Below are 56,806 nucleotides of genomic sequence, written 5' to 3' on the forward strand. Positions count from 1 at the left end.
TACCGGAACCATCTTTTAAGTGCCTAATTTTTAAAGGTCTTTTTATTAAACTGTCCATTTTATAGGGTACAGTTCACCCGGGTCGCCGCTTTTTTATTCATGGAACAGAAGAAAAACGATCGTATCATTTACATGTTTTCGGAACAGGAAATCCGGAAATTACACGTCATTTAGCATTTCGCGATTATATGATGGCACACTGTGAAGAGGCAGAGGTATATGCGGCATTGAAAAAAGATTTAGCAGAAAAATTCACATATGATGGAGATCAATATACAGAAGGAAAGAATGACTTCGTGCGTAACATTGATGAGAAAGCACTTGAGTGGAGAAAAAATAACGGAAGCGAGTAAGCTTGCGTTATTTTTTGCAAGGGGAGAGAAGAGATGAGAAAGATTATGATTATTGGTTCTGGGGGAGCTGGAAAATCAACTTTTTCACGGCGATTAGGGGAGATACTACAACTTCCAGTATTTCATCTTGATGCACTCTATTGGAAAAAAGATTGGGTGCTAGCAAGTCGCGAAGAACAAATACAGGTACAAAAAGAATTAGTAACGCAGGAAGCTTGGATTATCGATGGAAACTATGGATTTACAATGGATATACGATTAGAGGCAGCTGATACCATTATCTTTATTGATTTGCCAAGAATACAATGTTTATATCGCGTAATAAAAAGAAGGATACAATATCATAATAAAACACGCCCTGATATGGGAGAAGGGTGTGAAGAACAATTAGATTTTGAGTTCTTGAAGTGGGTATGGACGTATCCAAAAGTGAAACGACCTGCTATTTTGGGGAAAATACAAGCTGTATCTGCTGAGAAAAATATTGTTATTTTCAAATCTTCAGCTGAAATAGAGGAGTTTTTACAAAAGCTATAAGATGAAACAGTCTTATTTAATAAAATTATTATGTTAACTGTATATATTTTTTGACTTTTTTCAAGAATCTTGTTCAAATAAAGTGACGGTTATAAAATTTAGCGGCACCCTGTCTATAGAATTCGCAGGAGAGAAGAAGGAGGAACGGCCTATCATGTATATTCCAACAACTACACTTCATAATGGCGTGAAAATGCCGATGCTTGGTTTAGGTGTATATAAAGCAAAAGAGGGAGAAGAAGTAAAGCAAGCGGTAAAAACAGCTTTAGAAGTTGGATATCGCTCTATTGATACAGCGACTGTATATGAAAATGAAAGCGGTGTCGGAGAAGCGATTCGTGAATCAGGAATCGCACGTGAAGAATTGTTTATTACGACAAAAGTATGGAATGACGATCAAGGCTATGAAGCAACACTTCAAGCATTTGACAAAAGTTTGAAGGAATTACAAATGGATTATGTGGATTTATATTTGATTCACTGGCCAATAAGAGGGAAATACATAGATACATATCGTGCCCTTGAGAAATTATATGAAGAAGGAAAAGTACGTGCAATTGGTGTTTCAAATTTTCATCAGCACCATTTAGAACAGTTGTTGCCAAGTTGTAATGTGAAGCCGATGGTGAACCAAGTAGAGCTTCATCCGATGCTTGCACAGTTTGAATTACGTGATTTTTGTCAAAATGAACAAATTCAAATGGAAGCATGGAGCCCGTTAATGAGAGGCGGCGAAGTATTTCAGCATCCGATTATTCAAGAAATTGCTAAAAAGTATGAAAAAACGCCTGCTCAAATTATTTTACGCTGGGATATTCAAAGTGGCATTGTAACAATCCCTAAATCTGTTACACCATCGCGTATTCAAGAGAACTTTACTATTTTTGATTTTTCATTAACAGAAGAAGAAATCAAACAAATTGATACGCTTGATCGCAATTTACATGTTGGAACAAATCCTGATAAATACGATACGATGTAAAAAAACGCTACCGATTACGGTAGCATTTTTTATCGGTGTAATGTGTATGTATCGCATTTAACAGCTGCTTGAATTTGTTTATATTCTTCAGTTGTTAATGGAGATTGATTGTTAGCTTGTACATTTTCTTGTAGTTGCTGGATGGAGCTAGCGCCAGGAATAACAGCTGCCACAATCGGGTCATGTAAACAATATTGAAGAGCTGTTTCAGTTAACGAACGTTCCTTTGTAATTTCTTTTACAGTAGTTAATGTTTTTATTAACTCATCATAAGAATAAGAAAGATAATCTTTTTCTTTCACTTTTTCTATCTTTCTTTCATTGTTATCAGTTAACAATCCTTTCGCAAGTGGTCCTCGTGCAATGATGCTAATTTGATGCTCCTGAAGTAGTGGAAACCATTCTTCAGGCTGGCGATTTAAAAGACTATATTCCATCAATACACTAACGATATTAGAACGTTTTGCATATTCACGAATGACGTTTGGACGGATAGAAGAAATTCCGTAATGACGAATCACACCTTCTTGTTTTAATTCTTCAAATGCTTCGATTGTTTCATCGATAGGATCTTCGATTGTACCGCCGTGAAGTTGATATAAATCAATATAATCCGTTTGCAGGCGGCGTAAACTTTCTTTTACCTCTGCTTTTATATAAGCTTTAGAAGGGTCCCAAGACCAGCCGTTTTTCTCCTCAATCCAGTGGTTTCCTACTTTCGTTGTAAGAACAATTTGATCGCGTTTTTCCTTAAGAGCTTTTCCAACAAATTCTTCATTTAATCCATAATTGTATAAGTCTGCTGTATCAAAAAAATTAATTCCTAAATCCATTGCTTCATGGATGATGCGGATCGCTTCATGTTCATTGGTGCCAAGGGACATACAACCGAGTCCCATTTCAGTAACATATAAATCTGAGTTTCCTAATTGACGTTTTTTCATAGGCCAACCTCCTTACTTGTATTGTACGAAAGCAGAAGAAGGTTGACAAATGTTTACTTTTCGTTTGCTGTAATCCATTCTTTTACAGTTTTATACTCTTTTCCGTATTGCTTTAGCTGATGCCGAATTTGCCAAGCCTTTCCGACCAACGTGATACGATTTGGTAAAATATATACTTTCATTTTTATCACGCTCCTTTCAGTGTGGTAAAATGTATGAAGAACAAGTAGGAAATAGAATAGGGAGATGAAATATTGTGAGTAATCTTGCAGAGAGAACGATTGCAACCGAACCAATTTTTGATGGGAAAGTTATTAAAGTTCGTGTTGATGATGTAGTATTGCCAAATGGAGAAGTGAGTAAACGTGAGATTGTCAATCATCCTGGTGCGGTTGCTATAATTGCTGTGACAGATGAAAAGAAAATCGTGCTTGTTGAGCAGTACCGTAAAGCATTAGAAAAAGAGATTGTAGAAATTCCTGCTGGAAAATTAGAGCCTGGAGAAAAGCCAGAGGTAACAGCGGCTCGTGAATTAGAAGAAGAGACAGGGTATGTATGTGACAAAATGGAATTTGTTACATCTTTCTATACATCACCTGGTTTTGCGGATGAAATTCTATATGTATACAAAGCAACTGGATTGAAGAAAAAGGAAAATAAAGCAGCTTTAGATGAAGATGAGTTTGTGGAATTAATGGAAGTTTCATTAGAAGAAGCAGTTGAACTTATGAAAAATCAACGTATCCATGATGCAAAGACTATGTTCGCTGTGCAATACTTGCAATTACAAAAATAAACACTCGCCCAAGGCGAGTGTTTTAATTAATTTTGGCGTATACGCGTGTGTCACGTAAGCTACCGTCTGGAGCAAGAAAGTCGTTTTCTAGTGTACCTTCTAAAATAAACTCAAGACGTTCTGCTAAGGCACATGCATTTACATTTGTAGCATCACAGCGAATTTCAAGTCGTCTCGCACCAAGTTTATCAAAAGCAAACTGGACAGCGCCTTTTACTGCTTCTGTCATATAACCTTGTTTTGTATAAGTGCTATGTAACCAGAAACGAAGTGAAAATTTTGGAATATCCCAGTTTTCTGGATGAAGGGTAAGAGCTCCAATAAACGTACCAGATACTTTATCATATAAGTGAAAAGCTAATGTTTCACGAAGTAAAAATTGTCCATGAGCTTCCCGAACTATTTCCTCAGCACTTTCTTCTGTTTCAGATGTAATGGACATCCAAGGTTGTAAGTCTTCTACAGAAGCTTGAATTGCTTCATACACCTCTGTTCCATCACCTGGGAATGGTTTGCGTACTTGTAGGCGCTCAGTTTGAAATAATGTTGGAAAATCTAATAATAATGGTTTCAAGCAAAATCCCTCCTATTCTCTACTTTTAAGTTTAGCAAAGTAGAGCGGAATTTCAATGTTAATTCGTCATACTTTTTTCTTTCTTTCATACATTTTAGTAAGAGTGTGAACGGAGGGAAGAAAAATGTTACGAAAAACTTGGCAAAATCGTGTAATTTCTCATATCCAAGACAATTCTTCGCTTTACATATTTGTTTCCGTTTTATTATTGATGGGAGTATTATTTGGGGCAATTCTTGTAAATAGTTTGCAGGTGAATCAAAAGCAAGATTTATCTTTTTATTTGAACCGATTTTTTGGACAAGTTTCCAAAGGTGAATTTGCAATTGCGAGTGAAATGTTTCGAGAAAGTTACTTTTCACAATTAAAATATATTGGATTTATTTGGCTGTTAGGTATTTCAATTATTGGATTACCACTGATCTTTATTTTATTATTTTTAAAAGGGATAGTTGTTGGGTTTACAGTAGGTTTTCTAGTGAGTCAGCACGGTTGGAATGGATTGTTATTAGCATTTGTATCCGTGTTGCCACAAAATTTAATTATCATTCCAGCGTTTCTTGTAATGACGACAGTTGCTGCAAGTTTTTCTTTACGTATGATTAGGCATCAATTTATTCGAAAAATCAACGAGCCGCTATTGCCGATGTTAATACGTTACACTTGCTTTTTTCTAATCATTGGAGTGATATTAGCAATTGCCTCTAGTATTGAAGCGTATGCTTCACCAGTTTTAATGAAAGAAGTCGTGGAGTCTATTAATAAAAAATAAATACTACTTGAGAATAATTATCAAGTTATTTTGATTGTTTTTTCTTTTGACAGAAGCCCTTCTTCTGATATAATGGTGTAAGAGTGGCGAGGAGGGAGTAGTACCGAATGGAAGAGAGAATTGAACGAATTAAGAAGCAATTGCATGCAGCGAGCTATAAGTTAACACCACAACGTGAAGCAACGGTTCGTGTGCTGCTAGAAAATGAAGAAGATCATTTAAGCGCAGAAGATGTTTACCTCCTTGTAAAAGAAAAGTCGCCAGAGATCGGACTAGCAACCGTCTATCGAACTTTAGAGTTATTATCTGAGTTAAAAGTTGTTGATAAAATTAACTTCGGAGACGGTGTTTCACGCTATGACTTACGTCAAGAAGGTGCACAGCGTTTCCATCATCATTTAATTTGTACACAATGCGGTGCTGTACAAGAAATTCAAGAGGATTTACTTGGTGAAGTGGAGAAAAAAGTAGAACGAGACTGGAGCTTTAAGGTAAAAGACCATCGTTTAACTTTCCATGGGATTTGTAAAAATTGTCAAGAAAATGAAACGGATGAAAAATAACCTTTTCCTATTTAGCTAGGAAGAGGTTTTTTTATTTGAATTTAGGTATAAATCGCAGAAAGCTTGGCATATGTTGTAATAACATATATTTTGGAGGAGTTTACAATGCGCCGAGCTTTAAAATTAACTTTTGATGGGATGAAAGTATTTTTATTATTTACAGGTTGTACGATTTTGTTTTATTTCGCTATACTATGGATAAATGAAGAATATGAAAGTTATCATCGTTATGAAAAACCAAAAGAAGAGACAGTAGAAAAAGTATCAGGGAATGAGGAACCAGCAAAAGATGCTTTCGTAAATAGAATGATTTTTTTCTATGAAAATGGGGAGTAGTGCAGATTGGAAGATCAATTAAAAGATTTTATTCATTATATGATTGTTGAAAAAGGGTTAGCTAAAAATACAGTTGTATCCTATGAGCGTGATTTGAAAAGTTATGTGAAGTATTTACAACATGTCGAGCAAATCAAAACATTTCACGAAGTGACAAGGATACACATTGTGAATTTTTTGCAGTATTTAAAAGAGAACGGAAAATCATCAAAAACGTTGGCACGCCACATTGCCTCTATTCGTTCGTTTCATCAGTTTTTACTTCGTGAACGAGTGGTAGAACATGATCCATCTGTACATATTGAAACACCTCAAGGTGAGCGGAAATTACCGAAAGTATTGTCAGTGAGTGAGGTAGAGGCATTGCTTCAAACGCCAAAAGAGACAAGTGCATTCGGTATTCGCGATAAGGCTATGCTAGAGTTATTGTATGCAACAGGACTACGTGTTTCCGAATTAATTGCACTAAATTTAGAGGATGTTCATTTGACAATGGGATTTGTTCGCTGCGTCGGAAAAGGGAATAAAGAAAGAATCATTCCGCTTGGAAGCTTAGCAACGGAAGCAATTCAGCGCTATATTGAAAAGGGAAGAAAAGAATTGATGGGCAAAAAAACAGTAGATGCACTTTTTTTGAACCATCATGGAAACCGCTTATCACGCCAAGGTTTTTGGAAAATTTTAAAACGACTAGCAAAAGAGGCGAATATAGAAAAAGAGCTTACGCCGCATACTTTGCGTCATTCGTTTGCGACACACTTATTGGAAAATGGAGCGGATTTGCGTGCTGTACAAGAAATGCTGGGACATGCAGATATTTCAACAACACAAATTTATACGCATGTTTCAAAAGCTAGATTAAAAGATGTATATAAACAGTTTCACCCGAGAGCATAATGATTATGCTCTTTTTTTATTGTAATGTAAGGCGGGAGTGTAAGAGTTAGGTAGTTTTGACGATTCGCATTCTAGTAATTATAGAATGCATTTTGAAAATGGAAAATAAGTAGAAAAAAGCACTTCACAAAAACTTCACAAACATTTCTTATATTGTTTTCAGCAGGAGGCTAGAATACGACTAGTCTTTTCCTCTATACTAAGTAGAGTATGAAGGAGGAAATGATAATGAAAAAACTGATAATTACGTTATTTATTGCGATGCTAGCATTAGCTGGTTGTAATACAAAGAAAGAAGAAGCGCCGAAAAAAGAGAAACTTGAAGAAGTTAAAGTAGCAGTTCAAACAAACCCGAAAGAAATTAAGCCAAATGAAAAAACAGAAGTACAGGCACTTGTTACGCAAGGAAAAGAAAAAGTAACGGATGCTGACGATGTGAAGTTTGAAATTTGGAAAGATGGCGAAGAAAAACATGAAATGTTAAACGGTAAGCATAAAGGGAAAGGTGTTTATGCGGTAGAGAAGACATTCCCATCTGACGGCGTGTATCATGTTATTGCACATACAAATGCACGTGAAATGCATGTTATGCCAGAAGTAAAAATTGCTGTAGGAAATGCAAAAGTTGAGGACACGAAGAAAGAAAATGGTGGTCATGAGGCAGGACATGGCGATCATAAGAGTGATACGATGATTCACCTTATGGCTGGCGATGTAAAAGCAAATGCTGAATCAACAATGAAAGTTCATTTGAAACAAAAGGAAGAAGCATTAACTGGAGCTGAAGTACAACTTGAAATTTGGAAAGACGGCGTGGAAAAACATGAGTTTATTCCAGCAAAAGAAGGTAATAAAGGCGAGTATGAAAGCAAACATACGTTTAAAGACGCAGGTGCTTATAAAGTGAAGGTTCATGTGAGAAAAGGTGAACTTCACGAACATAAGGAAGAAACAGTAGAGGTAAAATAAGGAGCGGCTCTTTAGAGCTGCTTTTTTCTTTAGGTTAATGAAATATATCATAATTTCATTAGCACTTCTGTGCAGAATGGATTACAATAGAAAGTGTGACAAAAATAAGAATTTCTACGAAAATGTATTAAAAAGAAAGCGTAAACATGTTATGATATCAGTATGAGATGTCTGACATCTGACTTAGAAAAAACAGGAAAGTTTTTTGCTTCGTTTGAAAATAGAGCGAAGCGGGTTGGAGAATGGCTTGAACAAGTGTTTTAGTTAGTGGGGAAACGAGAGAATTCTTACTGATAACAGTTTCACTTTACAACGTTTTGAACATACTACAAGAAGTAGAACTGAACATATAGGAGGTTGCAGTTATGAATAAATATAAACGTATTTTCCTAGTCGTAATGGACTCTGTAGGAATCGGAGAAGCGCCAGATGCTGAAAAGTTTGGTGATGTAGGTTCTGATACAATCGGTCATATTGCTGAACATATGAATGGATTACAAATGCCAAACATGGTGAAATTAGGCCTTGGTAATATTCGTGAAATGAAAGGGATTTCTAAAGTAGAGAAGCCACTTGGTTACTATACAAAAATGCAAGAAAAATCTACTGGTAAAGATACAATGACAGGCCACTGGGAAATCATGGGTCTTTACATCGATAAACCATTCCAAGTGTTCCCGGAAGGATTCCCAAAAGAGTTACTTGATGAGTTAGAAGCAAAAACAGGGCGCAAAATCATCGGTAATAAACCTGCTTCTGGAACAGAGATTCTTGATGAACTTGGTCAAGAGCAAATGGAGACAGGTTCTTTGATCGTGTATACTTCTGCTGATAGCGTATTACAAATCGCAGCTCATGAAGAAGTAGTACCACTTGAAGAGCTATATAACATTTGTAAAATTGCACGTGAGTTAACACTGGACGAAAAATATATGGTGGGCCGCGTTATTGCTCGTCCATTCGTTGGAGAACCAGGAAACTTCACACGTACACCAAACCGTCATGACTATGCATTAAAACCATTTGGTCGTACAGTAATGAACGAACTAAAAGATAGCAATTATAACGTAATTGCAATTGGTAAAATTTCTGATATTTACGATGGGGAAGGCGTAACTGAATCTCTTCGTACAAAATCTAATATGGATGGAATGGATAAACTTGTAGATACATTGAATATGGACTTTACAGGTCTTAGCTTCTTGAATTTAGTTGATTTTGATGCGATGTTCGGTCATCGTCGTGATCCTCAAGGATACGGAGAAGCATTGCAAGAATATGATGCACGTCTTCCAGAAGTATTTGAAAAACTAAAAGAAGATGATTTATTAATCATTACAGCAGATCATGGTAATGATCCAATTCATCATGGTACTGACCATACACGTGAATACGTACCATTACTAGCATATAGCCCAAGCATGAAAGACGGCGGACAAGAACTAACACTTCGCCAAACATTTGCTGATATTGGTGCGACTGTAGCAGAAAACTTCGGTGTGAAAATGCCAGAATACGGAACAAGTTTCTTAAACAACTTAAAGAAATAAGGGGGACAACATAATGAATCGTGAACTTATTACAAAATCAGCTTCATACTTAAAAGAGAAATTCCAAGAAACACCACAAGTAGGACTTATCCTTGGATCTGGACTAGGTGTCTTAGCAGATGAAATCGAAAATGCTGTAACAGTACCATACTGCGAAATTCCTGAATTTCCAGTATCAACTGTAGAAGGTCATGCAGGGCAGCTTGTATTTGGTACACTTCAAGGTGTTACTGTAGTTGCGATGCAAGGACGTTTCCATTTCTACGAAGGATATGACATGCAAAAAGTAACATTCCCAGTTCGTGTTATGAAGGAACTAGGTGTAGAAACAGTTGTTGTAACAAACGCAGCTGGTGGTGTAAATACATCATTTGAACCAGGCGATCTTATGTTAATTTCAGACCATATTAACTTCATGGGTACGAATCCATTAATCGGACCAAATGATGCTGAAATGGGCGTACGTTTCCCTGATATGTCTACATCGTATACGGAAGAGCTTCGCGAAATGGCAAAACAAGTTGCGGCAGACTTAAATATTAAAGTGCAAGAAGGTGTATACGTTGGAATGACAGGTCCTGTATACGAAACACCTGCTGAAATTCGTATGCTTCGTACACTTGGCGGAGATGCAGTTGGTATGTCTACTGTACCGGAAGTTATTGTAGCGCGCCATGCTGGTATGAAAGTACTTGGAATTTCTTGTATTTCAAACATGGCAGCTGGTATTTTAGATCAGCCACTTCATCATGATGAAGTAATTGAAACGACAGAACGTGTGAAATCTAATTTCTTAGCATTAGTAAAAGCAATTGTAAAACAAATGAAGGGGTGAGTTTACAATGAGAATGGTGGACCTAATTGCCAAAAAACGTGATGGACATGCATTAACAACAGAAGAAGTGAAATTTATTGTAGAAGGCTATACAAATGGTGACATTCCAGATTATCAAATGAGCTCATTCGCAATGGCAATTTTCTTCCAAGATATGAATGATCAAGAGCGTGCTGATTTAACGATGGCAATGGTGAATAGCGGCGATACAATTGACTTATCAGCGATTGAAGGAGTAAAAGTAGATAAGCATTCAACGGGCGGTGTTGGTGATACAACTACGCTTGTATTAGGTCCATTAGTGGCTGCTTTAGATGTACCAGTTGCTAAAATGTCTGGTCGAGGATTAGGGCATACAGGCGGTACAATCGATAAATTAGAAGCAGTACCAGGATTCCATGTGGAAATTGAAAATGATGAATTTATTCGTCTTGTAAATGAAAATAAAATTGCAGTTATCGGACAAAGTGGAAACTTAACACCTGCTGATAAAAAGTTATATGCACTTCGTGATGTAACAGCGACAGTAAACTCGATCCCTCTTATTGCGAGCTCTATTATGAGTAAAAAAATTGCTGCTGGTGCAGATGCGATTGTACTTGATGTAAAAACAGGTGCAGGTGCATTTATGAAAACGGATGAAGATGCAAAACGTTTAGCAGAAGCAATGGTACGTATTGGTAATAATGTTGGTCGTAAAACGATGGCAGTTATTTCTGATATGAGCCAACCGCTTGGCGAGGCAATTGGTAATGCATTAGAAGTACAAGAGGCAATTGATACATTACAAGGTAAAGGACCAAAAGACTTAGAAGAGTTATGTTTAACACTTGGAAGTCAAATGGTATACCTTGCTGGAAAAGCTTCTTCTTTAGAAGATGCGCGTGAAAAACTAATCGAAGTAATGAACAATGGAAAAGCGTTAGAAGCGTTTAAAACGTTCCTGGCAGCGCAAGGCGGGGATGCTTCTGTTGTTGATGATCCTTCTAAACTGCCACAAGCACAATTTAAAATTGAAGTAGAGGCAAAAGAAGATGGATACGTATCTGAAATTGTTGCAGATGAAATTGGAACAGCAGCAATGCTTTTAGGGGCAGGCCGTGCAACGAAAGAATCTGTGATTGATTTAGCTGTTGGACTTATGCTTCGCAAAAAAGTGGGCGATAGCGTGAAAAAAGGTGACTCACTTGTTACGATTTACGCGAATCGCGAAAATGTAGAAGATGTAAAAGCGAAAATTTATGAGAACATGAAAATTGCGAAAGACCATGTTGATGCACCGAAACTCGTGCATGGCATTGTAACGAAATAAGTTAAAAAGCTAAGGAGCCTTCTCCTTGGCTTTTTTTACTGTTTTTTGTTTATAATAATAATGGGTGAAATTATGATTAAAATTTGTGCAGTAACGAAAGAAGATGAAGTATTATACGATGTTTCGTTAGAAGAAACAGGACGAGAAGATATCGCATGGTATTGGCTTGATTTATATAAGCCAACAAAAGAAGAGTATACATACATTTTACAAAAACATTTTAAGTTCCATCCCCTTGCGATTGAAGATTGTGTAGAATATGTACAGAGACCAAAAGTGGATTTCTATGATGGATATAACTTTTTAGTTCTCCATGCATTTGGAGAAGATGGATTAGAGCCACATGAGATCGATCTATTTGTTAGTGATTGTTATATTGTCTCTTTCCATTTTTCACATAATAATGCGATTGAAAGAGTGTGGACAACGCTTGGCGAGAGGAAACGTATCAAGAAGAGTCCCCTCCATGTAGCACATACAATCATTGACCAAATTGTGGATGACTACTTTGCACCTGTTTATTATATTGAAGATCATTTAAATGCGATTGATGATAATTTAACAGGGGATACAGCAGGGCGTGTACTAGAAGAAGTATTCGATATTCGTACGGACTTATCTAAGCTTAGACGTACAATTATACCGATGCGTGACCTCTTGTATCGTATTTTAAATTCAACTCGGTTTTACGGTGTAAGTGATCATGAAATTTACTTTAAGGATATACATGATCATTTACTAAAGCTTTCTGAAATGATTGAAGCAAGCCGAGAATTAACAGCTGATATTAGAGATAGCTATTTTTCATTGAATTCGCATCATATGAACAATATTATGAAAACATTAACGGTTTTCTCGACCATCTTCATGCCATTAACATTTATTGCAGGGGTGTATGGGATGAACTTCGCGCATATGCCAGAGTTAGCAGGGAAATATAGCTATTTTATTTGTTTAGTTATTATGGCGTTAATTGGTGGAGGAATGATGGCCTGGTTCTATAAAAAAGGATGGTTTAAGTAAAAAAACGCCGAGGGGATTCCCCGGCGTTTTTTCTAGCCAATAGCATGTAACACAAACATGGCTAAGAATAGGCATGTAATGATATACATAGACGGTGCGACTTCTTTATGCTTTCCAAGAGCAATCTTCAAAATAGGATAAGCAATAAATCCGAACGCAATGCCATCAGCGATACTATATGTGAGCGGAATCATAACGATAATTAAGAACGCTGGAAATCCTTCTGAAAAGTCGTTTAGAGGGATTGCCTGAATGTTTGTAATCATTAGACCGCCAATAATAATTAAGATTGGTGCAATGGCACTATCAGGAATTAATTTTACAAACGGAAGAGCAAACAGTGATGCAAAGAATAACATCCCTGTAATGATAGACGTCAGACCTGTTTTACCGCCTGCTGTAATACCTGCGGCACTTTCTACTGTTGAAACGGTAGGACTTGTGCCAAATAGACCACATGTCATTGCTGAAATTGCATTTGCTTGATAAGCACGTGGAAATTTACGGTCATCTTCTAATAATCCGTGTAAAAGTCCCATGTTCTCAAAAATAAGCACCATGCTTAAGGAAAATGTTGCAATCCAAAACGGTAAGGAAGAAAGTTTCCCAAATGACATAGCACCAAACACATCCCCGTAGTTAGCGAATGAAAATGAGCTATTTCCTACTTGGCTTGTATCAACAAGACCAAATAGCCATGCAATACCGGTTCCAATTGCAATCGTCCATAAAAAGTTCCCACGTACGTTACGAATAAATAACACAAGTGCCACAATAAGAGTAAGCAGTGTTGCCAAAACAACAGGACTACTTAATTTTCCTAATGCAACAGCAGTGTTCGGATGCGAAACGACAAGACCGCCTTTTTGCAAACCAATGAAAGCTAAGAATAAACCGATGCCGACAGTAATCGCTTCTTTTAATGACTTTGGAATTGATAATGAAAGCGTACGAGCAATCGGTGTAAACGCGGCGATTGCAAAAATAATACCGGCGATAAAGACAGCTGCTAATGCTTCTTGCCAACTTAATCCAAGCGTATGCACAGCTGTGTACGTGAAGAATGCATTTACACCCATACCGGGTACAAGAATAGCAGGTGCATTTGCCCAAAATGCCATCATTAGACATCCGACAAATGAACTAAAAACAGTTGCCAAAATTCCTGCTTCAAGTGGAATGCCGGCATCTGATAAAATGGAAGCATTGACAATCATAATATAAACAATTGTGAAAAATGATGTTGCTCCAGCTAATATTTCTTGCTTTGGTGATGTATGGTGTAGGTCTAATTTAAATGTTCTTTCAAGTATTCCTTTCATGTTAAACCTTCTTTTTCATATCCCTCTCCCACCCGTGATATCTCTTTTGTAAAGAGCTCACCGTCCTTTATTATATCAGAACATAATCTTTTTACAATAAATAAAATGAGAACGTTTACTTAAAAGGTAACTGGTGCTATAAATATGTGAAAATGGCACGGACATTAGAGATGATTTCTAGTTCTCCAGATTGAATTGGAGGAGCAGCTTGTGCGTGTAAAGTAGCTTGAGACATAAATTCACGCGGTGTTTGTGCTGATTCTTCAACGAGTGAAAGTGGGACGGGATTAATATTTAAATTATACGAACTCGCAATTGTACGAGCTTTTTCTTGAGCGTGCTGGACTGCTTGTAATAGTGCTTGTTGATAGTAAGCGTTTGGATGGGAAATGCGGAAGCGTAATCCTCTTGCTACATTTGCTCCATTTGTAACGGCTATATCATATACTTCCCCAGCTTTTTGTACATTTAAAACGGTAATTTCATACAAATGCTCTACTCGGTACCCTTGTAACAATGCTTTTTCGTTTACGTATTCATATTGAGGAGTAATTGTATAGGAAATGGTTTCTATATCCTTATCAGCGATACCGATTTGTTTAAGTGCAGCAAGTAATTGTTTAGATTGGATTGCATTTTCCTCCTGTGCTTGTTTCACATCTTTATTATCTGTTCTAATACCAATTGTTAATACAACGACATTTGGTTTCGCTTTTATAACTCCTTCTCCTTGTACAGTAATAGTTGCTTGTTTTCCATTGCGGATATCGGGTGAATAGGGATTCATGCCAACTTGCATTTTTGCTCACCATCCTTTCTATATGTATATGAACAAAAGAGAGAGAAAATTGTATGTAAAAAGTTACATAATTGAGAATCAAAAGGAAAGAAAGCATATACAATGTAGGTATTTATAGATTATAATATGTGTAAATATGATAAAAAAGGGTCGAGGCTAGTGAGCGAAAAAAGAGAAGCACTGATTTTAGATTTATCTACATCATTTCGAAAGATGATACGTTTATTACAAAATGATATTAATACACGTTTTTCAGAGCATATGCCATATAATGAATTTTCTGTATTGCGTGCATTATTTTTGAAAAGCCCACAAATGGCTTCGCAAATAGCTAGTGAAGTGAACGTAACATCCAGTCATATTACAGCAGTAACAGATCGTTTAGTTAGAAAAGGTTTTGTAACAAGAAAACGTTCTGATTCAGACCGTCGTATTGTGTATTTGGAGATTACAGAACATGGAAAAGAAGTTACACAAGAACTTGAAGCTGTACGTAAAGAATACTATAAAGAAAAATTTAAAGGGTGGAGCGATCAAGAGATTGAGATGGTATTAGAACTATTTGGTCGCGTACTATAATTACAATAAATGAGGGTAGGGGGGCAAAGTGCTTTCCTATCCTTTTTCTTTTGAATAAAAATATTTTGAAACTCCAATACTTTAAGTAAAAAGTATCGGAGGGAAAATAATGAAATACATCGTTTCATTCGTAATTATTATTGGAAGTTTTATATGCTCTAGCACATTAATTTATGCAAAAACACCAATCCAAGTTGTTCAAAAAGAACTGCACTATATTGCGAGTGATCAGCTCGTTTTATATTCGAAATTATGGGTTCGTTCTATGCAGAATACTATTCTTTTTCACCATAGTAATAATATTCGTGAGCAAGATACACTGCGCAATGTCACAAATTCTTCTCTCGTAAAAGTAAAACAACTTTCACTTGAAAAGGCTTCGCATTACATCCCGAGGTTATCTCAATACGTCTCTAAATTTGAAAATAAAAATGTTCAAGTGTATTACGTTGCTGTTCGTTATGAAGTGAAAAAAGAAAATCCATATCAATTAAATGGAATGAATTATTTTCTTCAAGTGTTTGTGCAGGAACAAGGAGATTGGAAAGTTGCTGAAAGTATTATAGCTCCGACAGATCAAATGATAGAGAATGGTGATGGATTTGGAATGAAAGAAGAGAAAGAGTACGGAAAAAGAAGAGAGAATGTGAAATAACCTCCTCGGGTGAGGAGGTTATTTGTTATTTGAAATTCCAAGAAAACTTCCATCTTAATAAACGTGATAAAAGGAAGTAGCTAACAATACCGGCTCCAAAAAATCCACCATAGTAGTTAAACAGAGACCCACCACTTCCTGCTAATACTCCTCCGAACAGTCCAATCAAGATAACGGAACATATCATAAACGATTTTTTGAGCTTTGGATACAATAGAAATTTCCCATTTTGTTCATTTGGAGATCTAACATATAAGTACGTACTTAAAGGTAATAAAATCAGGATGTTTGCAATTGGACCAATGAGCGTCTTTGCTGAAGGAATGTGAGTAAAGTTTGGTTCATTATGGCGCACTCCATCAACATCGGTATAAGCACGCTGTGGATCATAATCAAAGTTAATATGAAACCCTTGTGCAGGTCCAAGAATACTTGCCATTTCTAGTATGTTTGTATATGAATCCGAAATTTCATTCTTTGTAGTAGGATTTTCACCTGTGTGCATAGTAATACATACCACAATAAGAGCAGGAAGTACAAAAGGTAAACCTAGTATTGCAATAGTAAGAAATCCTTGCGAAACAACATTACCAGCAATTGTGCCGATACATAATGCAAGTGTGTAAATAGCAATTAGTATGAGAAGCATATAGAGAAAATAAGTATGAAAAGGTGAAAATAATTGATATTTATTATGAAAAGTTGTCTTTTTCATAATGGCAAAAAGCCCCCAGTTAATTATGACAACTGCTATAATATTGCACACACCAAAAAGCCATTTTGTTAAAAATAGATGTATACGCTTAAATGGCATAGACCATAGAAAATCACTTGATTGATTTTGGCGTTCCCATCCGATGAGGGCGCAAGCTAAAGCGATAATTACACTCCCTTGAATAATAAGGGGATCGATTAGTGAAAGATTATAATGATAATGAAATATATATTTCCATTTATTATTCTCATGAAAATAGTTTAGTTGTTCTGCTGCTGCTAAATAATATTTATATGATAGTACGAAGAAACTTACTAGCCAAAATAACCAAATTATATATTTGCTTTGTTGATATGTACGTAGCCATAGTGCTTTTTGAAACATAGGATCTCTCCTTTAAAAGGCTTTATAGTTTGTAAGTCGTGATAATATAAAATAGGTGATAGTTCCAACTAAAAAGAAACCAACATAGTAACTAAATAACAAATCAAAATGGTTTAGCATTTGTCCCCCAATTAATGCAAAATACAACGTCGCACTCCATATCCAGAGTGAACGATATTTTTGAAAAAGAAAGATTTTCTTATTATTTTCGTTCGGTGATCTCGTATAAAGAAACACACCAAGAAATAAGCAACAAATTGTGTAGAAGAGTGGAACAAGGATTGCTTTAGCGGAATAGTAACTATGATAAGCAGGCCCTTGTGGAATTTTTTCGTTATCATCGGTTGGCTGGGAGTTAGGATGATAACTGTAATTAATAGAAAAATGCATGATAGGAACTGAAATGTCTGTTTTTTTACCAATTGTGTAAAGTGATTCGTATTTCATATGATTTTTTTTATCTATCGCATCTACATGAGTTGTGAAGGAGAAAATTAAAAGTGAAAAGAATCCCATACCGATTACACAAAAAGTAATGCTGAAGAAACTTTGTGAAATGATACTCCCGGTAAATGTCCCAATACATAAAGAAGCGGTATAGATTGCCACATAAGAAACAATGGCATAAAGAAAGTATCGATGGAATGGACCAAATGATTGATATTCAAAATGAATTGTTGATTTATAAATGAAATACATAAGAACCCAATTTATGAGAAAGGATCCTACAATAAAAAATGTACCGAAAAGCCACTTTGATAGAAAAATATCACGTCGTTTAAATGGCATTGCCATAAGTATATTTCCCGACTGGCTACTCCGTTCCCATCCAATTAAGAGGCATGCTAGAGCAATGATAACAATCGCTAACCAAAAGATATCAGAAGAATAAAAAGAATAGTGATAATAAAATTTTCCGTCTTCCAGAAGTTCTGGATGAGAAAAGAGTTGTTGTTGTTCTTGGGCAGCTTGATGGTACTCATAGGGAAGAAAGTAAAGAGTGCTTATAAAGAATATGAACACTACATATTTTCCAAGCTTCCAATTCTGCATCCATAATGCTTTATGAAACATAAACATCCCCCTCAAATGTCGTAACGAATACATCTTCAAGTGACATTGTTAATTCCTCAATGAGCAGTGGCTGTTCTTTATGGAATTTTTCGAGTGTAGCAGCTACGTTTCCTTCGATTAAAATCGTATATACTTTTCCAGTTTGGTTTAATATTTTAATATTGCTTAAGTTTTCTAGCTTTTGAGGTAGAGAACGTTCATAAGCAACTTGGATTTTTGCATAGCATGACTTTGTGTCATCTAGTGCTGTGACAGAAGCGATTGTATGATTTTTTAAAATGATGATTGTATCAGCAATTTTTTCAACTTCGTCTAAATGATGGGTAGAGATGAAAATTGTAATTTCTTTTTCTGCCACTTCTTCAACGAGAAATTGTAAGATTTGTCTTTTTACAATAGGATCTAGTCCGTTTGTTGGTTCATCTAAAATGATGTATTCTACTTTAGCTGAAAAAGCTAAAATCATAGCAAGTAAGGCCTTCATACCTTTTGAATAGCTACGAATACGTTTGTTAGGTAAATGAAAACGTTCTAATAGCTCATAAAAATAATTTTCGTCAAATGCTGTATAGACTGCTTTATAAAACTTCACAATCTCTTTTACCGTATATCCATTCAGTATATTAGTAGAATCCGGTACATAAGCTACCTTCTGCTTAATTTCTGGATGTTTATGAACATCCATATCATCATATGTAACAGTTCCGTCATCCGGATCTAAAATCCCAACAAGCGTCCGAAGTAAAGTGGTTTTCCCCGCACCGTTCCTTCCGAGTAATCCAACAATACTTCCTTTTTGTAATGTGAAAGAAATATTGTCTAAAATGACTTGGTTATCAATTGTTTTTTTGATGTTCGTCACTTTCAGCATCTGTATTCCCTCCCAGTTCTTTATAGTATGAGTCTATCCAGTCGTGAATTTTTTCTTTCGTAATTCCAAGATAAGAAGCTTCTAGTAATAGTTGGTGAAATTGTTTTTGGACCATAGCAATTTTCCTTTCATCCCATGTCGGTGTAATCGATTGAGAGACAAATGTACCTTTTCCTCGCAGTGTTTCAATAATTCCTTGTCGTTCCAATTCTTGGTACGCTTTGCTTACTGTATTCGGATTAATGACAAGAAGTGAAGCAAGTTCACGTACAGATGGTAGTTTATCGTTTGGTGCTAACATGCTTTTTAGTACGAGTTCTTTTATACTTTGAACAATTTGTTCCCATATCGGAGTGCTGCTTCTTGGATCAAGTTGAATGTGCAAGAGCAATGTCTCCTTCCTGATGAAATTTAAGTGTACTACTAGATGTAATACACTTAATACAATATATATGATAAATTTGTTTGTCAACACAAATTTATAGAAAAATATGGTATAAAAACATATTGTTTGGAAAAAATAGGTTTGATATAGAATGGAGGGTTAGTCATGAAGCGAGTTTTTGGAATACTTGTTTGTTTCATGTTGCTATTTTCTAGTGTTTCAGTTGGCTTTGCACAATCTGAGAAAGCGCAGTCTGAGAAAACAGAAGTAGAAAAGACACCGAAGTTAGCGGAGGAAGCATCGTCAGCAATTGTTATTGAGCAAGATACAGGTAAAGTCTTATTTGAGAAAAGTCCAAATGAAAAACTGCCGCCTGCTAGTATGACAAAGATTATGACAATGTTGCTTATCATGGAACAAGTTGAAAAGGGAAAACTAAAACTAGAGGATAAAGTCAGAGCAAGTGAACATGCAGCTTCAATGGGTGGTTCACAAATCTTTCTTGAGCCGGGTGAAGAGATGACAGTGAATGAAATGCTAAAAGGGATTGCAATTGCATCGGGAAATGATGCATCTGTTGCGGTTGCTGAGCATATCGCTGGTTCAGAAGAAGGCTTTGTAAACATGATGAATAAAAAAGCAAAGGATTTAGGATTGAAAAATACACATTTCCAAAATCCAACGGGTCTTCCAGCGAAAGACCATTATTCAACAGCATATGATATGTCAATTATGGCGAAAGAGTTGATGAAATATCCACTCATTCGAAAATATACAGGAAAGTATGAAGATTACTTACGTGAAAATACAGAGAAAAAGTTTTGGCTTGTGAATACGAATAAATTAGTTCGTTTTTATCCTGGGGTAGATGGGGTGAAAACAGGTTTTACAACAGAAGCAAAATATTGTTTAACAGCATCAGCTGAAAAAAATGGCATGCGTGTCATTTCTGTTGTCATGGGAGCGCCAACATCAAAAGAACGTAACAACCAGGTAACAAAGCTCCTTGATTATGCATTTGGACAATATACAACGAAAAAATTGTATAAACGTGGTGAAAAAATTCAAACAGTAAAAGTAGGAAAAGGGAAGAAAGAAAAGGTAGATTTAGTTTCATCGGATAACGTATCTCTTCTGATGAAAAAAGGCGAGAATATGGACAAGGTAAAACAGGAAGTTATCGCTGAAAAGAAAGTAAAAGCACCAATTAAAAAAGGTGATGCACTCGGTACACTTGTTATAAAAAAAGATAAAGATGTTTTATTAAAGCAAACGATTGTAGCGAAAGAAGATGTTGCTGCAGCGAGCTGGTGGGAACTATTTAAAAGAAGTTTAGGGATGTTTTCAACATCGAAATAGAAGCAAAGGTATTACTACTTTCTTACCCTCATGCATGAAAAAGGTAGAATAATTGCTGAAAGATTCACATTATGACGAAATAGTACTTCTTTTGTCAGTAGGAAGGATTCTTATTTTATGTTCACGAAAACCTTATGTAAATGAGTCAAGTTTAAGCATAAGGAGGAAATCGTGTGAGTCTTTCCATGCATTTAGAAGTAAAGCGTGATGTCTTATGTGTTCGGCTAGCGGGTGAATTAGATCATCATACTGCTGAAGAGTTGCGAGCAAAAGTAACGGATATGATTGAGACGCATCGCGTTCATCATATTGTACTAAGTTTAGAAAAACTAACATTTATGGACAGTTCTGGTCTTGGTGTTATATTAGGCAGATATAAGCATGTTAAAGGTTTAGGAGGGGAGATGGTCGTTTGTGCAATCTCACCTCCTGTAAAGCGTTTATTTGAAATGTCAGGTCTGTTTAAAATCATTCGCTTAGAAGAAAGTGAAGCGCATGCGCTCGCGACATTGGGGGTGGCATAAATGAGAAATGAAATGAACCTTCAATTTTCAGCATTAAGTCAAAATGAATCGTTCGCTCGCGTCACAGTTGCTGCTTTTATTGCACAATTGGATCCAACGATGGAGGAATTAACAGAGATAAAAACAGTTGTGTCTGAAGCAGTCACAAATGCAATTATTCATGGGTATGAAGGGAATGCAGAAGGTGTTGTTTACATTTCAGTGATTTTGGAAGAAGCAATGGTGAAACTCACGATTCGAGATGAAGGGGTTGGCATTTTTAATTTAGATGAGGCAAGGCAACCTCTTTTTACAACTAAACCTGAATTAGAGCGTTCCGGAATGGGATTTACTATCATGGAAAATTTTATGGATGAAGTAGAAGTTATTTCAAATGAATCTTTCGGGACAACAATCCATTTGACAAAATACTTATCAAATAGTAACGCTCTATGCAATTAAGGAGAATTGCCTATGGACATTGAGGTCAGAAATGAGAAGAAGAAACCTCAGTTAAAGGACCACGAGTTAAAAGCGTTAATTCAAAAAAGTCAAGATGGAGACCAACAAGCAAGAGATACAATAGTCCAAAGTAATATGCGTCTTGTATGGTCAGTTGTACAACGTTTCCTCAATCGAGGATATGAACCAGATGATTTATTTCAAATTGGCTGTATTGGACTCTTGAAATCGGTAGACAAATTTGATTTGTCTTTCGACGTGAAATTCTCAACCTATGCAGTTCCAATGATTATTGGAGAAATACAGCGATTTTTGCGTGATGATGGATCCGTGAAAGTAAGTCGTTCTTTAAAGGAGACTGGAAATAAGATTCGAAAGATGAAAGATGAGCTTTCTAAAGAATATGGAAGAGCTCCAACGATTAATGAGGTAGCAGAAGCGCTTGAGTTGACACCAGAAGAAGTTGTTCTTGCGCAAGAAGCGAGTCGCACACCATCATCCATACATGAAACAGTTTATGAAAATGATGGAGATCCCATTACGATACTAGATCAAATCGCGGATCAAACAGAAACGAAATGGTTTGATAAAATCGCTTTAAAAGAGGCAATTAGAGAACTGGATGAGCGTGAACGCTTAATTGTATATTTGCGCTATTATAAAGATCAAACTCAATCAGAAGTAGCAGAGCGAATTGGAATTTCACAAGTCCAAGTATCAAGGCTTGAAAAGAAAATATTAAAACAGATGAAAGATCGAATAGATGAATAGCCATCTATTCGATTTTTTTGCTTTGAACTAGAAACCAGTGATAGTTCAAATAAGATTGAGAAGAAGAAAAAATCGCATCTTATATTACTGTTGTTATCCTTTCCAAAATCAAAAAATTTCATTCACCCAGAAGTATTTATGTAATTTATTGATAATTATGTAAATTAGGAATGTAATTCAAGTATAAACTTGTCATAGAGGGGAAAGGAAACCTTAATAAACCTCACTTGAAAGTTCAAAATATGAAAATAACGCTTCTAAAAAAATACAGTTACTTTATTCACCGAGTGATTATTCATTAAAAATCCAACGTGCAAAGTTCCATTTTATAAAAAAAGTTGTATTAGAAAATTTTCCAGAAACCATACTACAACTACGAGGAATAGTAAAGAGGTGAATGGAGTGGAGCGAACAATCTATCTCAAAATGCGAAATCGTCTGCAAGTATCCCCTTCATATGAGGTGAAGATTGAAGATATTGCACAAGTAGTTGGGGATTCTGGCTTAGTAGAAAAAATAAAAAAGCAACTTGTCTATAAAATCACAAAACGTGATAAAACACATGTTGTAATTGATGCGATGAAAATCATTCAAGTGATTCAACAAACTACGCAGCATATACAAATTAATTTATTTGGTCCTGGGCAAACACTTGTAGAAATCGTCTATGAAAAAAAGAAAGTACACTCCATTTTCTTTGGATTGGTTTGGATGTTACTTTTTGTCGGTGCGGCTCTTGCGATTATTTATTTTCATGAAGATGTAAGTATGCAGCAAGTACACTGGCGCTTATATTACATGATTACGGGAGAAATCAACTATAAACCGCTCCTGTTTCAAATTCCGTATTCTTTAGGACTGGGATTAGGGATGGTCTTATTTTTTAATCATGTGTTTCAAAAACGAATTAATGAAGAGCCAAGTCCGTTAGAAGTGGAAATGTTCCAGTATCAACAGTCACTCGATCAATATGTCATGATCAATGAAAATAAAGAGAGTGCAAAACAAATCGCAGATGATTGAGTATGGAGTAGTGATAGTAATTGGGCTTGCTGGTGGGATCGCAGTTGGAGGGGGATATGTGGCATTTTTAGCTGTGCTTGGTGTAATCCCACGTTTAGCCCAGTTAACAAGGAGTGGCCATCGGGTTCAATTTTTTGAGTGGGCCGTAATTGGTGGTTCTTTGGCCGGAGCATGGTGCAGTTTAAGAGATATAACCTTTCAAACATCTCAGTATTGGCTCGTTTTACTTGGCTTATTTTGTGGAACATTTATTGGTATGCTTGCTGCGGCTTTGACAGAGGTATTGAATGTTTTACCTATATTAGCAAAACGAGTAGGCGTAGATGGGAAAATTGTCATTCTACTCGTTGCACTTGTACTTGGAAAGGTAATGGGCTCTTTATTTCATTGGATTTATTTTGCAAGATAGGAGGTATCAAGATGGCCCAAAATAAATTAAAAGATGATTACATAAATAAAGTAAAAAATTATCATCCAAAGCCAAATTATGTGATGAATTGTGTAAAAGCTTTTGTTGTAGGTGGACTGATTTGTACAGTAGGTGAATGCTTGATGAAATTTTATATGTATTATTTTCACTTTAATGAGCAAAATGCGGGGAATCCTACGATAGCGACACTTGTATTATTATCAGCCATATTAACTGGATTTGGTGTATATGATAAAATCGGTCAATTCGGAGGGGCTGGTTCAGCAGTTCCTGTTACTGGATTTGCAAATTCAATGGCAAGTGCGGCAATGGAGCACCGTAGTGAGGGAATTGTACTCGGAGTTGCTACAAATATGTTTAAGCTTGCTGGAAGTGTAATTGTATTTGGAGTTGTTGGAGCATACATTGTTGGTCTAATTCGATATACGTTTAAACTTTGGTTGTCTTAAAGGAGATTAGATATGAGATTGACAGGGAAGCAAACATGGGTATTTCAAAATAATATATTTGTGAATGCAACAGGTACTGCTGTCGGTCCAAAAGAAGCGGAAGGTCCTCTTGGAAAGTGTTTTGATATTTCATATGATGATTTGCATTGTGAGGAAGAAAATTGGGAGCTTGCTGAAAGAAGATTGATGAATGATTCAATTCAGCAGGTCATACAAAAGGGGAATATAAAGCCTTCGCAAATTGATTTTTTTTTAGCGGGAGATTTATTAAACCAAACTGTTACAGCAAATTATGTGGCGAGGGAGCTTGGGATTCCTTTTTTAGGAATGTTCAGCGCTTGTGCAACATCAATGGAGACACTAGCGATTGGATCGGCCTTTATTGATGGAGGCTTTGCTAATCGTGTGATAGCTACGGTTAGTAGTCATAATGCAACTGCAGAACGGCAGTTTCGTTATCCGACAGAATACGGGGGGCAAAGACCTGGTTCAGCAACTTCAACTGTTACAGGGGCAGGGACGGCTTTAATTAGTAAAGAACAGAGCAATATTAAAATAACGGCTGCAACCATTGGAAAAGTGCAAGATTTAGGAATTACAGATCCTTTTGATATGGGATCAGCAATGGCACCTGCTGCTGCCCATACGATTCAACAGCACTTTGAAGATTTAGGGAGAAGTGCAGCTGATTATGATCTTATCGTTACAGGGGATTTATCAGGTGTTGGGGCACCAATTACGAAGCAACTTTTACTTGAGGAAGGGTATGACTTAGGAAATGTATATAATGACTGCGGATTAATGATTTATAACAAGGATCAAGAAGAGGTTTTTGCAGGTGGAAGCGGTTGTGCCTGTTCGGCAGTTGTAACATACGGTCATTTACTACAAGAAATGAAAAAAGGAAACTTACAGCGTATTTTTGTAGTTGCAACAGGAGCGTTGTTAAGCCCGATTATGATACAACAAAAAGAAACGATTCCGACAATTGCACACGGCGTTGTATTTGAAAGGATAAAAGGGGTGTGAATTGTGGATTTTGTATACGCGTTCATCGTTGGGGGAGCTATCTGTGTAGTAGGACAGCTTTTATTGGATTTTGCTAAATTAACTCCTGCACATTTGATGGCAACTTTTGTAGTAATTGGAGCGGTTTTAGATAGCTTTGGACTATATGATAAGCTCATAAAATTTGCAGGTGCTGGAGCAACTGTTCCGATAACGAGCTTTGGACATTCCCTTTTGCATGGAGCACTAGAGGCGGCTGAAAAACATGGTTACTTAGGAATTGGAATGGGTATGTTTAGTTTGACTTCTTCAGGTATTTCAGCATCGATATTATTTGCATTTTTTGTAGCACTTATATGTAAACCGAAAGGATAAATCAAATGAGACGAAGGGTTATTTTGGTGACAGATGGAGATGAATATGCAAAGCGAGCAATTGAGCTGTTAACAAAGGAGTTTGGCGGAAGGTGTATTTCAGCATCGCAAAGTAATCCGACGAAATTGACAGGGAAAAAGATTGTGGAGCTAATTATGCAAACGCCATATGACCCTGTATTTGTCATGTTTGATGATAGTGGATTTATAGGAGAAGGTTCAGGTGAAAAAGCGTTAAAATATGTGGCAATGCATAAACAAATTGATGTTCTTGGCATTTTAGCTGTTGCATCTAATACACATCATTGGGAGTGGGCGCGTGTAGATGTCAGCGTAGATCGAGAAGGCAGATTAACAGAATACGGTGTTGATAAATTTGGACTTCCTGATGGTGAAATTGGGAGAATTAATGGGGATACGATTTATTGTTTAGATGCATTAAATGTGCCTGTAATTGTTGGAATTGGTGATATAGGGAAAATGTGTGGAAATGATGAGTGGGAGCGAGGATCACCAATTACCAAAAAAGCAATTCAATTAATTTTAGAAAGAAGTGGGTTTTATGACGAAACAGAAGAAAGTTAATATTCCGATTTCTTCCTTCTTGAGTGATAATGAAAATTATTTAAAACAAACAGTTGGGCTTGGCGTCACATTTGATGTCGGGATTCGTAAGTTTCAAATTCTTGATAAAGAAATCGGTGTATTATTTGTAAATGGATTGTGTGATACAAATTACCTCATTCACATTTTGGAAGAAGCAGTAGATACAAATGAAATAAAAGATGTTGAAGAAGATACAGTTAAGCTTTTAGAAAATCGCCTTATCCATCAACAAGTAAGTAAAGTAAAAACGATGGATGAGGTAATGCTACAAGTATTATCGGGACTTGTTATTATCTTTGTGGAAGGTGAAACAGAGGCCTTTGCAATCGATGTTCGTAGTTATCCAGGACGAACACCAACAGAACCAGATACAGAAAAAGTAGTGCGCGGGGCAAGAGATGGTTTTGTAGAAAATATCATTGTAAATACAGGGCTAATAAGAAGGCGTATTCGCGATCCGCGCCTTCGAAACGAAATTATCCGGGTTGGGGATCGGTCACAAACGGATATTTGTATTACCTATGTTCAGGACGTTGCGAATCCAGATTTGGTAAAAATCATTAAGCAAGAACTAGAAAGTATTGAAGTAGATGGAATTACAATGGCTGACAAAACGATTGAAGAATTTTTAGTGAAGCAGGGTTATAATCCTTTCCCGCTTATTCGTTATACAGAAAGACCAGATGTAGCGGCAAATCATTTATTAGAAGGGCATGTATTAGTTATTGTTGATACATCTCCAAGTGTAATGATTACACCAACAACTTATTTTCATCATGTGCAGCACGCAGAAGAGTTTAGACAAAACCCGGCAGTTGGTACATTTTTACGATGGGTTCGTTTTGTAGGTATTATATTTTCTGTGTTTTTATTGCCGTTTTGGCTCGTTTTTGTGTTCGATCCAACGTTGTTACCAGAGAAGCTTGCTTTCATTGGACCAAATAAAATGACCCATCTCCCTATTATATTACAAATAATTATGGCCGATATTGGACTTGAGTTTTTGCGAATGGCATCGATTCATACACCAACTCCTTTATCATCAGCTACCGGCTTAATTTCAGCGATTTTAATTGGGCAAATTGCAATTGACGTTGGGTTATTTGTTCCAGAAGTTATTTTATATACAGCGGTTTCAATGATTGGAATATATGCAACACCAAGTTATGAATTAGGACTTGGAAACAAACTTGGAAAATTATTTGTCATTATTTTAACTGGTTTGTTCCATGAGATAGGATTTATAATTGGCATGACGATGTTAATTTTATTTTTAACGTCTATCAAAAGTTTACAAACACCATATTTATGGCCGTTTTTGCCATTTGACTGGGGGGCATTAAAAACAATATTATTACGCCCAGCCATGTCTAGTTTAAAAGTACGCCCAAGCATTGTACATCCACAAAATATACGTAGACAAAAATAAGCAGGAATCAATCTTCCTGCTTATTTTTTATTAGAAATTTATCGTATTTTAACAAAATCACAACATTTTTTTCGTACACTTAGAGTAGACATTGTGTATGAAAGGGGAAGAGGGCATGATTAAATTATTTGTAAGTGATTTAGATGATACACTTTTTTATAATGTAAGCAATATTCATAAGGAAGATGAAAAAGCACTTTGTTGGTTAGCGGAAAAAGGGACAAATATTTGCTTTGCTTCTGGTCGTTTTACGCATCGAATTCATGATGCAGTTAGGCAATTCTCATTTCCATATTACACGACAGGATTAAATGGTGCTACGATGCTATTACCAAACGGACAAATATTCCATGAATCGAAATTCAATGATGGAGTTGCCCAGGAAATATATCGATATATACATGAAAAAAGGCTAGCTGATATTGTGTGTGCAAAAGAGCAGAGATATACGAAAAAGAAAAATGAACATCATTATGTTTTTGAAGAATATATGGGTGTGCATATTGCTGAAATAGAAACATTAGAGGAGGAATTTGGTAAAACAATCCATCCTGCAAAGTTGTTTGTGTATGGAGAAGCAGAAAAGATTGTGACATTGGATCAAGAGCTAAGAGACACTTTTCATGAGCACGCTGAAATTTTTATTTCTGGAAAAGGATATGTAGATATTATGCCAATGGGGGTTAGTAAAGGAAGTGCTTTAAAACGTTTGATGGAGCATTTGAAAATTGAAGCGCATGAAGTAGCATGTATTGGTGATTCTTTTAATGACATTTCTATGTTTGAAGTAACACCGCATTCTTTTACTCTTCATCATGCACATCCATATGTGAAGGAAAAGGCATGTCATGTTGTTCGTTCTGTAGAGAAAGCGATTATGAAATTACCGTTGCTTATATAATAGATAAATCCATTTTGATTTTTCACATATAAGTTGCTATGAAAAACAAAAGGTGACCTGCACTCGTTTTCTCTCTTTGTTTTCACTTGGTATGGGGCAGGAAGAGGATCTGACCGCTTCTATGCACGGCCAGATGCTCTCTTCCACCTAAAAAGAAAGATTTTATGTCGGTTTTTTAATTTGGATTTATATAATAAAAAGCTCGTCAATGACGAGCTTTTTATTACTTAAATAATGATTTAATAAAATCAATGATACTAGAGAAGAAATCTTTTACTTTATCTAGGAAGCCTTGTCCTTCTTCAGATCCTAAAAATGCTGAAACATGTTCTTTCGCTTTATTTAATTGGCTACCAACTTGGTTCCAGTCAATATTTAAATTTTTCATTTTATCAAATAATGAAACTAAGCTATCTAATTGCTCATCTGTTAGTGTAATACCAAGTTGATCAGCAATTTTTTTAATTAGCGCACGTAAATCTTCTGTTGTTTTTGGCTGTTCTTTAGCAATTTCTTCTTTTACTTTCGCAACAAGTTGAACAGCTTTTTCGTCACCAATTTTGTCACCAAGTTTCGCTGTTTGTACCATTTCTTCGTTGGCTACTTTTTTTACTTCTTCAGGAATTTCTTTTTTCGATGTTGTTTCGTAAGCCTTCATTAATCCTGTTAAAGCAGCTGTTCCTGATACTTTAAATGGTGCTGTGATTTGGATCTCTGCATCTTTAACACCTGCTGTGATGAGTGCGTTTGTATACATTGCATCTGTTACCCAATTAATGTTTTTCGCTCGCACAATAAGACCTGATCCTGGTTTTGTATACGTAATTATAGAAGAGGAAATAGCTCTCGTACCAATTTGTGCTTTTGGAACAATACCCTCTAAAAATTTATGTTCTTCCGCATTAGATACAGTAATAATTTGCGCATCTTTTGGCGCTTTCATTTCTTTTAAAAGATCTTGTTTTTGTTGTTCAGATAAATTTTCTCCTAATGTAACGATTGATTCTCCCTCAATCACGTCTGCAAATGAAGCTGTTGGGATCATAAACACTGTAACAGCTAGTAGCAAAGCTAATAGTTTCGTTTTCACGAAAAATCGCTCCCTTTCTCTTTCTGAAATTTGCGGGCAACACAGTAATTATAGTATATTTTTAAAATTTGTCATCCGTCTTCTTGCTGATTTTAAAAAAGAAGTATACAGATTGTCGGATTCTTTTTGTTTCTGAGCACGAATATGGTAATATAGTGCTGAGATAGTTGAAAGGAGACATATACGTATGAAAACTTTAGGATACATATTAATGGAGAATGGTGAAAAAATTGAATTAGAATTTTTCCCAGAAGAAGCACCGAAAACAGTTGAAAATTTCAAAAAATTAGCAGATCAAGGATTCTATAATGGTGTTACATTCCACCGCGTTATTCCTGGTTTCGTAAGCCAAGGTGGAGACCCAACAGGAACAGGTGCAGGCGGTCCTGGTTACTCTATTCCATGTGAAACTGAAGGGAATCCGCATAGACATGTAGTTGGATCACTTTCTATGGCACATGCTGGCCGTAATACAGGTGGTAGCCAATTCTTCATCGTTCATGAGCCACAACCACATTTAGATGGTGTACATACTGTATTTGGTAAAGCGACAAGCGGTATTGAAACAGTATTAAACATGCGTCAAGGCGATGTAATGAAAGAAGTTAAAGTTTGGGAAGAATAAATTGAAGAGAGCAAAGTGCTCTCTTTTTATTTTTTTACTGTTAAATAATCATCATTCAAAAGCTTTATATGATATTAAGAGAAGATTGAAAACATGTAAGTATAAAATTTTGCTTTGTTCCATATTTGTAGTGGCAATCGGAGAAAAAATTTAAATTAAGAAAAGTTGTAATCTATAAACAGGAATTTGTGGGCAATATGCAGTAAATGATAAGAGAGAGTAAATGATAAAGTTATTATAGCTAACTAAATTGTTAGCGATAGAACTATTTTTGTAAAAATACATAGGATACAGTAAAGTTTTATTTCGTTATTCGTGGTTTATAAGTTTTGTAGTTCAATGCGTTATGCGAGAAGCTAAAAAGTTAGATGGAGTTTATTCATTAGCTTGAGAAAAGTAAATTCTCAATGAGAGAATTTCTTTTATTACTATACATTTGACTTTCCTACATTCTCTTTGTATGATTATCAAGTTGTTTTGGCAGCCCTTCTCACTATAGTGAAAATATTGTAAAATGGAGATGATATAGCAATAGTGGTAGAGGGGATACATGGTTTGTAACTTTTGTAAGAAGGGATAAGGTTTATGTTAATTCGTTTTAAAAAAAGTTATGAAAAGATTGCAATGGGGCTTCTTTCGTTTATGCCGACTGAAAAAGATGTTAAAATTTTACAATTGACAATGAAAGAATATGATAAAAATGATAGTTGGCAACTATATTTGTGGAAACAAAATGATGATTTTGTTGGGATAGTTGGAGTTATCAACGAAGAAAATGTATTACAGATTCAACATCTTAGTGTGAATCCATCTCATCGTCACATGGGGATTGGTACAAAGATGGTACAAGAATTAAAAAATAAGTTTCAAGGTATTACAATTTGTGGAAACGAACAAACAGCTAGTTTTTTTGAAAAGTGTAAGGGAATTGAACAAAATATACATTCATAAAAGCAGAGATGGAATTTGTGTCATCTCTGCTTTCTTTTTTTTAGTTGCTCGTTTCGTTCGGCAATTACATCATTTCTGTCACGCAATTTGTGTTTATGGATAATGTATTCAGTAGGTAGTGAATGAGCATCTTTCCAAGGAATCATTTTTTCTGTACATAATTGTAAGCATGTGTTTTCTAAAGAGGAATCTGAAAAAGGAAAAAATATAGGTGCAAAAGGTTCTTTTGATTGAATGGACTGTAATTGTTTTTGTAATATAGTTAAAAGTTTTGGGTAATCAAGACCTAATCTGTGTACTTGTATACTTTCCTTTTTTAAAATAGCAATGGCGCTTTTCATCATTCGCATTGAACCATTCCAATTTGAGCGTCTGTGATGGTATAAAGCAACTGCTATTTGAATAAAACCAACCCAGTAGTTTTCTCGCTCTCCTCGTGGTTTCAATTTCCAATATTCTTCTAGTACTTCGTGACATTCAAAGTAATCATAATCTCCATGAAAATGAATTAAAAATTGTATGTATGCTGTAGGATACATCCTTTTCGCTCCTGTCTAAACGGTCTTACGTACAGTTTATCATAAAGTGAAACTATGATGTGATCAATGGAGTTTTCTTTATCTACACTGATTATCAGCCCTCGCCAATCGGGCTTTTACGGGCAACCCGCCCCATACCTCACTTCTTTACTTTTGCTGAATTTTAAGGTGAGATCTTACTGCACGCGAATAGCGGGATAAATAATAAACGACTAGAGAATCTCTAGCCGTTTATTATATTCTGCATTAGCAGAAGCAAGCCGCGCCTACAATGATTAATAAGATAAAGAGCACAACAAGTAAAGCGAAACCGCCGTTAAAACCACAATCAATATGGCCCATAGTTTTTTTACCTCCTACATTGAACTTACTACACTTTTATCATATGAAGAGGTGGGCATTGTTGCATGGGCAGGTGTCTATTTTCAACTAAATTTCTGAAAAAGGTTGGATAGAACATAAGTATGCTCTATACTTATGTTGTTATAGAAAAAATGTGGTGGGATGCTTTGTGCAATATAATTTTAAAGTAGAGGCTTTTGAAGGGCCTTTAGATCTATTGTTACATTTAATTCATCGCTATGAAATTGATATATATAATATTCCTGTAGCGGAAATTACAGAGCAGTATTTATCTTATATTCATACGATGAAAGACTTGCAACTGGATGTTGCAAGTGAGTATTTGGTGATGGCTGCAACGCTATTGCAAATTAAAAGTAAAATGCTGTTACCGAAACAAGAGGAAGATGTACCTGATAATGGTGAAGACTTTATAGATGATCCCCGTCAAGAGTTGATGGAGCGGTTAATTGAATATAAAAAATATAAGCAAGTTGCTGCTGAATTAAAAGAGAGAGAACAAGAAAGAGCACAACTTTATACACGTTCACCAATCGATTTTACATCATTTCAGCAAGAAGAGGAGACAAGTTTACCTCTCGATATAACACTGTATGATATGTTAGCAGCATTTCAAAAACTTATGCGTCGTAAAAAATCAAAACGTCCAGTAACAACGCGAATTGCTCGTCAAGAAATACCGATTGAACAACGTATGAGTGATATTTTACAGCAATTAGAAACAGCGGAAGGACGCCAAAGTTTTTATGATTTATTCGTTGATGAAGAGCGCGAAGTAATGGTTGTAACGTTTTTAGCCATACTCGAACTTATGAAAAACCAACAAATTATTATTGAGCAAGAACACAATTTTGATGAAATCTTTTTGACTCGCTCTAAAGTTTAGTAAAACTCCCATTTCAAAATTGTGAGGAAAACTAGCAGTAAGTATTTGATTAGTCAAAACGAATGATCAGTGGAAATAATCCCCGCTGATCATGGTTTCGCATAATTTTGTTTGGAACGATAAAAGGAATGTTGGACCGGTCGCAATATACTGTGATTCGGTTTTTATTGTGGATATTTTTGTATGGAAAGATATGAGAAAGGAGATTGTATGTTGGATAGAAAAGAACAGATGGCAATTGTTGAGGGGCTTTTATTTGTTGCGGGTGATGAAGGAGTCTATCCGGAACAAATTGCAAAAGTACTTGAAATTGAAGTGAAAGATGTAATTCAGATTATCGAGGAAATGCAAAGGGAATGTGAAGGTGTACAGCGAGGGTTGCAAATTGTACAATTTGCAAAAGTGTATCGCTTTGCCACAAAAAAAGAACATGCGCCTTATTATCAAAAATTAATGGATACACCAACAGCAGCGTCTCTTTCCCAGGCTGCTCTTGAAACATTGGCGATTGTTGCTTATCGCCAGCCAATTACAAGAACGGAAATGGAAGAAATTCGTGGTGTGAAAACAGATCGAGCACTGCAAACATTGGTATCGCACTTACTTATAAAAGAAACGGGCCGGGCAGAAGGACCAGGGCGCCCTATTTTATATGGTACTACGAAAGAGTTCTTAGATACCTTTGGACTTCAAACATTAGATGATTTACCAACCCTTTCTGAAGAAAATGAACAAATGAATGAAGCTGACTTATTCTTTGGATCCTTGCAGGAATTGTCAAAATCGTAGCTTAGCGCATTGCTAAGCTTTTTTGTATATGAAATACGACTCGTGCCATACTAAATGAAAAAAGGAGACGAATTATGAAAATTGTACGGATTATTCTATTGCTAGTTTCTGTTTTAATATGTTTTTCATTAAACAGCACATCTGTCAAAAGATATATGACGTCTGTTCATACTGTGTCCTCTTTTTCCAAGCAACGTCCACATTTAGGAAGAATGAAAGTGAGTTTTTTTAAGGTAGGACAAGGTGATGCCACACTTATTATTTTACCTAATGGTCAAACAATGTTAATCGATGGAGGACCTTATGAGGCTGGAGAGGTAATTATTCAGAAATTAATTGAAAAAGGAATTAACCATTTAGATGTTGTGGTAGGGACGCATCCAGATATGGATCATATAGGAGGGCTTATACCGATTATAGAACAAATGCCAGTTTCACTTGTATTAGATAGCGGCAAAACCTATAGTTCTTTTACATATCATACGTATAGGAACGATATTAAAAAGAGGGGAATTCCATTTGTTCGTGTAAAACAAGGACAGCATATACCGTTAGATCCCCAAGTTTCAATTCAAGTATTAAATAATGGGAAGTCAAAGGATGAAAATAATGAATCATCAATTGTTTTAAAAGTTCGATATGGTAAAGCTGATTTTTTGCTAATGGGAGATGCGGATATACAAACTGAAAAGAAAATAATAAAGCAATATGATGTACATGCTGATGTTTTAAAGGTAGGTCACCACGGTTCATATACGTCAACTAGTGAACAATTTTTAGAGGAGGCAAACCCTCAATTTGCTATTCTTTCTTATGATAAAAAAAATCCATATGGGCATCCACATCAAAGTGTAGTAAACAGGTTAAAGAGATATGGTGTCATGACATATACAACGGATAAACGAACGGTAGAAATTGAAACGGATGGAGACCATATTGCAATATGGTCAAATACGCCGCTTCCATTGTTAAAGTAAAGAAGTAGTTAAAACTGTATAATAGAATGCTAAGTAGGAAAATGGAAACAAGGAATTGGTATTCGTTTTCATAAAAGATGCATTGTCTCCTTTTGGAAAAAAAGAATAATATATATTATAATTAAAGAAGATAAATTTCCTTTTTTACTAAGAGAAGAGGAAATTTCATTTGAATGTATAGACAACTACTCATGTATATATTAAGATGGGTTTAGACAAATAGGTAATAATAACAAGTAGGTATTCCATGGGAAAGGATCGATGAAAATGAAAACGCAAGTTGTCATCAATGCCAAAATTTATACAGGTCACGAAGTAATGGGAAGTGGATTTATTCGTTACGCAGAAAAAATTGAAGAAATTGGTTTGATGGCTCAATATGTATCACAAGAAAATGAAACGGTTTTTGACGCAGAAGGAAAAATTGTGATTCCAGGTATGATCGATGTTCATATTCATGGTGGATACGATATTGATGCGATGGATGCGAATAGCGATGGGTTAGTAACTCTTGGTAAAGAAATGTTAAAAGAAGGGGTTACAACTTATTTCCCAACAACAATGACGCAAGCTCCAGAAGCAATTGAAGCGGCTTTAAGTGCTGCAAAAGAAGCGAAAGAAAAAGGAGCGCATTTTGAATATATTCATTTAGAAGGACCATATGTTTCAAAAAAACGTGCAGGGGCGCAACCTCTTGAACATATCGTTCCGGCGAATATTGAACAATTTAAACAATGGCAAGAAGCAAGTGGCAATCTAATTAAATTAGTAACGTATGCACCAGAAGAAGAAGGCGCAGTAGAATTTGAAAAGTATCTTGCTGAAACGAGTGTTGTTGGTACAATGGGCCATACAGATGCAGTTGATGCACAATTGAAAAGTAGAAACATTACACATGCTACACACTTATACAATCAAATGCGCGGTTTACATCACCGTGAACCAGGTGTTGTCGGTCACGTGTTATTGAACCCAAATGTAATGGTTGAAGTGATTACAGATGGTATTCACATTCACCCAGATATGGTGAAATTAGCATATAAATTAAAAGGTCCTAAAAAAGTAAGTGTCATTACTGATGCGATGCGTGCAAAAGGTTTAGAAGATGGATTGTATGAGCTTGGTGGACAGCCTGTACATGTGAAAGATGGCAGCGCTCGTTTAGAAGACGGAACGTTAGCGGGTAGTATCTTGAAAATGGACCAAGCATTCCGAAATGTAATTGAATTTACAGGATGCTCGATTGAGGACGCTGTACTTATGACATCAGTTAACCAAGCAGAAGAGTTTGGATTAACGAATAAAGGGGCATTAACAGTAGGAAAAGATGCGGACTTTGTTGTCATGACGGAAGATCTACATGTATATGATACGGTTCGATTAGGAATTCATATGAAGGAAGGGAAGTAAATAGATGAATATTCTTGTTGTAAAAACGCCAGAAGAATTAGCAGAAGCAGGTTGTAAATTAATTGAAGAAGTTGTAAAATCAAAGGAAAATCCAACGTTAGGAATGGCTACAGGAAGCTCTCCACTTGGTATTTATGCAGAAATGCGAAAAAATAAACTTGATACAAGCCGTGTAACCACTGTAAACTTAGATGAGTACGTAAATTTACCACACGAAGATAAAAACAGCTATCATTATTTTATGCAAGAACAGTTGTTTAATCATCTTCCCTTTAAAGAAACTTATGTACCAAACGGGATGGCAAGTGATTTAGAAGAAGAGTGCAAGCGTTATGAAGGCATTCTAGCAGCTAACCCAGTTGATCTACAGATTCTTGGAATCGGTGAAAACGGTCACATCGGATTTAACGAACCAGGAACATCTTTTGATTCTCCAACTAACATTGTTGAATTAACAGAGTCTACACGCCAAGCAAACCTTCGTTTCTTTGAAAAAGAAGAAGATGTACCAACTCATGCAATTACAATGGGGATTGGAAGCATCATGAAAGCGAAACAAATTCTACTTGTTGCTATGGGACCGAAAAAAGCAGAAGCAATCAGAGAATTATTGCAAGGTGAGTATAGCGAAGCGTGTCCTGCTACAGTGCTGCAACGTCATCCGAATGTAACCGTAATCGCAGATCCAGAAGCTCTATCTTTATGCAGTGAGGCGATTGCTGATGAACATCGACAAGTATTCACCATTTCCGATCTATTATCAGATTCAAGAGTGGGTGAAACAGCTAATTGAGGACGGTGAATGGACGCCGGGAGATAAAATTCCATCTGAGAATGAACTTTGTGATAAGTTCGAAGTAAGTCGCATGACGATCAGACAGGCAATTAATAATTTAGTGGAACAAGGGTATTTATATCGAAAGCGTGGAATTGGAACGTTTGTTCAGCTTCCAAAAGTGGAGCAAAAACTGCAAGGGATGACGGGATTTACAGAGGATATGCTTTCCCGTGGTATGAAACCGAGCAGTCAGTTATTAAGCTTCCGCCTAGTTTCAGCTACTGCTAAAATAGCAGACCGGCTTAGAATTCAAGAGGGGGAATCGGTGTATGAAGTGAGGCGTATCCGCTTAGCCGATGACGAACCGATTGCTTTTGAGACAACATATTTGTCGCCAACTCTTGTAAAAGATATTAACGAAGAAATTTTGCAACAATCTTTATACGAACATTTAGAGAAAAAGTTAGGCTTTAAACTTGTTCGTGCTACCCAAGCAATTGAAGCTTCAATTGCAACGGATGATGAAGCGGAACATCTGTATATACCTAAAAAAGCACCTGTGCTTGTAATGAGACAATGGTCATATGCAGAAGGTGAATTACCGTTAGAATATGTGAAATGTATTTATCGTGGTGATCGTTATAAGTTCATTACGAGTATTTCACGAAACAAGTAGTGTATTTTATTTTGTGAAATACATTAAACTTTCAATTCATTGGGTATGTAGAGAAACAAAAATACGACTCATCCTTACAGGGAATGAGTCGTATTTTTGTTTTGTTTTGAGTTGTAAGTTACCACGTGTTCTACAGCGTCTTTTACAGAGTCTACGACATAATGTGCATGTTCTTTCACTGCATCGTCAGCTTGTGACATGGCAAAGCTATGAGATGTTAAATTGAACATAGGAATATCATTGTAAGAATCACCGATACAAGCAATTTCTTCAGGTTCTATTTGGAACTCTTGTAATAAAATAGAGATTGCTGATCCTTTGCTAATATTTGGTGGCATGACATCTAAGCATTGTTCAGCGGAGATAAAGGTACTGACTTTGCCGCTAAATTTCTCATTGATTTTTTTCTGAAGTACTTGTAAGTCTTCTTTTGTGCCTCCAACAGAAATTTTATTAGGAAAAATTGTATCATCAATTTTTTGTAATAAGTTTGGTTCTTCAACAGAAGTCATTGTAACTTGTTTCTCAAGTTCATGAATAAATGGTGTTTTTTCCTCAATGTAATAATTATATTCATCACTTACATAACGAAAATACGGTTCTTCTTTCGTCATCGCTAACAAATCTGGCAAAATGCTCGAATCAAATGTTGCAGACAATAATTGTTTATTCTCATGAGTATATACGAATACACCATTTATGCTAATGCGATGGAAGTTGGTACCAACCTCTTTCATTAAACCAGCGATTTCATTATCAAGCCTACCGGAGGCGAAACAAAGAATCACATTTTGTTCTGCAAGATTGCGAAGAGCTGTAACATCTTGCTCATCAATCATGCCGCCATGTTGCATCATTGTGCCGTCAATATCGCTTACAAACATTTTAATCATGTTGCAATCTCCTTTCTATGTACATTTGCTCTTACATTATACGCATCTCGTGCAATCATGTCTAAAAAATGAATTTTTCTAAAATGGTAGATGTTTTGCATTGACGAAAAAGAAGGATGTTCTGTAACATAAAAGTAGGCTATTTAAGTACGAGGGTGGTGTTATATGAATAGTTATCTAGAAATTAAAAAAGTTTTAAATAATAATGTAATCATTGCGAGTCATCAGGAACACGAGGAAGTAGTAGTGATTGGCAAGGGAATTGGATTTGGAAAGAAAACGAAAGATGTATTAAAGGCGGAGCAAATTGAAAAAATGTTTGTTTTAAAAAATGAACGTGACCGTGAACAATATAAGCTTTTAGTGCCACATGTGAGCGAGAAGTTAATTGAACTGATGAACGATATTATGATGTATATTCAAGAAAAGGCGCAGTCACCATTAAACGAGCATATTCATATTGCCTTAACCGATCATATTTCTTTTGCAATTAAAAGACTGAAACAGGGCTTTACAATAGATAATCCTTTTTTAGTTGAAACAAAAATGCTGTATCCAGAAGAGTACAAAATTGCTGAAGGAGTTGTACAACTTTTAAATTCCCGTTTGCAAATTACATTGCCAGAAGGGGAAATTGGCTTTATTGCACTTCATATTTATAGTTCACTCACAAATTCTGATGTATCTGCTGTTAATCAAAACTCCCGTCTTATTGCAAAGCTTGTTTCATTAATTGAAACAAATCTACACCTTGCATTAGATCCAGAAAGTATTCATTATTTACGCCTTATTCGTCATTTACAATATGCAATTGAACGAGTGAAAAAGGGAGAGAAGGTAGAAGAAGCACAAGGGTTTGCTGAGTTATTAAAAGCAGAGTATCCAGTTTGTTATAATCTAGCTTGGAAGCTTGTGAAGGTGATGCAGAAAGAATTACAGCTCCCTGTATATGAAGCGGAGAGTATTTATTTAACGATGCATTTGCAAAGATTAGTAAAAGCAGAACATGTGTAAAAGACATATATTTTTGTCTAAAATGAAAACGTTAAAAAAAATGATTGAATCGCTTACAATTGTTTTGTATAATAAGTCATGCAAAGTTATACAAAATTCGACAAACAAGTTAAGGCAAACAACGAAAACGTTTGCTTTAAAGTAGTGAACTTATACGTAAACCTATTTTTGACACGTGTTACTGATTCGATCAGGCATGAGTGGAGAAAAGTCAGGAATGTAAGCTAGAGAAAGGGACATACTACCCTTTGTATAGCTATCGTTCTATCTTTTTTTCCTCATGCCTTTTCGGCGTTTGTCGAAAAGCACAATATAGATAAGAGAGGAAGGGTTTTCATGTTTAAGAATATCTTTGGTGTTCTTCAAAAAGTCGGAAAAGCGCTTATGCTTCCAGTAGCAATTTTACCGGCTGCAGGTATTTTACTTGGATTTGGTAATGCATTTCAAAATCCACAGTTAACAAATCTAGTTCCTGCTTTAAAGGCAGATTGGTTTGTTCTAGTTGCAAAAATTATGGAACAATCTGGTGATATTATTTTCGCAAACCTTGCATTATTATTCGCAGTAGGGGTTGCCATCGGATTAGCAGGTGGAGACGGAGTAGCTGGGTTAGCAGCCTTCGTTGGATACTTAATTATGAACAAAACGATGAGCGTATTCTTAGGAGTAGAAAAATTTGTTACAATTGTAAGTGACAAAGTTCCAGTTAAAACTGGTTTTACAGATCAAGCGTATGCAAATGTATTAGGTATTCCGACACTTCAAACGGGAGTGTTTGGGGGTATTCTTGTCGGGATATTAGCAGCATATTGCTATAATAAATACTTCAATATTGAATTACCATCATACTTAGGATTCTTTGCAGGTAAGCGTTTCGTACCGATCGCAACAGCAACATTCTCTTTACTTTTAGGGATTGTAATGTGCTTTATTTGGCCGACAATTCAAGGTGGTTTGAATGCATTCTCACATCAAATGATCGATGCGAATAAAACGTTAGCGGCATTTGTGTTTGGTTTAATTGAGCGTTCTTTAATTCCATTTGGATTACATCATATTTTCTATGCACCATTCTGGTTTGAGTTTGGTCAATATACAAGTGCGGCGGGTGACATTATCCACGGTGACCAAAAGATCTTTATGGCACAATTAAAAGATGGTGTTGAGTTAACAGCTGGTACATTTACAACAGGTAAATATCCGTTCATGATGTTCGGTCTTCCAGCAGCAGCTTTAGCAATGTATCATGAAGCACGTCCAGAAAATAAAAAATTAGCAGCTGGTATTTTAGGATCTGCTGCGTTAACATCTTTCCTAACAGGTATTACAGAACCACTTGAATTTTCATTCTTATTCGTAGCACCAGTACTGTTCGGAATACATGCTATATTTGCTGGTTTATCGTTTATGACAATGCACATTTTAGGTGTTAAAATTGGGATGACATTCTCTGGTGGTTTAATTGACTTTATGCTATTTGGTGTCTTACCAGGCCGTACAGCATGGTGGTGGGTAATTGTTGTTGGTCTTGCACTTGCAGTAATTTACTACTTCGGATTCCGCTTTGCAATCCGCAAATGGGATCTAAAAACACCTGGTCGTGAAGTAACAACAGATACTGATGGCGCAGGGAAAACAGAAGCAGGTGAACTTCCACGTGAAGTATTAGTAGCACTAGGTGGTAAAGAGAATATTGCTTCTTTAGATGCTTGTATTACACGTTTACGTGTTCAAGTTAACGAACAAAAAAATGTAAACAAAGATCGTTTGAAAGAACTTGGGGCAGCGGGAGTGCTTGAAGTAGGAAATAACATTCAAGCTATTTTTGGACCAAAATCTGACACATTAAAATCACAAATTCATGATATTATGTCGGGTCGTACACCTCATGTTGAAAAAGAAAAACCTGTAAAAGTAGAAGAAACTGTACAAAAAGCGGATACAAATGAAACAATTGTATCTCCGATTGAAGGTAAAATTCTACCGATTACAGAAGTTCCTGATCAAGTATTTTCAGGGAAAATGATGGGGGATGGATTCGCAATTGAGCCAGCAGAAGGAACAGTCGTTTCTCCAGTTGACGGTGAGATTGTCAATGTCTTCCCAACAAAACATGCAATTGGTATTCAATCTGAAGGTGGAAAAGAAATTTTAATTCACTTCGGTATTGATACTGTAAAATTAAATGGTGAAGGTTTTGAAGCACTTGTCACGCAAGGTGATAAAGTGAAACAAGGACAACCATTATTGAAAGTAGATATCGCATTTGTAAAAGAAAATGCACCATCTATTATTACACCAATTATTTTTACGAATTTAGGGCAAGGACAACAAGTTGAATTGAAAAAAGAAGGCAATGTCAAGAAAGGCGAAGCCGATATTATTGACATTCAGTAAGAAATTGACGCAAAATGTCTATAATTATAATGGGCGATGTGGTTGACCGAACATCGCCTATTATATACAATAGATGATGTAGTACTAACGTCTATACAACCGAAAAAATACTGTATTTAAAGGAGATAGATTATTATGGAAAAAATCTTTAAAGTAACTAGCGACTCAGGGATTCATGCTCGTCCAGCAACTCTACTTGTAAACACTGCAAGCAAATTCGGTGCTGATATTAACTTAGAGTATAACGGTAAAAACGTTAACTTAAAATCAATCATGGGTGTTATGTCTTTAGGTATTCAACAAGGCGCAGAAATTAAAATCACTGCAAATGGTGATGATGCAGCTCAAGCACTAGCAGCTATCGAAGAAACTATGAAAAACGAAGGATTAGGAGAATAATGACTCTTAACATTCAAGGGATCGCTGCATCAAGTGGGATTGCTATTGCGAAGGCTTTCAGACTTGAGAATCCTGAATTTAACATTGAAAAGAAAACGATTACGAACGAAGCTACAGAAATTGTACGCTTAGACGCTGCGCTTGAGAAAGCAAAATCTGAACTAGAAGCAATTAAAGACCATGCTTTTGCTGAGCTTGGTGCTGATAAAGCTGCTATCTTTGAAGCACATTTACTAGTATTGAATGATCCAGAACTAGTAAATCCAGTAAAAGATAAAGTAAATAATGAAAAAGTAAATGCTGAATTTGCAATGGACGAAGTTGCAACAATGTTCATTACTATGTTTGAAAACATGGATAATGAATATATGAAAGAGCGTGCAGCGGATATTCGCGACGTAACAAAACGCGTTCTTGCACATTTACTAGGAATTAACTTCTCAAATCCAAGTACGATTTCTGAAGAAGTAATTATTATTGCTGAAGATTTAACACCATCTGATACAGCACAATTAAACCGTAACTATGCAAAAGGTTTCACGACTGATATTGGTGGACGTACATCTCACTCTGCAATTATGGCTCGTTCTATGGAAATTCCAGCTGTTGTTGGTACGAAAGTTGTTATGGAGAAAATCCAAAACGGCGATATCGTAATTATCGACGGTCTAGATGGAGAAGTAATTGTAAACCCATCTGAAGAAACGCTTCGTACTTTCAAAGAAAAGAAAGCAAAATTCGAAGAACAAAAAGTTGAATGGGCGAAATTAAAAGATCAAGCAACTGTAACAAGTGATGGGCATCATGTTGAGCTTGTTGCAAACATCGGAACACCAAATGATGTACAAGGTATCATCGACAATGGTGGAGAAGGCGTTGGCTTATACCGTACAGAATTCTTATATATGGGTCGTGACAATCTTCCAACAGAAGAAGAGCAGTTCGAAGCATATAAAGCAGTTCTTGAAGGTGTAAAAGCAGATCAACCAGTTGTTGTTCGTACACTTGACATCGGTGGAGATAAAGAGCTTCCATACTTACATTTACCAAAAGAAATGAACCCATTCTTAGGTTACCGTGCGATTCGCTTATGCCTTGAAGAACAAGATGTGTTCCGTACACAACTTCGTGCATTACTTCGTGCAAGCGTATATGGTAATTTAAAAATTATGTTCCCAATGATTGCAACTCTTGATGAATTCCGTCAAGCAAAAGCAATTTTATTAGAAGAGAAAGAAAGACTTGTTCAAGCTGGTACAACTGTTTCTGATGCTATTGAAGTAGGTATGATGGTAGAAATCCCCGCTTCTGCAGTATTAGCAGATCAGTTTGCAAAAGAAGTTGATTTCTTCTCTATCGGAACAAACGACCTAATCCAATACACAATGGCTGCAGACCGTATGAATGAACGTGTATCTTACTTATACCAACCGTATAATCCATCTATTTTACGCCTTGTAAAAATGGTTATCGATGCTGCTCATAAAGAAGGAAAATGGGCTGGTATGTGTGGTGAGATGGCAGGAGATTCACTTGCAATCCCGTTACTACTTGGATTAGGATTAGATGAATTCAGTATGAGTGCAACATCTATCCTTCCTGCAAGAACACAACTAAGCAAGTTGTCAAAAGCACAAATGGAAGAGTTAGCACAAAAAGCATTAACAATGTCAACTGCTGAAGAAGTTGTTGAATTAGTTAAAAGCATCTAATAATAAAAGAAAACCTGAGCCGATTGAAATCGGTCTCAGGTTTTTTTATATACTAAATTTAGATGTGATTTTTGTAACTTTGAGGATAGGAACTAGAATTAGATAGCGATTGCTATGATATCATTTGGGCAAACACGTAAAATACCTGTAAATGTGTTGACATTTGTTGCTTGATTTTTATTACCATCTTTATTATCAGTAGCTATAGCAGAGAAAAGAGCAACACCGTTAGAAAACCCTTCAAAAATAACATTTCTGAAAGTAACGTCGCCTCTAATAGTTAAAAGAGAAATTTCTGTTCCGATTGCAATGTGTCTAAGGACATTACATACATGGTGTTTTTCTCTTTCTCTTTCTCTTTCTCTTTCTCTTTCTCTTTCTCTGTCTCTTTCTCTTTCTCTTTCACGATCACGATCACAGCAATGACCACGATGACATTCTCTAAAATCGTCACGACATCCAAAAGATCCAAACATAATTCTCATCACCCCCTTCACACTTATAATGTATGTAAGTTGTATATGTAGTGACTGGACAGAGCGTGGAATTTTTACTGGGATATTTTCTTATTTTAAATAACTAGATGGGTATTTGTTACTTAATGGTATTTGGATAAGGATAAATGACAGGGGGAGGGAGATCGAAACTTTTATTATTGTTTTTTTTCTTTATTCAAGGATCTGAAATTCACGGGTAGTTTTTCCTTATTTATCCCGCTATTTGAGGGCAGTAAGACCCCCACTGGTTATGATCATCTTTGAATCAATAAAAATCTTTAGGTGAGTCTTACTATCCACGCATAACTGGATACATAGAAAAGGATACCTTTATTTATAACGAGGTATCCTTTACACTTTTTTACTTTTATATAAAACGATTGCATATACGGGAAGAGCCAACAGTAATGGTACGATAGACTGTGAGATATGTAATCCTTCTTCTAACTGGAGTGCTTTTTCTTTTGGGAATTGTAGCATTGTAATATTTGTGGCATCTCCAATAAAGTATAGAAGCAGTACAGTTACGGCATAGCTTAAAAATGCAATAAAGCTTCCATATGAATTCAATGAAAATCCCTCTCTTGTTATCTATTTGTTACTATTGTATCATAATTGTAACAAAAATACATCCTTTATATTTCATTGTATAACAAAATTCGACAAAATACTGTGATTTTAAAGGGGATAGAGAAATAAACTACTGTTCATATATGTTGGAATATTACAAAGAAATAACATAAAAAAACGAAGAGAGATACCCTTCGTTTTTTTATGTTATTGTGGGGCTGTTTACTTTGCCCATTCCGTTACTTGTTCGACATTCATACGTGGTGCTGGATGTCCTTTTAATGTAGATTCACCAATTGTAATTAGCATGATAGGTACATAACGAGAAGAAACATTAAATTCTTCCATTAGTGCTTGTGGGTTAAATCCACCGATTGCACAAGTGTCCCAGCCAGTTGCCTTAGCTGCAAGCATAAGTTGCATTGCGGCTAAGGATGCATTAGAGAAAGCTGCATCTCGTGGATATTGTTCACGCTTATATGCAGATTCAATATTTTGTGCCAAACGTTCTTTAGCTTCTTCTTTCATAAATCCTTGCTCTACGATAGGTCCATATACAGAATCGATGTTTTTATTTGCTTCTAGATCACCTAAAATAGCGACTACTGCAGAAGCATCAAGAATTTGTTGTTGATTATAAGCGATTGGATGTAAACGGCTTTGTACATCTTTACCTTGGAAAACAAGAAACTTCCAATGTTGTAAGTTCCAAGCTGATGGTGCTTGACCAGCTGCTTTCAAAATTTCTTGTAATTCCTCTTTTGAAATTTCTTTTTCAGAATTGAATGCACGATTAGATGTTCGTTCATATAGAACAGTAAAGAAATCCTGCTGTGTCATAATATGCCTCCTAAGTTTTATGTGGATTTATAAAAAAATACCATATGTAACAATTTTGTACTTACATTTTGTAAGTTATCACTGTAAAAGAATATAATATCTTTATTTTAATTGTCAAGTTGTTGAGAATAGAAGAAAAAGGGGACATTCGTACAATCGCTGTCATTCATGTAGTCATACAATAAAAAGATGATTCGCAGATCAAGAAGAAATATGTAAAGTGAAGCTCCTGTCAGTGGGAGAGTTCTTTGTTCCTGCTGATGCTCAGCCCTCACCAATCGAGTTCTTTTGATAACGGCCCCTTATAGAAAAGGAAAGTGAAGAATTCAGTAGAACAGGATATATGAAGTGAGTGAAGACCAGTGGTGAACATACTACATTTTTTATTAGAGAATACGGTTTTTCAAAATGTATTACAGGATCTCCATGTAAATGTACTTTATATAGAAGAAGGATGTAATCACCAGTATACGATTGATGATATACATCCAAAATGTATGTTTATAGCAAATAGTTTTGAAGAAGGGGAAATGTTATTTGAAAAAGTGCGACCACAAATTGTGATCATTTATGTGTCGAATGGTGCACAAGTAGAGTGTATAAAACACATATATAATTCGAGGAGTTCTTTTATTGTTATCTGGGATCAGCCGGTGACTTCAAAATTTGTAGAGTTGCTTACAATAGGAGTACGAAATATTGTTATAGCTCCTGTTACACCACAGGTTGTGCTGGAAGAGGTAAACAAAAGTCTCTATCAATTATCACTATTGCAACAAGTGACTATTCAACAAGAGCTTCTTCAAATGATGTTTGATTTTCAAAATGATTTATTATTCATTGTAGAAGATGATGAGATCGTCGACTGTAATACGAACTTTTTGAGTTTTTTTGGATATGAAAATTTATTTTCATATCATGAGAATCATATGGTATTTGCGGAACATTTTATTCAAGAACATGGATATTACGCAACAAATCACGATATAACTTGGCTTGATGATTCTTTAGCGCAAGCGAGAAAAATAAAAATGTATAGTCATGAAGGCGAAGCGTTTGTTTTTTTATTACGTGCTACACCTGTACCGGAAGATTTGTCTAGGTTTATTGTTAAGTGTACAGATATTACGGAATTAGATGAATTATATCAAGAGCAAGAACAGCTTGCTGCAATTGATTCTTTAACAGAAATATACAACCGTTTGAAGTTTCAACAATTATTAGAAGAAAAATGGAAAAGTGAGAAACGAGTAAATCAAACGATGGCGCTTATTCTTTTTGATATAGACGATTTTAAAAAAGTGAACGACACATATGGACATGATTTTGGTGATTTAGCATTAATTCAGTTAGCCGAACTGATGAAATCTAAAATAGCATCCCAACATATTTTCGCGCGGTGGGGTGGAGAGAAATTTATTATATTAGTAATAAATACAACGGAAAAAGAGGCTTTCCAAGTTGCTGAATCGCTACGTTTTTTTATTGAAACGAAACAATTCTCTAGCATTTCAAAATTAACCGCAAGTTTTGGAGTTGCTTTATATGAGCAAGGAATGACAAAAGAAGAATTGATACAGCGAGCAGATATTGCTTTATATGAAGCGAAAAAAAATGGCAAAAACCAAGTACGTTTATATAGAAAAGAAAAAATGTGATTTTTTCGCAACAAAGTGTTGCGATTTTTTTCTGTTACCCGATAATAGAAAGAGGGGCCATTTATAAGAAAGTAACTGCGGAGGTTTTTGAATGATAAAAAAATTGATTATTATGGTCTTGATTTGCTTTATAGTATGTGGAAGTGTATATTATTTTTTTTATATACCCAAGAAGCAAGAAGCATTAACTTGGAAGGCAACTCCTTCTGTCGAGTCTGAGTTACAGGATAATTTAGAAGGAAAAAAGGAACCGCCAATTGATTATGCTAGTGTGGCACAAAAGTTAGATCAATATTTAAAAGATAAAGATTTTAATGGAACGGTTCTTGTCACAGATAAAGATCGTGTTGTGCTGAATAAAGGGTATGGATATGCAGATGTTCAAAGTGAAATTGAAAATACACCACAAACAAAATATCGCATTGGTTCCATTACTAAGACAGTTGTGGCAACATCGATTTTACAGTTGCAAGAGCAGGGAAAGTTAAATATTCAGGACAATGTAAATAAATATATACCTTTATTTCCAGCAGATAAAAATATCACATTATACCATCTTCTAACACATACTTCTGGTTTACCAGAGAAGGGAAAGGGAAAAGTGAATGCTGCATCACGTTTGAATTTGGTTACTTGGATTGGAAAGCAGCAAGTAGCTTTTCCGCCAGGAACTGGTTGGAAATACAGTGACTATAATTATATGGTGCTTGCTTATATTATAGAAAATATATCTAAAAAGCCTTTAGGAGAATATGTAAAGGAAAATATATTTGCACGAGCGGACATGCATGAATCAGGTATGGGAAATATGGTGCCAGGAGAGCAACATTTCACGCAAGGGTACAAAAAGAAAGACAATGTACTTGTACCAGCACCAAAATTAGCAATGAACTGGCTATATGGCTGTGGTGAGATGTATACTACAGTTGGGGATATGAAGAAGTTAGATGAAGCAATTATAAATGGAAAACTTCTTTCAGAGAAAAGTATACAAGTGATGTTTACACCATCATCCGAAAAGAAATATGCATTTAGTTTCTATATATATCCCGATTATTTTCATAACCATGGTGTAGTTGCTGGGTGGAATACATTTAATAACTTTAATAAAGATAAGGGAACGTTTGTTGTTTTATTTTCAAATGTGCAAAATGGCATAAATGATGATTTTAATAAGGAATTTCGGAAGATGGTCAGCGACTTATTAGAACAAAGGGGATGAGTAGATGAAACAAGTAATTTCATCAATTGGTTTTATCGGTACAGGTGTTATGGGGAAAAGTATGGTACATCATTTATTACAAGGTGGTTATACAGTATATGTGTATAACCGTACGAAAGAAAAAGCAACTTCCTTATTAAAAGAAGGGGCACATTGGTGTGATTCACCAAAAGAATTGGTGGAGAATGTAGATGTTGTTATGACGATGGTAGGATATCCGCATGATGTAGAAGAAATCTATTTTGGAACAGAGGGAATTCTGGAACATGCAAATGAAGGGACAATTGCAATTGATTTTACAACCTCTACACCGACGTTAGCAAAACGTATATATGAAGCTGGAAAGAAAAAGAGTGTACATACGCTAGATGCTCCGGTATCAGGAGGGGATATTGGAGCAAAAGAAGGCAGACTTGCTATTATGATTGGTGGAGAGCAAGAAGTATATGAAGTATGTCTCCCTTTGTTTGAAAAACTAGGAGAGAACGTTCAGTTACAAGGGCCAGCGGGAAGTGGACAGCATACAAAGATGTGTAATCAAATTGCAATTGCATCGAATATGATAGGTGTTTGTGAAGCGGTAGCGTATGCAAAGAAAGCAGGTTTAGATCCAGAGAAAGTACTACAAAGTATTTCAACTGGAGCAGCTGGTAGTTGGTCATTAAGTAATTTAGCTCCACGTATGTTAAAAGAGGACTTTGCACCAGGATTTTATGTGAAACATTTTATGAAGGATATAAAAATTGCGTTAGATGAAGCTGAAAAGTTAAAGTTACCTGTACCTGGATTAGCTCTAGCAAAAGAGCTATATGATGAATTAATAGAAGAGGGAGAAGAGGATAGTGGCACACAGGTGTTGTATAAGAAATATATAAGGGGGTAATGTGATGAATTTAGAAAAGTTTGACGGGATGATTGATGCTGTACAGCGTGCGACTTGTATGCCAATCAATGATAAGCAACAAGCAGCATTTAAACAAAAGTATGATTTTGAGCCAACATTTGAATATGGACGTGATGAAAGCGGCCATTACGTGATTCGAACATCAAAGAAGATGTTAGAAGAAATGGAATTTTATTTAGCTTTAAAGTATGATCGGGAAGGTATTGACCTTTATATGCATGCTGAAATTGATGGAGTATGTTATGTATCTGTTAGCTACGGAGAAGATGCTCTTCACTTACAAGAACTATTTCAGTTTTTGGAAGATAATAAATAAAAAGTCCTCGTTTGAGGACTTTTTATTTTGTTTAATATATTTTTTAGGAAAATTGGAAGCTAATTTTGATAAAGGCAGGTTGTATTAAGGTAGATGTATTGTGAGGATATAAAAATGTGAGATACAATGTAATGGGATTATAAGCTAGAAGCACGACGAGAGCGTTCGATTGGAAATGGAATGATTTTGGCCATATGATTGCGACTAAATTGCTTTGTACGAGCGTGACGTAATATATATAATGCAAAGAGAATAGCGATAGGTATAGCACCGTACAAACCAAAAAGTAAAGCGCTTACAGAAGATGCGACAAAACCTAACATACCGATTTCTAATTCCTCCATAATTGCCCCGAGAATAGCAGGAATAGCTCCACAAGTAACCCCAAGTATAAGTGCTATAATTAAATTCATGTTCTTCCTCCTCTTTTTGCGGTTTTCTGTTCAATTCATTTTCTATTATTTGTATTATATCATAATTTAAACAGAATTTTCAGAAAAAGTTCAAAAAATGTTCAAAATTTATTGAGAAACATACTTGATAAAATGAAAAATATCATGAGGAACCATTCCCCCTTGATGATGAATCCTCATCCATCAGGAGATATTGCAAGGCGAGAGAAAATAAAAAAGCAGGCTTATTTCATATTTGTGAAATAAGCCTGTTCCATAGGTGGATGTATATATGTAGAGTAAATAAAAGGAAGGAAAAGGGGATCCAATCCCTTTTATTCAACTAACTACCTTAATAAATAGGAACCCAGTCTTCTGTTGTAACGAAAATACGAATAGCTACAACTTGGCGATCATCTTGTAATGTGAAATAATGTCTTGCGTTTTCAGGTACAGAAATTAGATCACCAGGCTCAAGTTCAACATCGAAGAAGCGACCATCCTTGCCTTGGATAGCAAAGATACCATGCCCACTGACGATAAAGCGAACTGCATCATCAGTATGATGATGCTCTTGTTTAAAGTTAATTAATAACTCATCGAGGTTAGGTATTGCATTTGAAAGGGAAATAACATCATGTGCTTTATAACCTCGACGTTCTGAAACATCGGTGATTTCATTGGAAAATACTGTTAAAATTTCTTTTTTGTTTTCATCAGTTAAGGAGTAGTTTTCTTTTAAATGAGTAGGAAGTTTTGAAATATCCCATTTTTCATATAAAACGCCTTCTCCATGTAAAAATTGCTTTACTTCCTGTTCATTTTCAATATGGGTATTTATTTCATGAATACGAATTTGCGCCATGTGAAACGCCTCCTTGAATTGATAATAGTTTTATATGAAATTGGAATAAAAACTCATATGCTTCTAATCTTTTCTTTGCATCAAAGCTATCTTTTCCCCAAACGGTAATGCCATGGTTGCGAATCAATATAGCTCCAGCATCATCATGAATATGTTTTCGGAAATCTTCTCCTAACGTTGGAATATGAGCGTGATTTTCAATAATTGGAATTTTGATAGTGGCTCCTTCTTCCCATATATTAAGAGCTTTAATGATTTCTTGATTAGAAAATGAGATTTCTTTGTCGTATACGTTTGTAATTACATTGTTATCAATTGTATGGACATGTAAGACACATTCAGCTTCTGTATGATTATAAATATGAGTGTGTAGCAATGTTTCTGCTGAAGGGCGTAAATCGGTTTCTAAAACAGCCTTTCCAGTTTGATCAACTAATAGAAAATCATCAGGTGTTGTTTTCGTTTTATCTCTTCCGCTTGCTGTAATAAGAAAGGTCATTGGAGTGTTACTCACTTTTATTGAAATGTTTCCACTTGTAGCAGGAAACCAGTTGCGATCCGTTAATTCTTTCTTTAATTTACTCAATTCTTCCCATTGATGAAAAAGTTGTCTCATTTTATCACCTCCAACAATTGCTGAACTTCTGTCTGTATGTCATAAAACGTTTCAAATGCTGTATAGGAAATTTGATGTTCTTGGCATTTTGTAATGAGAAAATCACGAGCGAATACTTTATCAGCCAGTTTTGCTGCTTGTAAATCTGTAATCGAATCTCCAATTACAATGTTAAAATCACCGTTTGAACTTAATTGCTGAATTAGCGTTGATTTGCAAAGACCGCAGTTGTTTTTACAATGTTCATCGCAAGGGTGAGGCCAGTTTACTTTAATTGTTTCCCCTGAAAAATCAGTCGTATTGCAATAAATATGGTCTGGGCTGATTAGTCCTTTGAGAAGAGGATAGACGAAAAAATCCATTCCTCCTGATATAATATGAAGTGAAATCTGATTTGTTTGGACAAACTGTGCAAACTCTTGGAATCCAGCCCGAATCACCGCTGTTTCTTTTATAAAAGTAGTGATGTCATCTTGTAAACTTGTAGGTAAAAGAGAAAACAATTCCCCTACACCTTCTTGAATAGAAAGTTCTTGTGATAGAATTTTTTGTTTAATCGTTTTGGCTTCTGGTGGAGCGAATTTTTCCATAATCGCAACGATATTATCATTGTTCGTAATCGTACCATCGAAGTCACAAAAAATTTGAAGACTCATAGTTTCACCCCACGTGATGGATTCCCCCATAATTGCAGTGCAGCATGTAAATCAGTGTTATCTACTTCATGCAATGGTGTTCTTTGCAAAGTGGCATCAATTGCTGCTCGAAATGCTTTTCCACCGCCTTGCGCTCCAGCTGGGTGACCATGAATACCACCACCTGCGTTAATGACAACATCCTTGCCAAAATTACGAAAGATAAACGGAACAAAACCAGGGTGAATACCAGCTGATGGAACAGGAAAGCTTCGTTTTAAAGATTGATCTTTTTCAGTTAGTTTACTTGTAATAAGAAGAGCTTCTTTTTTTTCTAATGCAACACTGCCGTATGGTGATGGAAATAAAGAGAAATCTGCACCAGCTGTGGCGGCACGTTTTGCATTTTCTTTAAGATCATATGTACGTCCTGTTAAATTCACTGCATATAAAGTCTTATGACCATATGTTTCGTATACAGACTGTAACACTTCTTTTCCAGAATGAATTCGTTTTGTGAGCGGTGTTAATGGATTTTCAAACAAAATTTCATCATCTTTTACAATATCTACACCACCAATTGCTTGATCACGGAGCTGTGTTTTTAAATATCCTATATTGCGTCCAAGCATTCCTTTGAAAATGCTCATCAGAAGTGGACGGTCGTGAATTTGTAAGAGATTTCGAATGCCCTCAATGCCAAATTTAGGGCCAGGGAAATGTTCTTTTAAGTCATCTGAAAATGTTAAATCAATCAGTTTAACTTCGCCATCTAGTGATAATTTTCCAAATGTTGTTGTCAAAATAGCTGGTAAATCAGGGCTGAAATTTAGTGATGGATAATGAATTTTAATGAGTCCACGTGTCGCTTTTTTTCCGAGATACGTATTTACATGCTCTTGTTCTTCTAATTGTTCTACATGAATGACATTGCCTTTATGTTGTTTTAATTGTTTTTGTAATAAGTGTGGTAAATGAGTCCATGAACCAATTGTTAAACCGTGAGCAATTTGTTCTGCTTTTTGGTTTAAATTATGAGAATCATCATGGATTAAATAGGTTGCTGTTATTCCACTCATTTTTATAACCTCCTAGTTAAATAAAAAAACCTCTCAGCTAAGGAGAGGTTTTTTTACAACCAGCTCCTTATCTGTCAGCGTAATGCTGCGAGAATTAGCACCGTGCCTACAATTGTAGATCGGTTGCCGGGTTTCGTCGGGCTCGTCCCTCCACCTGCTCTTGATAAGGAGTATTTAGAAATGTTTGAATTTTTACGATATCTGAATTTTGACAGAGTTTTTTTAGAATGTCAATGGTTTTTTGAAAATTTTTAATTTCTGGATTCGTTGAACAGCTTCTTGTAGTCGCTCTTCTGTATGTAATAATCCAATACGAACGTAGCCTTCGCCATGTTTGCCGAACCCGACTCCAGGTGCAACTGCTACATGTGCTTGTTCTAGTAATACATCGGCAAACTGTTCAGATGAAAAACCATGGGGAACGGGAAGCCAAGCGAAAAAAGAGCCTTTTGGTGCGACTACATTCCAGCCGATTGATTGACAAGCTGAAATAAGGGCATTTCTTCTAGATTCATAGCGATCAACTAGTTCAGTTACACAAGATTGTGAACTTAATAGTGCCTCACGAGCAGCCTCTTGTACAGCGCCAAAAATGCTGACATACATATGATCTTGCAATAAATTGATTGTTTCAATTACACTTTCGTTACCGATAGCAAAGGCGATGCGCCAACCAGCCATATTAAATGTTTTTGATAATGTATAAATTTCAATGCCAACATCTTTCGCGCCATTTGCTTGTAAGAAGCTAGTTGGCTTGTTACCATCAAAACCAATTGCTCCATAAGCAAAGTCATGAACCACTAAAATATCATTTTCATTTGCAAATGTAATTGTTTCCTCAAAGAACTCTTTTGATGCGACAGCACCAGTTGGATTGTTAGGATAATTTAAAAACATCAATTTCGCTTGTTTGGCAATAGTATCATCGATTTTAGTGTAATCTGGTAAGAAATCATTTTCTGCTAATAACGGCATCGTTTCAAATTTTGCTTTTGCTAAAGCGACACCTGATAAATAGTCAGGATATCCTGGATCGGGTACAAGAATTGGATCGCCAGGATTTGTAAAACAAATCGGTAATTCAACCAGCCCTGCTTTTCCGCCAAATAAAACAGCAACTTCTGTTTTAGGGTTTACTTTGACTCCATATTCACGTTCATAGAACGTTGCAACGGCTGTTTTTAAGCTTTCATGTCCGCGAAATGGCGGATATTTATGATGAATTGCTTTTTCTGCTGCACGTTGTAAAGCTGTTACGATATGCGGCGGTGTTGGTTGATCTGGATTGCCTTGCCCTAGATTGATAACATCGTGACCTGCTTCAACCACTTTGTTAACTTTTGCAACAAGTGAAGCGAAAAACTGTGTTGGTAAGGATGTTACAATCTCGGAAGGTTGAAAATGTTTCATACTTTCCACCTCTTTTGAAAGTTGTTACAATTCTAGTGACAAATGATATAACCTTTCCAAGTTTTTGTAAAGAAAAAATAATTGAAAATGGGGCGGATAAAATGAAAGTCGCATGTATTCAAATGGATATTGCTTTTGGTGATGTGAACACAAATATTGAAAATGCAAAGAAAAAAATAGGAGAAGCAATGCAAAGAAAACCAGACGTTATTGTATTACCAGAACTTTGGACGACTGGTTATGATTTAAAACGACTTCCTGAAATTGCAGATGAAGGAGGAATACAAACGAAAGAACTTCTATCAGAATGGGCGAAGCAATTTGCGGTGAATATTGTTGGGGGTTCTGTTGCAAAGCAAACAAAACAAGGTGTTACGAATACGATGTATGTTGTGAATCGCGAAGGTGAAGTGCAAAATGAATATAGTAAAGTACATTTGTTCCAGTTAATGGACGAACATAAGTATTTAATAGCTGGTGATGGAACCGGTGAGTTCACGTTAGATGATGTGCAGTGCGGGGGGACAATTTGTTACGATATTCGTTTTCCAGAATGGATGCGTGTTCATACTGTAAGAGGGGCAAATGTATTATTCGTTGTAGCAGAATGGCCGCTTGTTCGCTTAGCCCATTGGCGTTTACTTCTTCAAGCGAGAGCGGTAGAAAATCAATGTTATGTGGTTGCATGTAATAGAGCAGGAGAGGATCCGGATAATATGTTTGCTGGACATTCTCTTATTGTTGATCCATGGGGAGAAATTGTAGTAGAAGCAGGAGAAGAAGAATCTATTTTACATGGGAAGCTAAATTTAGAAAAAGTTAAGGAAGTACGTAAGGGAATTCCTGTCTTTACTGATCGACGTCCAGAATTATATAAATAAAAAATATTGACAAATGATTTTTATTCTTGTTATAGTCTGTAGCAGAAAGTTAAAAATTCAAATAAATCATGCAACTCTTATCAAGAGCAGGTGGAGGGATTTGGCCCGATGAAACCCAGCAACCGACCGTAATACCATTGTGAGATGGGGCGTTTATGCGCCAAAAAGGCACGGTGCTAATTCCAGCAGAAAGGATAGCTTTCTGACAGATAAGAGGGGAGAAGCTGAACTTCAAACCTCTTTCTTCATGGAAAGAGGTTTTTCTTATGATGAAAAACCTCTGAATTAAAAAAGGGGGATAAGAAAATGGGATATCGTTCATTAACAGAAGAAACAGCAGTTCAATATGTAAAAGAGCATGGATACTTTGAGAAAAAGGCAAAGGTAACTTGTCATGAAATAGGAGATGGAAATTTAAATTATGTATTTAGGCTCCATGATGGAGAACGCGGTATTATCGTAAAACAGGCTCTTCCATATGCAAAAGTCGTTGGAGAAAGCTGGCCACTTTCGTTAAGTAGAGCCACAATTGAAAGTCAAGCATTACAAGTTTTTGCAAAATATGTACCAGAATACGTTCCGAAAGTATATGGTCATGATGAAGAGTTAGCTGTGACAGTAATGGAAGATTTGTCAACTCTTACAATTACTCGTAAAGGATTGAGTGAAGGGGAAGACTATCCGCTTTTATCTCAGCATATTGGACGTTTTTTAGCACATGTTTTGTTCTATACGTCAGATTTTGGCCTACCAGCAGAAGAGAAAAGGGTGTTAGACGGAAAGTTTGTAAATCCTGATCTTTGTAAAATTACAGAAGATCTTGTGTTCACAGATCCGTTTGGAAACTATGAAACAAACGATTATGAGAAAGAATTGC

At 35.9% G+C, this 56,806-nt stretch carries 66 protein-coding genes, 1 pseudogene and 2 riboswitches (1 of these 69 cut by a window edge); of the genes and pseudogenes, 45 read left to right on the forward strand and 22 right to left on the reverse strand.

Annotated elements, in window-relative coordinates; genetic code table 11:
* Positions 1-80: 80 nt before the first annotated feature.
* The 3 genes and pseudogenes from JDS96_RS18015 to JDS96_RS18025 form a co-directional block, all read left to right on the forward strand.
* Positions 81-353, forward strand: a pseudogene (locus tag JDS96_RS18015) (GrpB family protein); the annotation flags it as partial.
* Between the two features lie 33 nt (positions 354-386).
* Entirely contained in the window at positions 387-890 is a 504-nt protein-coding gene (locus JDS96_RS18020; RefSeq protein WP_003208339.1) for a DNA topology modulation protein, read from the forward strand.
* A gap of 154 nt (positions 891-1,044) precedes the next feature.
* Positions 1,045-1,872: an aldo/keto reductase gene (locus JDS96_RS18025; protein WP_199667607.1), complete on the forward strand. Its 828-nt coding sequence runs from the start codon at positions 1,045-1,047 to the stop codon at positions 1,870-1,872.
* 29 nt (positions 1,873-1,901) lie between these two features.
* On the opposite strand, the gene JDS96_RS18030 is transcribed toward JDS96_RS18025, so the two are convergent.
* A complete protein-coding gene (locus JDS96_RS18030) occupies positions 1,902-2,816 on the reverse strand; it encodes an aldo/keto reductase (protein ID WP_199667608.1) in 915 nt (304 codons plus the stop codon).
* Positions 2,817-2,869: 53 nt separating this feature from the next.
* Entirely contained in the window at positions 2,870-2,998 is a 129-nt protein-coding gene (mciZ, locus tag JDS96_RS18035; RefSeq protein ID WP_018780828.1) for a Z-ring formation inhibitor MciZ, read from the reverse strand.
* Positions 2,999-3,072: 74 nt separating this feature from the next.
* On the opposite strand from mciZ, the gene JDS96_RS18040 reads away from it, so the two are divergent.
* Complete coding sequence (locus JDS96_RS18040) at positions 3,073-3,612, forward strand: NUDIX hydrolase (RefSeq protein ID WP_003208342.1); 540 nt, start codon at positions 3,073-3,075, stop codon at positions 3,610-3,612.
* Between the two features lie 22 nt (positions 3,613-3,634).
* Here JDS96_RS18040 and JDS96_RS18045 read toward each other — a convergent pair whose 3' ends face one another.
* Positions 3,635-4,186: a GNAT family N-acetyltransferase gene (locus JDS96_RS18045; protein WP_006095883.1), complete on the reverse strand. Its 552-nt coding sequence runs from the start codon at positions 4,184-4,186 to the stop codon at positions 3,635-3,637.
* A 124-nt stretch (positions 4,187-4,310) separates the two neighbouring features.
* Between JDS96_RS18045 and spoIIM the strand changes: the two genes are divergently transcribed.
* From spoIIM to corA, 9 genes are all read left to right on the forward strand, one after another.
* The gene (spoIIM, locus tag JDS96_RS18050; protein WP_199667609.1) at positions 4,311-4,958 is read left to right on the forward strand and encodes a stage II sporulation protein M; all 648 of its coding nucleotides are present in this window, start codon (positions 4,311-4,313) and stop codon (positions 4,956-4,958) included.
* Between the two features lie 107 nt (positions 4,959-5,065).
* Positions 5,066-5,521, forward strand: coding sequence for a ferric iron uptake transcriptional regulator (fur, locus tag JDS96_RS18055; protein ID WP_000392653.1), 456 nt, complete (start codon positions 5,066-5,068; stop codon positions 5,519-5,521).
* Positions 5,522-5,626: 105 nt separating this feature from the next.
* On the forward strand, positions 5,627-5,857 hold the full coding sequence (locus JDS96_RS18060; RefSeq protein ID WP_016116176.1) for a YqzK family protein: 231 nt from the start codon (positions 5,627-5,629) through the stop codon (positions 5,855-5,857).
* A gap of 6 nt (positions 5,858-5,863) precedes the next feature.
* Positions 5,864-6,754 carry a site-specific tyrosine recombinase XerD gene (xerD, locus tag JDS96_RS18065; RefSeq protein WP_003208345.1) on the forward strand — a complete coding sequence of 297 codons (891 nt, stop codon included), beginning with the start codon at positions 5,864-5,866 and terminating at the stop codon, positions 6,752-6,754.
* 228 nt (positions 6,755-6,982) lie between these two features.
* Complete coding sequence (locus JDS96_RS18070) at positions 6,983-7,723, forward strand: FixH family protein (RefSeq protein WP_018766098.1); 741 nt, start codon at positions 6,983-6,985, stop codon at positions 7,721-7,723.
* Between the two features lie 365 nt (positions 7,724-8,088).
* On the forward strand, positions 8,089-9,273 hold the full coding sequence (deoB, locus tag JDS96_RS18075; RefSeq protein ID WP_199667610.1) for a phosphopentomutase: 1,185 nt from the start codon (positions 8,089-8,091) through the stop codon (positions 9,271-9,273).
* A 13-nt stretch (positions 9,274-9,286) separates the two neighbouring features.
* On the forward strand, positions 9,287-10,108 hold the full coding sequence (locus JDS96_RS18080; protein WP_199667611.1) for a purine-nucleoside phosphorylase: 822 nt from the start codon (positions 9,287-9,289) through the stop codon (positions 10,106-10,108).
* Between the two features lie 7 nt (positions 10,109-10,115).
* Positions 10,116-11,420, forward strand: coding sequence for a pyrimidine-nucleoside phosphorylase (locus tag JDS96_RS18085; protein WP_199667612.1), 1,305 nt, complete (start codon positions 10,116-10,118; stop codon positions 11,418-11,420).
* Positions 11,421-11,480: 60 nt separating this feature from the next.
* Positions 11,481-12,443: a magnesium/cobalt transporter CorA gene (corA, locus tag JDS96_RS18090; RefSeq protein WP_199667613.1), complete on the forward strand. Its 963-nt coding sequence runs from the start codon at positions 11,481-11,483 to the stop codon at positions 12,441-12,443.
* Positions 12,444-12,475: 32 nt separating this feature from the next.
* Here corA and JDS96_RS18095 read toward each other — a convergent pair whose 3' ends face one another.
* The gene (locus tag JDS96_RS18095; RefSeq protein WP_098101646.1) at positions 12,476-13,765 is read right to left on the reverse strand and encodes an NCS2 family permease; all 1,290 of its coding nucleotides are present in this window, start codon (positions 13,763-13,765) and stop codon (positions 12,476-12,478) included.
* Positions 13,766-13,901: 136 nt separating this feature from the next.
* The gene (locus JDS96_RS18100; RefSeq protein WP_003200046.1) at positions 13,902-14,564 is read right to left on the reverse strand and encodes an SIMPL domain-containing protein; all 663 of its coding nucleotides are present in this window, start codon (positions 14,562-14,564) and stop codon (positions 13,902-13,904) included.
* A 159-nt stretch (positions 14,565-14,723) separates the two neighbouring features.
* On the opposite strand from JDS96_RS18100, the gene JDS96_RS18105 reads away from it, so the two are divergent.
* Both JDS96_RS18105 and JDS96_RS18110 read left to right on the forward strand, forming a co-directional pair.
* Positions 14,724-15,143: a MarR family winged helix-turn-helix transcriptional regulator gene (locus tag JDS96_RS18105; RefSeq protein WP_006095879.1), complete on the forward strand. Its 420-nt coding sequence runs from the start codon at positions 14,724-14,726 to the stop codon at positions 15,141-15,143.
* Between the two features lie 109 nt (positions 15,144-15,252).
* Complete coding sequence (locus tag JDS96_RS18110) at positions 15,253-15,798, forward strand: hypothetical protein (protein ID WP_199667614.1); 546 nt, start codon at positions 15,253-15,255, stop codon at positions 15,796-15,798.
* A 25-nt stretch (positions 15,799-15,823) separates the two neighbouring features.
* Here the strand turns inward: JDS96_RS18110 and JDS96_RS18115 are convergent, their stop codons facing one another.
* The 4 genes from JDS96_RS18115 to JDS96_RS18130 are packed head-to-tail and all read right to left on the reverse strand — an operon-like array spanning position 15,824 to position 19,227.
* Positions 15,824-16,897 carry an ABC-2 transporter permease gene (locus JDS96_RS18115; RefSeq protein ID WP_199667615.1) on the reverse strand — a complete coding sequence of 358 codons (1,074 nt, stop codon included), beginning with the start codon at positions 16,895-16,897 and terminating at the stop codon, positions 15,824-15,826.
* 12 nt (positions 16,898-16,909) lie between these two features.
* A complete protein-coding gene (locus JDS96_RS18120; RefSeq protein ID WP_199667616.1) occupies positions 16,910-17,971 on the reverse strand; it encodes an ABC transporter permease in 1,062 nt (353 codons plus the stop codon).
* Positions 17,961-18,842 carry an ABC transporter ATP-binding protein gene (locus JDS96_RS18125; protein WP_199667617.1) on the reverse strand — a complete coding sequence of 294 codons (882 nt, stop codon included), beginning with the start codon at positions 18,840-18,842 and terminating at the stop codon, positions 17,961-17,963. Before JDS96_RS18125 ends, JDS96_RS18120 begins: the two co-directional genes overlap by 11 nt.
* Positions 18,808-19,227, reverse strand: coding sequence for a GntR family transcriptional regulator (locus tag JDS96_RS18130; protein ID WP_199667618.1), 420 nt, complete (start codon positions 19,225-19,227; stop codon positions 18,808-18,810). The genes JDS96_RS18125 and JDS96_RS18130 overlap by 35 nt, the downstream gene beginning before the upstream one ends.
* Positions 19,228-19,392: 165 nt before the next feature.
* Between JDS96_RS18130 and JDS96_RS18135 the strand changes: the two genes are divergently transcribed.
* The 12 genes from JDS96_RS18135 to JDS96_RS18190 all read left to right on the forward strand — a co-directional run bounded on the left by JDS96_RS18135 (position 19,393) and on the right by JDS96_RS18190 (position 28,542).
* Positions 19,393-20,586, forward strand: a complete 1,194-nt coding sequence (locus tag JDS96_RS18135) for a D-alanyl-D-alanine carboxypeptidase family protein (protein WP_018766090.1) — start codon at positions 19,393-19,395, stop codon at positions 20,584-20,586.
* A gap of 173 nt (positions 20,587-20,759) precedes the next feature.
* Positions 20,760-21,110 carry an anti-sigma F factor antagonist gene (gene spoIIAA, locus JDS96_RS18140; protein WP_016116162.1) on the forward strand — a complete coding sequence of 117 codons (351 nt, stop codon included), beginning with the start codon at positions 20,760-20,762 and terminating at the stop codon, positions 21,108-21,110.
* Entirely contained in the window at positions 21,111-21,551 is a 441-nt protein-coding gene (gene spoIIAB, locus JDS96_RS18145; protein ID WP_003200026.1) for an anti-sigma F factor, read from the forward strand. It begins immediately after the preceding gene.
* A 12-nt stretch (positions 21,552-21,563) separates the two neighbouring features.
* Positions 21,564-22,322: an RNA polymerase sporulation sigma factor SigF gene (gene sigF, locus JDS96_RS18150; RefSeq protein WP_003200028.1), complete on the forward strand. Its 759-nt coding sequence runs from the start codon at positions 21,564-21,566 to the stop codon at positions 22,320-22,322.
* 402 nt (positions 22,323-22,724) lie between these two features.
* Entirely contained in the window at positions 22,725-23,345 is a 621-nt protein-coding gene (locus JDS96_RS18155) for a stage V sporulation protein AA (protein WP_199667619.1), read from the forward strand.
* The gene (locus JDS96_RS18160; RefSeq protein ID WP_003200010.1) at positions 23,338-23,754 is read left to right on the forward strand and encodes a stage V sporulation protein AB; all 417 of its coding nucleotides are present in this window, start codon (positions 23,338-23,340) and stop codon (positions 23,752-23,754) included. Before JDS96_RS18155 ends, JDS96_RS18160 begins: the two co-directional genes overlap by 8 nt.
* Before the next feature lie 11 nt (positions 23,755-23,765).
* Positions 23,766-24,224 (forward strand): stage V sporulation protein AC, encoded by a 459-nt coding sequence (spoVAC, locus tag JDS96_RS18165; protein ID WP_016116157.1) that lies wholly within the window; start codon positions 23,766-23,768, stop codon positions 24,222-24,224.
* A gap of 12 nt (positions 24,225-24,236) precedes the next feature.
* Positions 24,237-25,253, forward strand: coding sequence for a stage V sporulation protein AD (gene spoVAD, locus JDS96_RS18170; RefSeq protein WP_199667620.1), 1,017 nt, complete (start codon positions 24,237-24,239; stop codon positions 25,251-25,253).
* Positions 25,254-25,256: 3 nt separating this feature from the next.
* Positions 25,257-25,607: a stage V sporulation protein AE gene (gene spoVAE / locus JDS96_RS18175; protein WP_003200018.1), complete on the forward strand. Its 351-nt coding sequence runs from the start codon at positions 25,257-25,259 to the stop codon at positions 25,605-25,607.
* Positions 25,608-25,612: 5 nt separating this feature from the next.
* Positions 25,613-26,191 carry a stage V sporulation protein SpoVABEA gene (gene spoVAEA / locus JDS96_RS18180; RefSeq protein ID WP_026008598.1) on the forward strand — a complete coding sequence of 193 codons (579 nt, stop codon included), beginning with the start codon at positions 25,613-25,615 and terminating at the stop codon, positions 26,189-26,191.
* Positions 26,169-27,641, forward strand: coding sequence for a spore germination protein (locus JDS96_RS18185; protein ID WP_199667621.1), 1,473 nt, complete (start codon positions 26,169-26,171; stop codon positions 27,639-27,641). The genes spoVAEA and JDS96_RS18185 overlap by 23 nt, the downstream gene beginning before the upstream one ends.
* A 97-nt stretch (positions 27,642-27,738) precedes the next feature.
* Positions 27,739-28,542 carry a Cof-type HAD-IIB family hydrolase gene (locus JDS96_RS18190; RefSeq protein ID WP_199667622.1) on the forward strand — a complete coding sequence of 268 codons (804 nt, stop codon included), beginning with the start codon at positions 27,739-27,741 and terminating at the stop codon, positions 28,540-28,542.
* Between the two features lie 223 nt (positions 28,543-28,765).
* On the opposite strand, the gene JDS96_RS18195 is transcribed toward JDS96_RS18190, so the two are convergent.
* Positions 28,766-29,632, reverse strand: a complete 867-nt coding sequence (locus tag JDS96_RS18195; protein WP_006095863.1) for a DUF1002 domain-containing protein — start codon at positions 29,630-29,632, stop codon at positions 28,766-28,768.
* Between the two features lie 187 nt (positions 29,633-29,819).
* Between JDS96_RS18195 and JDS96_RS18200 the strand changes: the two genes are divergently transcribed.
* Both JDS96_RS18200 and JDS96_RS18205 read left to right on the forward strand, forming a co-directional pair.
* A complete protein-coding gene (locus JDS96_RS18200; protein WP_003208377.1) occupies positions 29,820-30,257 on the forward strand; it encodes a peptidylprolyl isomerase in 438 nt (145 codons plus the stop codon).
* A gap of 585 nt (positions 30,258-30,842) precedes the next feature.
* Positions 30,843-31,208, forward strand: coding sequence for a GNAT family N-acetyltransferase (locus tag JDS96_RS18205; protein ID WP_006095861.1), 366 nt, complete (start codon positions 30,843-30,845; stop codon positions 31,206-31,208).
* 20 nt (positions 31,209-31,228) lie between these two features.
* On the opposite strand, the gene JDS96_RS18210 is transcribed toward JDS96_RS18205, so the two are convergent.
* Positions 31,229-31,747 (reverse strand): DUF309 domain-containing protein, encoded by a 519-nt coding sequence (locus tag JDS96_RS18210; protein ID WP_003199975.1) that lies wholly within the window; start codon positions 31,745-31,747, stop codon positions 31,229-31,231.
* Between the two features lie 246 nt (positions 31,748-31,993).
* The gene (locus JDS96_RS18215; RefSeq protein WP_018766085.1) at positions 31,994-32,089 is read right to left on the reverse strand and encodes a YjcZ family sporulation protein; all 96 of its coding nucleotides are present in this window, start codon (positions 32,087-32,089) and stop codon (positions 31,994-31,996) included.
* A gap of 169 nt (positions 32,090-32,258) precedes the next feature.
* On the opposite strand from JDS96_RS18215, the gene JDS96_RS18220 reads away from it, so the two are divergent.
* The 6 genes from JDS96_RS18220 to phnF all read left to right on the forward strand — a co-directional run bounded on the left by JDS96_RS18220 (position 32,259) and on the right by phnF (position 37,626).
* Positions 32,259-32,996, forward strand: coding sequence for a segregation/condensation protein A (locus tag JDS96_RS18220; RefSeq protein WP_003199977.1), 738 nt, complete (start codon positions 32,259-32,261; stop codon positions 32,994-32,996).
* A 213-nt stretch (positions 32,997-33,209) separates the two neighbouring features.
* The gene (scpB, locus tag JDS96_RS18225; RefSeq protein WP_018766084.1) at positions 33,210-33,785 is read left to right on the forward strand and encodes an SMC-Scp complex subunit ScpB; all 576 of its coding nucleotides are present in this window, start codon (positions 33,210-33,212) and stop codon (positions 33,783-33,785) included.
* Between the two features lie 74 nt (positions 33,786-33,859).
* On the forward strand, positions 33,860-34,762 hold the full coding sequence (locus JDS96_RS18230; RefSeq protein ID WP_199667623.1) for a ComEC/Rec2 family competence protein: 903 nt from the start codon (positions 33,860-33,862) through the stop codon (positions 34,760-34,762).
* Between the two features lie 267 nt (positions 34,763-35,029).
* Positions 35,030-36,172 carry an N-acetylglucosamine-6-phosphate deacetylase gene (gene nagA / locus JDS96_RS18235; RefSeq protein ID WP_033797066.1) on the forward strand — a complete coding sequence of 381 codons (1,143 nt, stop codon included), beginning with the start codon at positions 35,030-35,032 and terminating at the stop codon, positions 36,170-36,172.
* A 4-nt stretch (positions 36,173-36,176) separates the two neighbouring features.
* Positions 36,177-36,965 (forward strand): glucosamine-6-phosphate deaminase, encoded by a 789-nt coding sequence (gene nagB, locus JDS96_RS18240; RefSeq protein WP_006095860.1) that lies wholly within the window; start codon positions 36,177-36,179, stop codon positions 36,963-36,965.
* Positions 36,895-37,626 (forward strand): phosphonate metabolism transcriptional regulator PhnF, encoded by a 732-nt coding sequence (phnF, locus tag JDS96_RS18245; protein ID WP_199667624.1) that lies wholly within the window; start codon positions 36,895-36,897, stop codon positions 37,624-37,626. The genes nagB and phnF overlap by 71 nt, the downstream gene beginning before the upstream one ends.
* A 74-nt stretch (positions 37,627-37,700) precedes the next feature.
* Here the strand turns inward: phnF and JDS96_RS18250 are convergent, their stop codons facing one another.
* The gene (locus JDS96_RS18250; RefSeq protein WP_199667625.1) at positions 37,701-38,519 is read right to left on the reverse strand and encodes an HAD family hydrolase; all 819 of its coding nucleotides are present in this window, start codon (positions 38,517-38,519) and stop codon (positions 37,701-37,703) included.
* Between the two features lie 165 nt (positions 38,520-38,684).
* Here JDS96_RS18250 and glcT point away from each other — a divergent pair, with 165 nt between their 5' ends.
* The 4 genes from glcT (at position 38,685) to ptsP (ending at position 44,041) form a co-directional block, all read left to right on the forward strand.
* A complete protein-coding gene (glcT, locus tag JDS96_RS18255) occupies positions 38,685-39,533 on the forward strand; it encodes a glucose PTS transporter transcription antiterminator GlcT (RefSeq protein WP_199667626.1) in 849 nt (282 codons plus the stop codon).
* 336 nt (positions 39,534-39,869) lie between these two features.
* Positions 39,870-41,930, forward strand: a complete 2,061-nt coding sequence (ptsG, locus tag JDS96_RS18260; protein ID WP_006095858.1) for a glucose-specific PTS transporter subunit IIBC — start codon at positions 39,870-39,872, stop codon at positions 41,928-41,930.
* A gap of 135 nt (positions 41,931-42,065) precedes the next feature.
* Positions 42,066-42,329, forward strand: coding sequence for a phosphocarrier protein HPr (ptsH, locus tag JDS96_RS18265; RefSeq protein ID WP_000411078.1), 264 nt, complete (start codon positions 42,066-42,068; stop codon positions 42,327-42,329).
* On the forward strand, positions 42,329-44,041 hold the full coding sequence (ptsP, locus tag JDS96_RS18270) for a phosphoenolpyruvate--protein phosphotransferase (protein ID WP_199667627.1): 1,713 nt from the start codon (positions 42,329-42,331) through the stop codon (positions 44,039-44,041). The genes ptsH and ptsP overlap by 1 nt, the downstream gene beginning before the upstream one ends.
* Before the next feature lie 98 nt (positions 44,042-44,139).
* On the opposite strand, the gene JDS96_RS18275 is transcribed toward ptsP, so the two are convergent.
* From JDS96_RS18275 to JDS96_RS18285, 3 genes are all read right to left on the reverse strand, one after another.
* Entirely contained in the window at positions 44,140-44,517 is a 378-nt protein-coding gene (locus tag JDS96_RS18275; RefSeq protein ID WP_199667628.1) for a DUF3915 family protein, read from the reverse strand.
* A gap of 372 nt (positions 44,518-44,889) precedes the next feature.
* Positions 44,890-45,108 carry a hypothetical protein gene (locus JDS96_RS18280; RefSeq protein ID WP_003200003.1) on the reverse strand — a complete coding sequence of 73 codons (219 nt, stop codon included), beginning with the start codon at positions 45,106-45,108 and terminating at the stop codon, positions 44,890-44,892.
* A gap of 222 nt (positions 45,109-45,330) precedes the next feature.
* Positions 45,331-45,948 carry a nitroreductase family protein gene (locus JDS96_RS18285; protein WP_003199861.1) on the reverse strand — a complete coding sequence of 206 codons (618 nt, stop codon included), beginning with the start codon at positions 45,946-45,948 and terminating at the stop codon, positions 45,331-45,333.
* Positions 45,949-46,313: 365 nt separating this feature from the next.
* On the opposite strand from JDS96_RS18285, the gene JDS96_RS18290 reads away from it, so the two are divergent.
* The 4 genes from JDS96_RS18290 (at position 46,314) to JDS96_RS18305 (ending at position 50,048) form a co-directional block, all read left to right on the forward strand.
* Positions 46,314-47,606, forward strand: coding sequence for a GGDEF domain-containing protein (locus JDS96_RS18290; protein WP_142309957.1), 1,293 nt, complete (start codon positions 46,314-46,316; stop codon positions 47,604-47,606).
* A gap of 91 nt (positions 47,607-47,697) precedes the next feature.
* Complete coding sequence (locus tag JDS96_RS18295; RefSeq protein WP_199667629.1) at positions 47,698-48,828, forward strand: serine hydrolase domain-containing protein; 1,131 nt, start codon at positions 47,698-47,700, stop codon at positions 48,826-48,828.
* Between the two features lie 4 nt (positions 48,829-48,832).
* Positions 48,833-49,711 (forward strand): NAD(P)-dependent oxidoreductase, encoded by an 879-nt coding sequence (locus JDS96_RS18300; protein WP_003199866.1) that lies wholly within the window; start codon positions 48,833-48,835, stop codon positions 49,709-49,711.
* A 4-nt stretch (positions 49,712-49,715) separates the two neighbouring features.
* Positions 49,716-50,048, forward strand: a complete 333-nt coding sequence (locus JDS96_RS18305) for a DUF3909 family protein (protein ID WP_003199867.1) — start codon at positions 49,716-49,718, stop codon at positions 50,046-50,048.
* A 137-nt stretch (positions 50,049-50,185) separates the two neighbouring features.
* Here JDS96_RS18305 and JDS96_RS18310 read toward each other — a convergent pair whose 3' ends face one another.
* From JDS96_RS18310 to JDS96_RS18335, 6 genes are all read right to left on the reverse strand, one after another.
* The gene (locus JDS96_RS18310) at positions 50,186-50,461 is read right to left on the reverse strand and encodes a hypothetical protein (RefSeq protein ID WP_003199868.1); all 276 of its coding nucleotides are present in this window, start codon (positions 50,459-50,461) and stop codon (positions 50,186-50,188) included.
* Positions 50,462-50,792: 331 nt separating this feature from the next.
* Positions 50,793-51,305 (reverse strand): cupin domain-containing protein, encoded by a 513-nt coding sequence (locus JDS96_RS18315; RefSeq protein WP_199667630.1) that lies wholly within the window; start codon positions 51,303-51,305, stop codon positions 50,793-50,795.
* Positions 51,283-51,921, reverse strand: a complete 639-nt coding sequence (locus JDS96_RS18320) for a methylthioribulose 1-phosphate dehydratase (protein ID WP_199667631.1) — start codon at positions 51,919-51,921, stop codon at positions 51,283-51,285. Before JDS96_RS18320 ends, JDS96_RS18315 begins: the two co-directional genes overlap by 23 nt.
* A complete protein-coding gene (locus JDS96_RS18325) occupies positions 51,918-52,577 on the reverse strand; it encodes a 2-hydroxy-3-keto-5-methylthiopentenyl-1-phosphate phosphatase (protein WP_098018788.1) in 660 nt (219 codons plus the stop codon). Before JDS96_RS18325 ends, JDS96_RS18320 begins: the two co-directional genes overlap by 4 nt.
* A complete protein-coding gene (locus JDS96_RS18330) occupies positions 52,574-53,635 on the reverse strand; it encodes a RuBisCO large subunit C-terminal-like domain-containing protein (protein WP_199667632.1) in 1,062 nt (353 codons plus the stop codon). The genes JDS96_RS18325 and JDS96_RS18330 overlap by 4 nt, the downstream gene beginning before the upstream one ends.
* Positions 53,636-53,699: 64 nt before the next feature.
* Positions 53,700-53,805: riboswitch (SAM riboswitch) on the reverse strand.
* 52 nt (positions 53,806-53,857) lie between these two features.
* On the reverse strand, positions 53,858-55,048 hold the full coding sequence (locus JDS96_RS18335; RefSeq protein WP_018780851.1) for a pyridoxal phosphate-dependent aminotransferase: 1,191 nt from the start codon (positions 55,046-55,048) through the stop codon (positions 53,858-53,860).
* Positions 55,049-55,062: 14 nt separating this feature from the next.
* On the opposite strand from JDS96_RS18335, the gene JDS96_RS18340 reads away from it, so the two are divergent.
* Positions 55,063-55,929 carry a carbon-nitrogen family hydrolase gene (locus JDS96_RS18340; protein WP_029426881.1) on the forward strand — a complete coding sequence of 289 codons (867 nt, stop codon included), beginning with the start codon at positions 55,063-55,065 and terminating at the stop codon, positions 55,927-55,929.
* A gap of 74 nt (positions 55,930-56,003) precedes the next feature.
* A riboswitch (SAM riboswitch) is annotated at positions 56,004-56,145 on the forward strand.
* 90 nt (positions 56,146-56,235) lie between these two features.
* Positions 56,236-56,806, forward strand: partial view of an S-methyl-5-thioribose kinase gene (gene mtnK / locus JDS96_RS18345; protein WP_199667633.1) — the beginning only. Its footprint extends 611 nt past the window's final position; 571 of the gene's 1,182 nt are visible here — the first part of the coding sequence; the start codon lies at positions 56,236-56,238; its stop codon lies off the right edge, out of view.

This window comes from Bacillus cereus group sp. N21, from assembly GCF_016483395.1.
GTDB classification, from domain to species: domain Bacteria; phylum Bacillota; class Bacilli; order Bacillales; family Bacillaceae_G; genus Bacillus_A; species Bacillus_A pseudomycoides.

Coding starts and splice junctions, on each gene's coding strand:
- JDS96_RS18020 (WP_003208339.1), top strand. CDS start 387: ATGAGAAAGATTATGATTATTGGTTCTGGGGGAGCTGGAAAATCAACT.
- JDS96_RS18025 (WP_199667607.1), top strand. CDS start 1,045: ATGTATATTCCAACAACTACACTTCATAATGGCGTGAAAATGCCGATG.
- JDS96_RS18030 (WP_199667608.1), bottom strand. CDS start 2,816: ATGAAAAAACGTCAATTAGGAAACTCAGATTTATATGTTACTGAAATG.
- mciZ (WP_018780828.1), bottom strand. CDS start 2,998: ATGAAAGTATATATTTTACCAAATCGTATCACGTTGGTCGGAAAGGCT.
- spoIIM (WP_199667609.1), top strand. CDS start 4,311: ATGTTACGAAAAACTTGGCAAAATCGTGTAATTTCTCATATCCAAGAC.
- fur (WP_000392653.1), top strand. CDS start 5,066: ATGGAAGAGAGAATTGAACGAATTAAGAAGCAATTGCATGCAGCGAGC.
- JDS96_RS18060 (WP_016116176.1), top strand. CDS start 5,627: ATGCGCCGAGCTTTAAAATTAACTTTTGATGGGATGAAAGTATTTTTA.
- JDS96_RS18070 (WP_018766098.1), top strand. CDS start 6,983: ATGAAAAAACTGATAATTACGTTATTTATTGCGATGCTAGCATTAGCT.
- deoB (WP_199667610.1), top strand. CDS start 8,089: ATGAATAAATATAAACGTATTTTCCTAGTCGTAATGGACTCTGTAGGA.
- JDS96_RS18080 (WP_199667611.1), top strand. CDS start 9,287: ATGAATCGTGAACTTATTACAAAATCAGCTTCATACTTAAAAGAGAAA.
- JDS96_RS18085 (WP_199667612.1), top strand. CDS start 10,116: ATGAGAATGGTGGACCTAATTGCCAAAAAACGTGATGGACATGCATTA.
- corA (WP_199667613.1), top strand. CDS start 11,481: ATGGGTGAAATTATGATTAAAATTTGTGCAGTAACGAAAGAAGATGAA.
- JDS96_RS18095 (WP_098101646.1), bottom strand. CDS start 13,765: ATGAAAGGAATACTTGAAAGAACATTTAAATTAGACCTACACCATACA.
- JDS96_RS18100 (WP_003200046.1), bottom strand. CDS start 14,564: ATGCAAGTTGGCATGAATCCCTATTCACCCGATATCCGCAATGGAAAA.
- JDS96_RS18110 (WP_199667614.1), top strand. CDS start 15,253: ATGAAATACATCGTTTCATTCGTAATTATTATTGGAAGTTTTATATGC.
- JDS96_RS18115 (WP_199667615.1), bottom strand. CDS start 16,897: ATGTTTCAAAAAGCACTATGGCTACGTACATATCAACAAAGCAAATAT.
- JDS96_RS18120 (WP_199667616.1), bottom strand. CDS start 17,971: ATGTTTCATAAAGCATTATGGATGCAGAATTGGAAGCTTGGAAAATAT.
- JDS96_RS18125 (WP_199667617.1), bottom strand. CDS start 18,842: ATGCTGAAAGTGACGAACATCAAAAAAACAATTGATAACCAAGTCATT.
- JDS96_RS18135 (WP_018766090.1), top strand. CDS start 19,393: ATGAAGCGAGTTTTTGGAATACTTGTTTGTTTCATGTTGCTATTTTCT.
- spoIIAB (WP_003200026.1), top strand. CDS start 21,111: ATGAGAAATGAAATGAACCTTCAATTTTCAGCATTAAGTCAAAATGAA.
- sigF (WP_003200028.1), top strand. CDS start 21,564: ATGGACATTGAGGTCAGAAATGAGAAGAAGAAACCTCAGTTAAAGGAC.
- JDS96_RS18160 (WP_003200010.1), top strand. CDS start 23,338: ATGATTGAGTATGGAGTAGTGATAGTAATTGGGCTTGCTGGTGGGATC.
- spoVAC (WP_016116157.1), top strand. CDS start 23,766: ATGGCCCAAAATAAATTAAAAGATGATTACATAAATAAAGTAAAAAAT.
- spoVAD (WP_199667620.1), top strand. CDS start 24,237: ATGAGATTGACAGGGAAGCAAACATGGGTATTTCAAAATAATATATTT.
- spoVAEA (WP_026008598.1), top strand. CDS start 25,613: ATGAGACGAAGGGTTATTTTGGTGACAGATGGAGATGAATATGCAAAG.
- JDS96_RS18185 (WP_199667621.1), top strand. CDS start 26,169: ATGACGAAACAGAAGAAAGTTAATATTCCGATTTCTTCCTTCTTGAGT.
- JDS96_RS18190 (WP_199667622.1), top strand. CDS start 27,739: ATGAAAGGGGAAGAGGGCATGATTAAATTATTTGTAAGTGATTTAGAT.
- JDS96_RS18200 (WP_003208377.1), top strand. CDS start 29,820: ATGAAAACTTTAGGATACATATTAATGGAGAATGGTGAAAAAATTGAA.
- JDS96_RS18205 (WP_006095861.1), top strand. CDS start 30,843: ATGTTAATTCGTTTTAAAAAAAGTTATGAAAAGATTGCAATGGGGCTT.
- JDS96_RS18210 (WP_003199975.1), bottom strand. CDS start 31,747: ATGTATCCTACAGCATACATACAATTTTTAATTCATTTTCATGGAGAT.
- JDS96_RS18215 (WP_018766085.1), bottom strand. CDS start 32,089: ATGGGCCATATTGATTGTGGTTTTAACGGCGGTTTCGCTTTACTTGTT.
- JDS96_RS18230 (WP_199667623.1), top strand. CDS start 33,860: ATGAAAATTGTACGGATTATTCTATTGCTAGTTTCTGTTTTAATATGT.
- nagA (WP_033797066.1), top strand. CDS start 35,030: ATGAAAACGCAAGTTGTCATCAATGCCAAAATTTATACAGGTCACGAA.
- nagB (WP_006095860.1), top strand. CDS start 36,177: ATGAATATTCTTGTTGTAAAAACGCCAGAAGAATTAGCAGAAGCAGGT.
- phnF (WP_199667624.1), top strand. CDS start 36,895: ATGAACATCGACAAGTATTCACCATTTCCGATCTATTATCAGATTCAA.
- JDS96_RS18250 (WP_199667625.1), bottom strand. CDS start 38,519: ATGATTAAAATGTTTGTAAGCGATATTGACGGCACAATGATGCAACAT.
- glcT (WP_199667626.1), top strand. CDS start 38,685: ATGAATAGTTATCTAGAAATTAAAAAAGTTTTAAATAATAATGTAATC.
- ptsG (WP_006095858.1), top strand. CDS start 39,870: ATGTTTAAGAATATCTTTGGTGTTCTTCAAAAAGTCGGAAAAGCGCTT.
- ptsH (WP_000411078.1), top strand. CDS start 42,066: ATGGAAAAAATCTTTAAAGTAACTAGCGACTCAGGGATTCATGCTCGT.
- ptsP (WP_199667627.1), top strand. CDS start 42,329: ATGACTCTTAACATTCAAGGGATCGCTGCATCAAGTGGGATTGCTATT.
- JDS96_RS18275 (WP_199667628.1), bottom strand. CDS start 44,517: ATGTTTGGATCTTTTGGATGTCGTGACGATTTTAGAGAATGTCATCGT.
- JDS96_RS18285 (WP_003199861.1), bottom strand. CDS start 45,948: ATGACACAGCAGGATTTCTTTACTGTTCTATATGAACGAACATCTAAT.
- JDS96_RS18295 (WP_199667629.1), top strand. CDS start 47,698: ATGATAAAAAAATTGATTATTATGGTCTTGATTTGCTTTATAGTATGT.
- JDS96_RS18300 (WP_003199866.1), top strand. CDS start 48,833: ATGAAACAAGTAATTTCATCAATTGGTTTTATCGGTACAGGTGTTATG.
- JDS96_RS18305 (WP_003199867.1), top strand. CDS start 49,716: ATGAATTTAGAAAAGTTTGACGGGATGATTGATGCTGTACAGCGTGCG.
- JDS96_RS18310 (WP_003199868.1), bottom strand. CDS start 50,461: ATGAATTTAATTATAGCACTTATACTTGGGGTTACTTGTGGAGCTATT.
- JDS96_RS18315 (WP_199667630.1), bottom strand. CDS start 51,305: ATGGCGCAAATTCGTATTCATGAAATAAATACCCATATTGAAAATGAA.
- JDS96_RS18320 (WP_199667631.1), bottom strand. CDS start 51,921: ATGAGACAACTTTTTCATCAATGGGAAGAATTGAGTAAATTAAAGAAA.
- JDS96_RS18325 (WP_098018788.1), bottom strand. CDS start 52,577: ATGAGTCTTCAAATTTTTTGTGACTTCGATGGTACGATTACGAACAAT.
- JDS96_RS18330 (WP_199667632.1), bottom strand. CDS start 53,635: ATGAGTGGAATAACAGCAACCTATTTAATCCATGATGATTCTCATAAT.
- JDS96_RS18335 (WP_018780851.1), bottom strand. CDS start 55,048: ATGAAACATTTTCAACCTTCCGAGATTGTAACATCCTTACCAACACAG.